54 protein-coding genes and 2 tRNA genes (2 of these 56 only partly in view) are annotated in these 55,360 nt (G+C 70.8%); 32 read left to right on the forward strand and 24 right to left on the reverse strand.

Going from position 1 to position 55,360, the window contains the following annotated elements; all coding sequences use genetic code 11:
* On the reverse strand, positions 1-39 hold the 5' portion of the coding sequence (locus tag ACMW4R_RS16115) for a phytoene desaturase family protein (RefSeq protein ID WP_418300406.1). 1,542 nt of this gene lie to the left of the window's left edge; only the first 39 of its 1,581 coding nucleotides appear in the window; the start codon lies at positions 37-39; its stop codon lies beyond the left edge, outside the window.
* A 61-nt stretch (positions 40-100) separates the two neighbouring features.
* Between ACMW4R_RS16115 and ACMW4R_RS16120 the strand changes: the two genes are divergently transcribed.
* From ACMW4R_RS16120 to ACMW4R_RS16135, 4 genes are all read left to right on the forward strand, one after another.
* Positions 101-901, forward strand: a complete 801-nt coding sequence (locus tag ACMW4R_RS16120; protein WP_418300407.1) for an inositol monophosphatase family protein — start codon at positions 101-103, stop codon at positions 899-901.
* A gap of 213 nt (positions 902-1,114) precedes the next feature.
* Entirely contained in the window at positions 1,115-2,629 is a 1,515-nt protein-coding gene (locus ACMW4R_RS16125) for a peptidoglycan DD-metalloendopeptidase family protein (RefSeq protein ID WP_418300408.1), read from the forward strand.
* A 64-nt stretch (positions 2,630-2,693) separates the two neighbouring features.
* Positions 2,694-2,765 (forward strand) — tRNA-Thr (locus tag ACMW4R_RS16130).
* A gap of 33 nt (positions 2,766-2,798) precedes the next feature.
* Positions 2,799-2,872, forward strand: a tRNA-Met gene (locus ACMW4R_RS16135).
* Between the two features lie 137 nt (positions 2,873-3,009).
* Here the strand turns inward: ACMW4R_RS16135 and ACMW4R_RS16140 are convergent.
* The 3 genes from ACMW4R_RS16140 to ACMW4R_RS16150 all read right to left on the reverse strand — a co-directional run bounded on the left by ACMW4R_RS16140 (position 3,010) and on the right by ACMW4R_RS16150 (position 5,646).
* Entirely contained in the window at positions 3,010-3,306 is a 297-nt protein-coding gene (locus ACMW4R_RS16140; protein ID WP_418300409.1) for a hypothetical protein, read from the reverse strand.
* Positions 3,307-3,491: 185 nt separating this feature from the next.
* Positions 3,492-4,142 (reverse strand): GntR family transcriptional regulator, encoded by a 651-nt coding sequence (locus ACMW4R_RS16145; RefSeq protein WP_058613706.1) that lies wholly within the window; start codon positions 4,140-4,142, stop codon positions 3,492-3,494.
* Positions 4,143-4,230: 88 nt separating this feature from the next.
* A complete protein-coding gene (locus ACMW4R_RS16150) occupies positions 4,231-5,646 on the reverse strand; it encodes an aspartate aminotransferase family protein (protein WP_418300410.1) in 1,416 nt (471 codons plus the stop codon).
* An 83-nt stretch (positions 5,647-5,729) separates the two neighbouring features.
* On the opposite strand from ACMW4R_RS16150, the gene ACMW4R_RS16155 reads away from it, so the two are divergent.
* From ACMW4R_RS16155 to ACMW4R_RS16170, 4 genes are all read left to right on the forward strand, one after another.
* Positions 5,730-6,839 (forward strand): phosphotransferase, encoded by a 1,110-nt coding sequence (locus ACMW4R_RS16155; RefSeq protein WP_418300411.1) that lies wholly within the window; start codon positions 5,730-5,732, stop codon positions 6,837-6,839.
* Positions 6,840-6,853: 14 nt separating this feature from the next.
* Positions 6,854-7,621, forward strand: coding sequence for an SDR family NAD(P)-dependent oxidoreductase (locus ACMW4R_RS16160; RefSeq protein ID WP_418300412.1), 768 nt, complete (start codon positions 6,854-6,856; stop codon positions 7,619-7,621).
* Between the two features lie 91 nt (positions 7,622-7,712).
* Positions 7,713-10,574 carry an aminotransferase gene (locus tag ACMW4R_RS16165; protein ID WP_418300413.1) on the forward strand — a complete coding sequence of 954 codons (2,862 nt, stop codon included), beginning with the start codon at positions 7,713-7,715 and terminating at the stop codon, positions 10,572-10,574.
* Between the two features lie 50 nt (positions 10,575-10,624).
* On the forward strand, positions 10,625-11,230 hold the full coding sequence (locus ACMW4R_RS16170; RefSeq protein WP_418300414.1) for a DUF1349 domain-containing protein: 606 nt from the start codon (positions 10,625-10,627) through the stop codon (positions 11,228-11,230).
* 21 nt (positions 11,231-11,251) lie between these two features.
* On the opposite strand, the gene ACMW4R_RS16175 is transcribed toward ACMW4R_RS16170, so the two are convergent.
* The 7 genes from ACMW4R_RS16175 to ACMW4R_RS16205 form a co-directional block, all read right to left on the reverse strand.
* Entirely contained in the window at positions 11,252-11,437 is a 186-nt protein-coding gene (locus ACMW4R_RS16175; RefSeq protein ID WP_418300415.1) for a zf-TFIIB domain-containing protein, read from the reverse strand.
* A gap of 68 nt (positions 11,438-11,505) precedes the next feature.
* Positions 11,506-12,333, reverse strand: coding sequence for an ABC transporter ATP-binding protein (locus tag ACMW4R_RS16180; RefSeq protein WP_418300416.1), 828 nt, complete (start codon positions 12,331-12,333; stop codon positions 11,506-11,508).
* On the reverse strand, positions 12,326-14,005 hold the full coding sequence (locus ACMW4R_RS16185; protein WP_418300417.1) for a dipeptide/oligopeptide/nickel ABC transporter permease/ATP-binding protein: 1,680 nt from the start codon (positions 14,003-14,005) through the stop codon (positions 12,326-12,328). The genes ACMW4R_RS16180 and ACMW4R_RS16185 overlap by 8 nt, the downstream gene beginning before the upstream one ends.
* A complete protein-coding gene (locus tag ACMW4R_RS16190; RefSeq protein WP_418300418.1) occupies positions 13,998-15,017 on the reverse strand; it encodes an ABC transporter permease in 1,020 nt (339 codons plus the stop codon). The genes ACMW4R_RS16185 and ACMW4R_RS16190 overlap by 8 nt, the downstream gene beginning before the upstream one ends.
* Positions 15,017-16,459, reverse strand: a complete 1,443-nt coding sequence (locus tag ACMW4R_RS16195; RefSeq protein WP_418300419.1) for an amidase — start codon at positions 16,457-16,459, stop codon at positions 15,017-15,019. Before ACMW4R_RS16195 ends, ACMW4R_RS16190 begins: the two co-directional genes overlap by 1 nt.
* A 49-nt stretch (positions 16,460-16,508) precedes the next feature.
* Positions 16,509-17,816 (reverse strand): ABC transporter substrate-binding protein, encoded by a 1,308-nt coding sequence (locus ACMW4R_RS16200; RefSeq protein WP_418300420.1) that lies wholly within the window; start codon positions 17,814-17,816, stop codon positions 16,509-16,511.
* Positions 17,817-18,104: 288 nt separating this feature from the next.
* Positions 18,105-18,527 carry a DUF3237 family protein gene (locus ACMW4R_RS16205; RefSeq protein WP_418300421.1) on the reverse strand — a complete coding sequence of 141 codons (423 nt, stop codon included), beginning with the start codon at positions 18,525-18,527 and terminating at the stop codon, positions 18,105-18,107.
* Between the two features lie 263 nt (positions 18,528-18,790).
* Between ACMW4R_RS16205 and ACMW4R_RS16210 the strand changes: the two genes are divergently transcribed.
* The 4 genes from ACMW4R_RS16210 to ACMW4R_RS16225 all read left to right on the forward strand — a co-directional run bounded on the left by ACMW4R_RS16210 (position 18,791) and on the right by ACMW4R_RS16225 (position 22,938).
* The gene (locus tag ACMW4R_RS16210; protein ID WP_418300422.1) at positions 18,791-19,501 is read left to right on the forward strand and encodes a TetR/AcrR family transcriptional regulator; all 711 of its coding nucleotides are present in this window, start codon (positions 18,791-18,793) and stop codon (positions 19,499-19,501) included.
* Positions 19,502-19,565: 64 nt separating this feature from the next.
* On the forward strand, positions 19,566-20,324 hold the full coding sequence (locus ACMW4R_RS16215; protein WP_418300423.1) for an SDR family oxidoreductase: 759 nt from the start codon (positions 19,566-19,568) through the stop codon (positions 20,322-20,324).
* Between the two features lie 25 nt (positions 20,325-20,349).
* Positions 20,350-21,312, forward strand: coding sequence for an aldo/keto reductase (locus tag ACMW4R_RS16220; RefSeq protein WP_418300424.1), 963 nt, complete (start codon positions 20,350-20,352; stop codon positions 21,310-21,312).
* A gap of 165 nt (positions 21,313-21,477) precedes the next feature.
* Positions 21,478-22,938, forward strand: a complete 1,461-nt coding sequence (locus ACMW4R_RS16225) for an MFS transporter (RefSeq protein WP_418300425.1) — start codon at positions 21,478-21,480, stop codon at positions 22,936-22,938.
* A gap of 11 nt (positions 22,939-22,949) precedes the next feature.
* On the opposite strand, the gene ACMW4R_RS16230 is transcribed toward ACMW4R_RS16225, so the two are convergent.
* From ACMW4R_RS16230 to ACMW4R_RS16240, 3 genes are all read right to left on the reverse strand, one after another.
* The gene (locus ACMW4R_RS16230) at positions 22,950-23,948 is read right to left on the reverse strand and encodes a hypothetical protein (protein WP_418300426.1); all 999 of its coding nucleotides are present in this window, start codon (positions 23,946-23,948) and stop codon (positions 22,950-22,952) included.
* Positions 23,935-24,450 (reverse strand): RNA polymerase sigma factor, encoded by a 516-nt coding sequence (locus ACMW4R_RS16235; RefSeq protein ID WP_418300427.1) that lies wholly within the window; start codon positions 24,448-24,450, stop codon positions 23,935-23,937. The genes ACMW4R_RS16230 and ACMW4R_RS16235 overlap by 14 nt, the downstream gene beginning before the upstream one ends.
* A 417-nt stretch (positions 24,451-24,867) precedes the next feature.
* Positions 24,868-25,260, reverse strand: a complete 393-nt coding sequence (locus tag ACMW4R_RS16240) for a PaaI family thioesterase (protein ID WP_058613715.1) — start codon at positions 25,258-25,260, stop codon at positions 24,868-24,870.
* A 121-nt stretch (positions 25,261-25,381) separates the two neighbouring features.
* Here ACMW4R_RS16240 and ACMW4R_RS16245 point away from each other — a divergent pair, with 121 nt between their 5' ends.
* Positions 25,382-26,701: an MFS transporter gene (locus ACMW4R_RS16245; protein ID WP_058613716.1), complete on the forward strand. Its 1,320-nt coding sequence runs from the start codon at positions 25,382-25,384 to the stop codon at positions 26,699-26,701.
* A 414-nt stretch (positions 26,702-27,115) separates the two neighbouring features.
* Here the strand turns inward: ACMW4R_RS16245 and ACMW4R_RS16250 are convergent, their stop codons facing one another.
* Positions 27,116-27,736 (reverse strand): TetR/AcrR family transcriptional regulator, encoded by a 621-nt coding sequence (locus tag ACMW4R_RS16250; RefSeq protein WP_058597628.1) that lies wholly within the window; start codon positions 27,734-27,736, stop codon positions 27,116-27,118.
* A 36-nt stretch (positions 27,737-27,772) separates the two neighbouring features.
* Complete coding sequence (locus ACMW4R_RS16255) at positions 27,773-28,615, reverse strand: NAD-dependent epimerase/dehydratase family protein (protein ID WP_418300428.1); 843 nt, start codon at positions 28,613-28,615, stop codon at positions 27,773-27,775.
* A 202-nt stretch (positions 28,616-28,817) separates the two neighbouring features.
* Here ACMW4R_RS16255 and ACMW4R_RS16260 point away from each other — a divergent pair, with 202 nt between their 5' ends.
* The 6 genes from ACMW4R_RS16260 to ACMW4R_RS16285 all read left to right on the forward strand — a co-directional run bounded on the left by ACMW4R_RS16260 (position 28,818) and on the right by ACMW4R_RS16285 (position 33,460).
* Positions 28,818-29,360 carry an RNA polymerase sigma factor gene (locus tag ACMW4R_RS16260; protein WP_058597626.1) on the forward strand — a complete coding sequence of 181 codons (543 nt, stop codon included), beginning with the start codon at positions 28,818-28,820 and terminating at the stop codon, positions 29,358-29,360.
* A 4-nt stretch (positions 29,361-29,364) separates the two neighbouring features.
* A complete protein-coding gene (locus ACMW4R_RS16265) occupies positions 29,365-29,928 on the forward strand; it encodes a hypothetical protein (RefSeq protein ID WP_058597625.1) in 564 nt (187 codons plus the stop codon).
* Positions 29,925-30,245 (forward strand): hypothetical protein, encoded by a 321-nt coding sequence (locus ACMW4R_RS16270; RefSeq protein ID WP_418300429.1) that lies wholly within the window; start codon positions 29,925-29,927, stop codon positions 30,243-30,245. Before ACMW4R_RS16265 ends, ACMW4R_RS16270 begins: the two co-directional genes overlap by 4 nt.
* Positions 30,246-30,317: 72 nt before the next feature.
* Positions 30,318-31,166: an SDR family oxidoreductase gene (locus tag ACMW4R_RS16275; protein ID WP_418300430.1), complete on the forward strand. Its 849-nt coding sequence runs from the start codon at positions 30,318-30,320 to the stop codon at positions 31,164-31,166.
* A gap of 132 nt (positions 31,167-31,298) precedes the next feature.
* The gene (locus ACMW4R_RS16280) at positions 31,299-32,303 is read left to right on the forward strand and encodes a pyridoxal-phosphate dependent enzyme (RefSeq protein WP_058629357.1); all 1,005 of its coding nucleotides are present in this window, start codon (positions 31,299-31,301) and stop codon (positions 32,301-32,303) included.
* Entirely contained in the window at positions 32,300-33,460 is a 1,161-nt protein-coding gene (locus ACMW4R_RS16285) for a cystathionine gamma-synthase (RefSeq protein WP_058597621.1), read from the forward strand. Before ACMW4R_RS16280 ends, ACMW4R_RS16285 begins: the two co-directional genes overlap by 4 nt.
* Before the next feature lie 326 nt (positions 33,461-33,786).
* Here ACMW4R_RS16285 and ACMW4R_RS16290 read toward each other — a convergent pair whose 3' ends face one another.
* On the reverse strand, positions 33,787-34,422 hold the full coding sequence (locus tag ACMW4R_RS16290) for an NADPH-dependent F420 reductase (RefSeq protein WP_418300431.1): 636 nt from the start codon (positions 34,420-34,422) through the stop codon (positions 33,787-33,789).
* A 355-nt stretch (positions 34,423-34,777) separates the two neighbouring features.
* Here ACMW4R_RS16290 and ACMW4R_RS16295 point away from each other — a divergent pair, with 355 nt between their 5' ends.
* The 4 genes from ACMW4R_RS16295 (at position 34,778) to ACMW4R_RS16310 (ending at position 37,626) form a co-directional block, all read left to right on the forward strand.
* Positions 34,778-35,575: a sulfite exporter TauE/SafE family protein gene (locus tag ACMW4R_RS16295; protein WP_058597631.1), complete on the forward strand. Its 798-nt coding sequence runs from the start codon at positions 34,778-34,780 to the stop codon at positions 35,573-35,575.
* Between the two features lie 64 nt (positions 35,576-35,639).
* Entirely contained in the window at positions 35,640-36,089 is a 450-nt protein-coding gene (locus tag ACMW4R_RS16300; RefSeq protein WP_058597619.1) for an FAS1-like dehydratase domain-containing protein, read from the forward strand.
* Complete coding sequence (locus tag ACMW4R_RS16305; protein ID WP_418300432.1) at positions 36,086-36,490, forward strand: MaoC/PaaZ C-terminal domain-containing protein; 405 nt, start codon at positions 36,086-36,088, stop codon at positions 36,488-36,490. Before ACMW4R_RS16300 ends, ACMW4R_RS16305 begins: the two co-directional genes overlap by 4 nt.
* Positions 36,490-37,626 (forward strand): UDP-N-acetylmuramate dehydrogenase, encoded by a 1,137-nt coding sequence (locus tag ACMW4R_RS16310; protein ID WP_418300433.1) that lies wholly within the window; start codon positions 36,490-36,492, stop codon positions 37,624-37,626. The genes ACMW4R_RS16305 and ACMW4R_RS16310 overlap by 1 nt, the downstream gene beginning before the upstream one ends.
* A gap of 409 nt (positions 37,627-38,035) precedes the next feature.
* Here ACMW4R_RS16310 and ACMW4R_RS16315 read toward each other — a convergent pair whose 3' ends face one another.
* Both ACMW4R_RS16315 and ACMW4R_RS16320 read right to left on the reverse strand, forming a co-directional pair.
* Positions 38,036-39,235 carry a pyridoxal phosphate-dependent aminotransferase gene (locus tag ACMW4R_RS16315; protein ID WP_418300434.1) on the reverse strand — a complete coding sequence of 400 codons (1,200 nt, stop codon included), beginning with the start codon at positions 39,233-39,235 and terminating at the stop codon, positions 38,036-38,038.
* A 39-nt stretch (positions 39,236-39,274) separates the two neighbouring features.
* Positions 39,275-39,598, reverse strand: a complete 324-nt coding sequence (locus tag ACMW4R_RS16320; RefSeq protein ID WP_418300435.1) for a hypothetical protein — start codon at positions 39,596-39,598, stop codon at positions 39,275-39,277.
* 93 nt (positions 39,599-39,691) lie between these two features.
* On the opposite strand from ACMW4R_RS16320, the gene ACMW4R_RS16325 reads away from it, so the two are divergent.
* The gene (locus ACMW4R_RS16325) at positions 39,692-40,987 is read left to right on the forward strand and encodes a chloride channel protein (RefSeq protein WP_058597614.1); all 1,296 of its coding nucleotides are present in this window, start codon (positions 39,692-39,694) and stop codon (positions 40,985-40,987) included.
* A gap of 22 nt (positions 40,988-41,009) precedes the next feature.
* Here ACMW4R_RS16325 and ACMW4R_RS16330 read toward each other — a convergent pair whose 3' ends face one another.
* From ACMW4R_RS16330 to ACMW4R_RS16340, 3 genes are read right to left on the reverse strand one after another with little or no spacing between them, the layout of a single operon-like run.
* Entirely contained in the window at positions 41,010-41,588 is a 579-nt protein-coding gene (locus ACMW4R_RS16330) for an AAA family ATPase (RefSeq protein ID WP_058597613.1), read from the reverse strand.
* A 53-nt stretch (positions 41,589-41,641) separates the two neighbouring features.
* A complete protein-coding gene (locus ACMW4R_RS16335) occupies positions 41,642-42,934 on the reverse strand; it encodes an MFS transporter (RefSeq protein ID WP_058597612.1) in 1,293 nt (430 codons plus the stop codon).
* A 53-nt stretch (positions 42,935-42,987) separates the two neighbouring features.
* On the reverse strand, positions 42,988-43,638 hold the full coding sequence (locus tag ACMW4R_RS16340) for a bifunctional 4-hydroxy-2-oxoglutarate aldolase/2-dehydro-3-deoxy-phosphogluconate aldolase (RefSeq protein ID WP_418300436.1): 651 nt from the start codon (positions 43,636-43,638) through the stop codon (positions 42,988-42,990).
* Positions 43,639-43,714: 76 nt separating this feature from the next.
* On the opposite strand from ACMW4R_RS16340, the gene ACMW4R_RS16345 reads away from it, so the two are divergent.
* The 8 genes from ACMW4R_RS16345 to ACMW4R_RS16380 are packed head-to-tail and all read left to right on the forward strand — an operon-like array spanning position 43,715 to position 52,327.
* Positions 43,715-44,506 carry a DeoR/GlpR family DNA-binding transcription regulator gene (locus tag ACMW4R_RS16345; protein ID WP_013585514.1) on the forward strand — a complete coding sequence of 264 codons (792 nt, stop codon included), beginning with the start codon at positions 43,715-43,717 and terminating at the stop codon, positions 44,504-44,506.
* A 56-nt stretch (positions 44,507-44,562) separates the two neighbouring features.
* Positions 44,563-45,171: a nicotinamide riboside transporter PnuC gene (gene pnuC / locus ACMW4R_RS16350; RefSeq protein ID WP_418300437.1), complete on the forward strand. Its 609-nt coding sequence runs from the start codon at positions 44,563-44,565 to the stop codon at positions 45,169-45,171.
* Positions 45,158-46,234: an AAA family ATPase gene (locus tag ACMW4R_RS16355; RefSeq protein ID WP_418300438.1), complete on the forward strand. Its 1,077-nt coding sequence runs from the start codon at positions 45,158-45,160 to the stop codon at positions 46,232-46,234. Before pnuC ends, ACMW4R_RS16355 begins: the two co-directional genes overlap by 14 nt.
* Before the next feature lie 9 nt (positions 46,235-46,243).
* Positions 46,244-47,815, forward strand: coding sequence for an AAA family ATPase (locus ACMW4R_RS16360; protein ID WP_058597608.1), 1,572 nt, complete (start codon positions 46,244-46,246; stop codon positions 47,813-47,815).
* Complete coding sequence (locus ACMW4R_RS16365) at positions 47,812-48,465, forward strand: hypothetical protein (protein ID WP_058597607.1); 654 nt, start codon at positions 47,812-47,814, stop codon at positions 48,463-48,465. Before ACMW4R_RS16360 ends, ACMW4R_RS16365 begins: the two co-directional genes overlap by 4 nt.
* Positions 48,466-48,476: 11 nt before the next feature.
* Positions 48,477-50,288, forward strand: a complete 1,812-nt coding sequence (locus ACMW4R_RS16370) for a VWA domain-containing protein (protein WP_418300439.1) — start codon at positions 48,477-48,479, stop codon at positions 50,286-50,288.
* Complete coding sequence (locus ACMW4R_RS16375; protein ID WP_418300440.1) at positions 50,281-50,889, forward strand: phosphohydrolase; 609 nt, start codon at positions 50,281-50,283, stop codon at positions 50,887-50,889. The genes ACMW4R_RS16370 and ACMW4R_RS16375 overlap by 8 nt, the downstream gene beginning before the upstream one ends.
* A complete protein-coding gene (locus ACMW4R_RS16380; RefSeq protein WP_418300441.1) occupies positions 50,882-52,327 on the forward strand; it encodes an AMP-binding protein in 1,446 nt (481 codons plus the stop codon). Before ACMW4R_RS16375 ends, ACMW4R_RS16380 begins: the two co-directional genes overlap by 8 nt.
* Before the next feature lie 49 nt (positions 52,328-52,376).
* Here the strand turns inward: ACMW4R_RS16380 and aceB are convergent, their stop codons facing one another.
* Complete coding sequence (gene aceB / locus ACMW4R_RS16385; protein ID WP_418300646.1) at positions 52,377-53,990, reverse strand: malate synthase A; 1,614 nt, start codon at positions 53,988-53,990, stop codon at positions 52,377-52,379.
* A 347-nt stretch (positions 53,991-54,337) separates the two neighbouring features.
* A protein-coding gene (aceA, locus tag ACMW4R_RS16390; protein ID WP_058628102.1) for an isocitrate lyase crosses the window boundary here: on the reverse strand, positions 54,338-55,360 show its 3' portion. It continues 294 nt past the right edge of the window; the window shows 1,023 of its 1,317 coding nt (coding positions 295-1,317); its start codon lies beyond the right edge, outside the window; its stop codon occupies positions 54,338-54,340.

Consider the following 55,360-nt stretch of genomic DNA (forward strand, 5'->3'; position numbering starts at 1 on the left):
GATGACGACGTCGTACCGGCGAGTTTCCGAAGCGGTCATGCCCCCACGCTAACGACGACGACGGATTCGACCGAGGGGGTGGCGCAGTAGCGTGGATGCCATGACCCTCGCCGCGGAACTGCTCGACATCGCCACCCGCATCGCCCGAGAGGCCGGTGACCTCGCACGTCGCCGCCGAGAAGAAGGAGTGACGGTCGCCGCGACCAAATCGGCCGCTGCCGACATCGTCACCGCCGCCGACCGCGAGGTCGAGGCGTTCGTGCGCGCCGAGCTGGAGCGCGTGCGTCCGGGGGACGGGTTCTTCGGCGAGGAGTCCGCGGCCACGGAGAGCGCCACCGGGGTCACGTGGGTCGTCGACCCGATCGACGGCACCGTCAACTACGCCTATGGCATCCCGGCGTGGGCGGTCAGCATCGCCGCCGTCGAGGGTCCCGCCGATCCGGCCGAGTGGGTCGCGCTCGCCGGTGCGGTCTGCAACCCCCTGACCGGCGAGATGTTCCGCGCCTCACGCGGCGGGGGCGCCTGGCTCGGTGACACGCGTCTCGCGGTGACGAACGATGTGGGGGAGGCGGGAGGTCTCGTCGCCACCGGTTTCGGATACGACCCCGCCACGCACGCGCCCACCCTCGCGCAACTCGGCCGCGTCATGCCCATCGCGCGCGACGTGCGACGCATCGGGGCCGCCTCGCTCGACCTCGCCTCGGTCGCCGCCGGACGAATGGATGCCTATTACGAGAAGGGCACCAATCCCTGGGATCACGCGGCGGGGGCGCTCCTCGTCGAGGAGGCGGGTGGGGTGCTCGGCGGTGCTCCCGGAGGCCGTCCGGGCAAGGGAATGGTCATCGCCGCGGGCCCCGCGTTCTTCCCGCGCCTCGAGGAGCTGCTCGACTACGACAGGTGAGATCGGGGCCGTACTCATGGCATTCACAGTCCCGCCGGGTTAGTCTGTTTACCCGATCGTTATTTTCGCGACCCGAACAAGCGGAAATGGCAAAAGCCCCGAAAGCCCGAAGCCGTCGCGCCTGCGACACGACACGAGAGCCATCGCGCGTTGCCGTCAGAAGCCCCAGAGACTGAGCCCGCCCGCACCCGGCGATCCAGTCGACCCACCGCCGTGCCCGCCTCGACCCCGCAGCTCACGCGGGCCGAGATGCGCCGCCGCACCGCTCCCGCCGTCCTGGATGAGTCGACTCCGGATGCCGCCACCCCCAGCGAACCCGCCCCGGTCGATGCCGAGGTGGCCGCCCAGTCGGCCATGGTCGAGCAGGTCGCCGCGGCCGTCGTCGAGACGGTCATCGCGGCGACGATCGAGCCCACGCTCCCTCCCCGCCGCCGGTCGACCCGTGCGGCCGAGGTGACCCCGGTTTCCGAGCAGCGCCCCGCCGAGGCCGGCGTCGAGGTCCTGGCATCCGATTCCTCCTCCGCCGACGCCGACGCTGATGCCCTGTCGGTGACCGTCGTCGACGAGCGTCAGTCCGACGAGGGCGACGTCGCGGTCATCCTGCAGAGCGCCGAGCCCGCGACCGCGACCACCCCGGTCGCGCTGCCGACCTCTCCCATCACTCTTCCCGCCACCCGGCGGACCCGTCGTCGGCCCTCGGTCGCCGCGAAGGCCGCGGACACGGTCGCGTCCGAGGCGCAGCCCCAGACCGTGAAGCCCGAGGCCGCGCAGGACGCTCCCACGGGTGCTTCTTTCGGTCCGGCCGCGGCCGCGCCCGCTGACAGCGACGTCGTCGACGAATTCGAGGCGGCCGCCCGCCTCTTCGCTTTCACGGGCGAGACCCCCGTGCAGTCGGCCCCCAAGGTCGCCGCTCCCACCCAGCCGGTCACTCAGGGACTCCCCGCCGCCGCGGCTCCCCGCACGCGCCGGAACGGCCGACGCATCGCGGCCGCGTCGTTCTCGGTCGGTGTGATGGGTCTCGTCGGCCTGATGACCGTCGGCATGACCATGCCCGTGAGCGCGTTGGCTTCGGCCAGCGGCACGTCGAGCGTCACGGCGCCCGAGACCACCCAGCCCGCGACCGTCACGCTCGCGGCCGGTGACACGTCGGGCGGAGACGTCGGCGACAGCCAGGCCATCCAGGCGTACGTTGCCCCCGCCGAGTCGCAGGCCGCCGTCGTCGACCGCGCCGACGACGGCTACCAGGCGTCGACCTACGCGCAGATGGCCATCGACTCGGGCATCAAGTACCCGTCGAACTTCTACGTCAACAACCCGAACTCGCCCATCCAGTGGCCCTTCGCGGTCGGCGTGTCCATCTCCTACGGCTTCGGCATGCGCGATGGCGGCTTCCACGAGGGTGCCGACTTCGTGCCCGGCGAGGGTGCACCCGTGCAGGCGATCGCCGACGGAACCGTCCGCATCGCGACCGAGCAGGGCGGGGCCTTCGGCGTCACCGTGCTGATCGACCACGAGATCGACGGCCAGCTCGTCTCGAGCCGCTACGGACACATGCAGTACGGCTCGCTGCAGGTCACCCCGGGCGAGCACGTGCACGTCGGACAGTTCCTCGGACGCACCGGTAACACCGGCCGCTCGTTCGGTGCCCACACGCACGTCGAGATCCTTCAGAACGGCACCACGCCGATCGACCCGATCGCGTGGCTGCGGCAGCACGCGGGAGGCTGACCGATTGGGGGATCGGGCCTCGGCTCTGATATCCTCTTCTAGTTGCCCGGAGAGATCCGGGTACGCCCCGATAGCTCAGTGGCAGAGCACTTCCATGGTAAGGAAGGGGTCGTCAGTTCAATCCTGACTCGGGGCTCAAGGCATCACTTTCGAACACCGGATGCCGTGCGGCGGGGTAGCTCAGTTGGTGAGAGCGCACGACTCATAATCGTGAGGTCGCGGGTTCAAGCCCCGCTCCCGCTACAGAATCCTCGATCAGCCCCGGTTCACGCCGGGGCTTCTTCGTTCGCGGGGCGGGGAAGCCGGTTTCCCGCACGCAGGCCGTGACACTCAGCAGGCGGACTGCACAGTGAGTGCGGCGAGAAGGGCCAGTGAGGCGATCACCGCTGCCCATGTCGACCAAGCGATGAGTGTCCGGCGCAACCTCTCTGTGCGCCGAATGCGATGAGGTTCGAGACCACCAGAGCCACCGATGGAGCGAAGCTGACGAAGATGTCGGGTATCGCCGCGGGGACGCGGTCCGGGTGCTCGGAGAGGCCGAACGACGTCGCGGAGATCATGATCATCGCGTACAACCCGAGCACGGCGAGTGACGGCAGAAGGGCAAGCCACGAAAGCCAGAGGGCGCCGGTCATCCTCGCGACCAGGGCCGGCACGGCTCCGGCGCCCACCGCCATGAACAAGATCCCCCCAGGTGAGGACGACGGTTGCCAGGAGAATCCGCGGTGCGCACGGAGTCACCTCTCGCCACAACTCCACGCCGGACCATCAGACGAGCGGTGCCGCCACGATCGCCCACGATCCCGCGAGCACGTTCCGGAGGACCTCGCGAACCGATCTGCTCCGCGCGCCCTCGGCGTGTTCAGTCATCGCCCGCCGTGATCCCGCTCAGCACGCGCTGGTTCACGCGGATGTGCTCGAGGACGGCCTCTTCCGCGGCATCCGCGTCTCGTTGCACGATGGCGTCGGCGATGACGACGTGTTCGCGCAGCGCGTCCTCCTCTCCCCATCCGGCGAACACCTCGCGGCGCTGCAGCAGGCGGATCGCGAAGGTCATCTCGCTGCGGATCGAGGCGAAGAAGCGGTCGAGGCGGGGGCTCTGCGCGAGCGCGATCACGGACGCGTGGAAGTGCACGTCCGCGCGCGCGTGGCGGGCGGAGTTCTGCCCCTCGGCGGCGGCGCGGCGCAGGTCGGCCAGCGCGACGATCACGGCGTCGAGCGCGGAATCGGGTGCCGTGGCGCACGCGCGCGCCCCTGTTCCCTCCAGCACGGCGCGGGCCCGGTAGAGGTCGGTGACGTCATCCGTCGTGAAGGAGCGTACGCGCGCACCCCGGTGCTTCTCGTGCGTGACCACGCCCTCGTTCGCGAGCATGAGGAGTGCCTCGCGGACCGACCGGCGCGAGGCGCCGAAGCGCTCGGCGATCGCGATCTCGCGCATCGGCTCGCCCTGATCGAGGCGGAGATCGAAGATTTCGTCGCGCAGGTGATCGGCGATCAGTGAGGGTGCCACCATCATCGCCTCCTGGCCGTGACGGGTGAGTGCCGTGAGCAGCCTGGTCCGGCGGCCGCGGCGTCGTCAGTGTATCGCCGGTCCGCGTGCCTCATCGGTGGAGCCGGTTCCCCGCGCGGCTCACCGGACCGCCCGCGCTGCCTCCGGCCGAACCGTCGGTGTCGCGAGCAGCGGAGCCCGCGCCCCGCGTCTCGGCGAGAACCTCATCGAGCGCCGTGAGCAGTCGGTCGGCGTGTTCGCGAGTGAACACGAGGGGCGGGCGGATCTTCACGACGTTCTCGTATCGCCCGGACGCGCTCACCAGGACGCGCTTGTCTCGGAGGCCGTTGACGACTCGGCCCGCCAGAGTCGCGTCGGGGGCATGTTCATCCGTGCCGTCGGGCTGAACGACCTCGACCGCGAGGAAGAGGCCCTCCCCGCGCACCTGTCCGAGGCGGGGGTCGCTGTCGGCGAGGGCGTGAAGCCCCTCTCGCAGCGCCGTCCCCACAGCGGCGGCGTTCGCCCGGAGCTCGCGTTCCTCGATCTCATCGAGGACGGCGGTCGCCGCCGCGATACTCACGGGCGTGCCCCCGAAGGTGTTGAAGTAGCGGACGTCGCGTCCGAACGTTTCCAGGTGGTCACGGCGCCCCACCACCGCCGAGATCGGCAGGCCGTTGCCCATCGGCTTTCCGAGGACGACGAGATCGGGTTCCACGCCGTGTCGCGAGAAGCCCCACCACGGTGCCCCCAGGCGCCCGAATCCCGACTGCACCTCGTCGGCGATGTACAGACCGCCGTGGCCCCGCGCGACCTCGACGGCGGGGCCCAACACGCCCTCCGGGTGCGTGACCAGCCCGTCACTGGAAAGCACGGAGTCCATGATCAGTGCGGAGAAGGTCACGCCTCGGCGCTCGAGTTGCCGGATCGCGTCCCCGACACGTTGGGCGAAGAGGGCGGCCGTGACCCCGTCTTCGACGGGGTCACGTAGCGGGTCGGGCGCGGCAACGGTCACGACGTGCGGGGGAAGCGCGTTGTTCGGCCCCAGGCTGGGCGAGACGGCGGCGCTTGCCCGGGTCGTGCCGTGGTAGGCGTTCGTCGTGATCACGATGCCCGACGCGCGCGTCACGTGCGCCGCGATCCGGAGGGCGAGATCGACGGCCTCGCTGCCGGTGCAGGCGTAGACGACCTGCTCCAGGTGCTCGGGGAAGAGCGAGATCAGTCGTTCGCTGTAGTCGACGATCTCGTCGGTCAGGTAGCGGGTGTGGGTGTTCACTCGTCCGAGTTGCTCGGCGACGGCGGCTCGCACGCGCGCGTTGGCGTGGCCGACCACCGGCACGTTGTTGTAAGCATCGAGGTAGTCGAGGCCGTCCGGATCGAAGAGCAGTGCGCCTTCTCCGCGCCTGACCTCGACGGGACGTTCGTAGAACAGCCGGTAGGGCGCACCGAGGACCCGCCGGCGCCGCTCGATCAGCGCCGAGGCTCTGGGCCCGAGGTTCGTCCCCGCGGCGGGGTCGAAGCTGTTCACCATGTGCATCCGCTCCGCGGAACCCATCTTCCCTCCATTTGGTCACCAACTCGAATATTGGTGACCAATATGGGTACTCTAGCCTCATGCATTTCACGGGCGACACGGTCCCGGCATCCGCTCGGCCCTCGCTCGACGGTGCCGGGGATGTGCGCGTGCCCACCGAGGTGGTCGCCGAGAGCCTTCGGCGCCGATTCGGCGTCCGGGCCACGAGCCTGCAGGCCCTCGGTGCCGAGAGCGCCGCGGTGTTCCGGGCTGAGGTCGAGGGTGGTCGAGCGTTCGCGGTCAAGGTCTTCGGGGCGGATGCGCCCGCCCACAGCGCCGTCCGATGGCATCACGAGGTCGTGGATCGGCTCGCGCACGCGGGGCTCCCAGTCGCTCGTCCTCTTCGCGACGTCGAGGGGGAGCTGACGGTCACCACGAATCACGGGTCCCGAGCCATGCTGGTCCAGGTCTCGGATTGGCTGACGGGAACACCCGTGGAGCGTGCGGGCGCGACCGAAGGGCTGCTGCGCGAGATCGGCCGCGTGGCGGCGCGCCTTCACCGTCGCCTGGGGCTCGAGAGCGCACCGAGCGACCTGCCCGAGCATTCGTGGGAGATCACGCGATCGACAGAGACGATCGATCGGGCTGTCGCGCGCACCGTCGTCCTCCGCGAGCAGGGGCGGCTTCGCCTCAGCGATGAGGACGTCTCGCGACTCGAGCGCGCCGCCCTCGCGGTGGGCGCTCTCCTCGAGGCGGAGCTGAAGCCGAGGCTGGATCGCCTTCCCCGGGCCCTCGTCCATCACGATCTGCACGGCGCCAACGTCCTGGTCGGACCCGAGTCCGCGCCGACCTCGGTCACGGGCATCATCGACTTCGGTGACATGCTGCCGAGCCTGCGCATCTCGGAGCCGGTGATCGCCGGTGCCTACGCCGCACGGCACCGCCCGGATCCTGTCGCCGCCCTCGAAGCAGTTCTGAACGGATGGGCGGAGACGGTTTCGGTCACCCCCGACGAAGCCGCGGTCGTCCTTCCCCTCGCGGCCGCGCGCCTGGTCACCAACGCGGCGGTGTGGACGTCGCGTCTGGGAACGGCGCGGGGCGAGTACGCCGCGTCGCGCCGCCGCGGTTCGCTGGAGACCGCGGAAGCACTGCTCCACGCCGCGCGACACACGATCAACAGTGGACGGATCCTCGGAGCCGCACGACCATGAGAGAGCGAGAGAAGATGAGCACGCTGAACCAGGTGGCGATCATCACGGGTGCGGGCAGCGCCGAGGGGATCGGCGCCGCCGTCGCCACGATGCTCGGCCGCACCGGGATGAAGGTGGTGGTCACCTCGACGACCGACCGCATCCACGAACGGGCGGCCGACCTCCGGCGCGCGGGGATCGACGCGCACGGCGTGGTGGCCGACCTCACGGAGCAGGGCGGCGTCGACACGGTCGTCACCGCGGCGCACGAGGCGTTCGGCACCCCGACGGTGCTCGTCAACAACGCGGGCCTGACGTCGGTGTCGAAGGCCGATGCGCCGGCGGCGATCGACGACATCACCACCGAGCAGTGGCTCCTCTCGCTCGATCGCAACCTCACGACCGCCCTGCGGATGACGCGCGCCGTCGTGCCGGCGATGCGGGCGGCCGGATACGGGCGCATCGTCAACGTCGCTTCCCTCTCCGGCCCGGTGATGGCCTACCGGGGCGATGTCGCCTACCACGCTGCCAAAGCAGGAATGGTCGGTCTCACGCGGGGCTCGGCCATCGACGTCGCGGCCTCGGGCATCACGGTCAACGCCGTCGCCCCGGGCTGGATCGCGACCTCGTCGTCGAGCGAGCACGAGCTTTCGATGGGCCGGGCGACGCCGGTCGGTCGATCCGGTACGCCGGAAGAGGTCGCGGCCGCCGTCTGCTTCCTCGCAGGCGTAGACGCCTCCTACATCACGGGCCAGGTCCTCGTCGTCGACGGTGCCAACTCCATCGACGAGGAGCGGGGATGACCCCGCGCATCGACGGCGAGCCCTCTTCCTCCCCGCTCGTCCCCGCACCCCTCACCCCGGGAACCCGGGAACTCACACCCAAGGAACCGCGATGACCGACGTCTTCGACTACTTCACCCAGGTCGACCTGCCGACCCCGACGCTCTCGGACGGCGAGGTGCAGCGTCTCTTCGCCGAGACCTTCGGCGTCGAGATCGACGTGCACGCCCTCGGCAGCCAGCAGGATCAGAACTTCCGCGTCTTCCCGCGCGGCTCCACCGAACCCCTGGGTGTGCTCAAGCTCAGCAACCCGGTGTTCAGCGAGGCCGAGATCGACATGCAGGATGCCGCGACTGCGACGGTCGCCGAGCGGAGCCCCTCCGTCCGCGTCCCGCGCATCGTCGAGGGACCGCGGGGCGCGATGTCCACGTGGTGGGAATCGTCGCAGGGACGCATCCACGCCCGCGTGATCGAGAACATCTCCGGTCATACCCTCATGGGATCCGCCTACCTGTCTCCCGCCGTCGTCGAGGCTCTCGGCGACCTGTCGGGAAAGGTCAGTCTGGCGCTCGCGGACTTCACCCACCCGGCGTCCGGTCGGGTCCTCCAGTGGGATCCCCAGCACGCCACGCGCGTGATCGACACCCTGCTCCCGCTCGAGCCGGATATCGAGATGCGCGAGATCGTCCGCCGTGCCACCGACGCCGCTCGAGCTGCCCTCGCCCCGGTCGAGGCGAAGCTTCCCCGCCAGGCAGGACACTTCGACGTCACCGACGACAACGTGCTGTGCGCCCCCGGCGCCGCGGTGCCCGACGCGGTCATCGACTTCGGCGACGCCTGCGTATCGTGGCGCGTCGGTGAGATCGCGGTGACCGTGTCGTCGATCCTCCACCACGACGGTGCATCCCCCGAGAGCGCGCTCGCCGCCGTCCGCGCCTTCGACCGCCACCGCCGTCTCACCGACGACGAGATCACCGCTCTGTGGCCCCTCGTCATCCTGCGCGGAGCCGTGCTCGTGCTCAGCGGCCGCGCTCAGGTGCGCGTCGACGAGCAGAACACGTACGCCACGGTCGCTCTCGACCGCGAGTTCCGCATCCTCCAGCAGTCGGCCTCGGTGCCGATCCCCGTCCTGACCGCCGCGACGCGCGCCGCGCTGGGCCGCCCCGGTGCCCCCGAACGCGCGTGGCCGGGTGTCGGCATCCTGTCTCCCGCCCGTCATGTCGAGATCGACGCCTCGACGGAGTCGCCGCTGAACGATGCAGGGGCCTGGCTCGACGCCGCGACCCTCGACACCGCCGCGCGAGCCGCCCTCGACGACGGCGCCGACATGGTCACGGTGCCCGCGTGGAAGGCGCGGCTCACCGGAACGACCGAACCCCTGCCCTCCGCGATCGAGACGATCCCCACCGACGTCCTGGTGTGGCTCGCGGCGCCTGTGCGGCTCGACGGTGCCGTCGTCCTCGACGACGGGTCGCTCACCTTGACCTCGGATGCCGAGACCCTGACGATCCTCGGTACGGGTGAGGGTGCGGCATCCGGGATCCTGCCCGCGCGCACGCGCCTGTCGATGCGCCGCTCGGCTGCCGGAACGCCACCGCCGCCGGCCCGCGTCTCGCCTGGTTTCGCCGCCGCGTGGCGGGAAGTCGCGGGCGATCCCGGGGCCGCGATCGGCGCGCTCTCGACGGTGCCGACCGCCGACGACGTGCTCGCGCGCCGCCACGACGTGCTGGCCGAGGTGCAGGAGCACTACTACACGCTCCCGCCCCGGATCGAGAGAGGGTGGCGCGAGTACCTGATCGACGTGGACGGGCGCGTGTACCTCGACATGGTGAACAACGTCGCCTCCGTCGGGCACGCGCACCCGCACGTCGTGGCGGCGGGCTCGCGTCAGATGCACCTGCTGAACACCAACTCGCGCTTCCATTACCGCGCCATCACCGACTACGCCGACCGCATCGCCGCGACACTGCCAGAGGGCTTCGACACGGTGTTCTTCGTCAACTCCGGCTCCGAGGCCACCGACCTCGCGATCCGCCTGGCGATGGCCGCGACCGGTCGGCCCGACATGGTCGCGATGCGGGAGGCCTACCACGGGTGGACCTACGCCAGCGACGCCGTGTCGACCTCGATCGCCGACAACCCCAACGCCCTGTCCACGCGCCCCGACTGGGTGCACACCGTGGACGCCGCCAACTCCTACCGCGGGAAGCACCGGGGAGCGGATGCCGCGCGCTACGCGCCCGAAGCCGTCGCGGCGATCGATGAGCTCGCGGCATCCGGTCGCCCGCCGGCCGGCTTCATCGCCGAGACGTACTTCGGGAACGCGGGCGGAGTGGCGCTGCCCGACGGCTACCTGCGCGACGTGTATGCGGCGATCCGTCGACACGGCGGCCTGGCGATCGCCGACGAGGTGCAGGTCGGTTACGGCCGGCTCGGTGAGTGGTTCTGGGGCTTCGAGCAGCAGGGGGCGGTGCCCGACATCGTCGCCGTCGCGAAGTCGATCGGCGGCGGCCAGCCCGTCGGCGCCGTCATCACGCGTCGAGAGATCGCCGACCGCTACCGCTCGGGAGGGTACTTCTTCTCGTCGACCGGAGGCTCACCCGTCTCGGCGGTCATCGGCACGGCGGTGCTCGATGTCGTCCAGCGGGAGGGCCTGCAGGAAAACGCCCGCGCGGTGGGTTCGCACCTCAAGGAGCGCCTCGAACGGCTCGCCGCGAAGCACCCCCTCATCGGCGCCGTCCACGGCTCCGGCCTCTACCTCGGCCTGGAGTTCGTCCGGGATCGCGAAACGCTCGAGCCCGCCACGGCCGAGACCGCGGCGATCTGCGACCGGCTGCTCGAGCTCGGCGTCATCATGCAGCCCACCGGCGACCACCAGAACGTCCTCAAGATCAAGCCGCCGCTCGTGGTCACGCGCGCTTCGGTCGACGTCTTCGCCGACGCCCTCGACCGTGTGCTCAGCACCGGTTGGTGAGCACCCCTCGCCACGCTCGATGACTCGTCCGATACAGAAAGGCTGATGCCGTGCACCTTCCCACCCTCCCCTTCGCCCTCCACGCCTCCGAAGGATCGGCGTGGACGCCGACGGCATCCGGAATCGAAGGGACCGCCCCGGCCGGAACCGACCTCTTCGTCGACCCGAGCGGCGTCAGCGGCGTCGCGGCCGAGACGCTGCTGAACGCGCACACCCTGCTCGGCACGCCGCCGGCGGGGGACTTCACGCTGGCCGCGCGGGTGACGCCCGACTTCGGGGCGACGTTCGACGCAGGGGTCCTGCTCGCGTGGGTCGACGACACGACGTGGGCGAAGCTGTGCTTCGAGCGCTCCCCGGCCGGGGCGTCGATGGTCGTCTCGGTCGTGACGAAAGGGGTCTCGGACGACGCGAACGGGTTCGTCGTGCACTCGCGCGACGCGCGCCTCCGCATCGCGCGCGTCGGAAACCTCCTCGCGTTCCACGCCCACGACGGCGAGGGGTGGAGCTTCGTCCGGGCCTTCACGCTGCCGGGCGTCGCCGATGCCCTGACCGTCGGTTTCGAGGTGCAGAGCCCGACCGGAGAGGGATGCCGTGTCGCCTTCGACGAGATCGTGTTCGAACGTCGAACGGTCGCCGACCTGCGCAGCGGAGACTGACCGCGGAGGTTCCGCTCGCGCTCACCACCAGCCGGACGAAGCCTCGTCGTCTCTCTCCGAGGAGTCGGCGCCGTCCGCCCACGCCAGCCGGAACCCGCAGTCGCGGCACTCGTCCGCCTCGAGGCCCTCATCGATCAGGGGGTGCATCGTGATGCCGCACGATGGGCAGATGGGCTGGGCGTCGTCGCGGAGGTCGCCGTACGTCATGGTGGTCTCACAAGCTCGTGGTCACGCGTGGAGCCTCCATTCAACCCCGGCCACGAGGGGGTGAGGCGCTACCCGCGCCCGACCGTCCGTACGGCCGCCGTCACCACCGGCGCCGAGATGTCGAACGCCGCGCCACCCGGCACCGACTCGAGGAGTCGTCGCGTGTAGTCGTCGCGGGGATCGGCGAACACGGCCTCGATCGGGCCCTGTTCCACGATGCGTCCGTGCAGCAGCACGACCACCTCGTCGCAGAGCTCTTCGACGACGGCGAGGTTGTGCGAGATGAACAGCATCGTCAGTCCGTGTTCGTCGCGCAGGCGCCCGAGAAGCTGCAGGATCTCGGCCTGCGTCGACACGTCGAGCGCCGAGGTGATCTCGTCGGCGACGATGACGTCGGGGTCGACGACGAGCGCCCGGGCGATCGCGATGCGCTGGCGCTGACCGCCCGAGAACTCGTGCGGGTAGCGGTCCACGGCATCCGGACCCAGGGCGACGGATGCCAGGGCCTTGACGATCCGCTTACGGTGACGACGCAGGCTCGCCCCGCGGGGATCGATGGCCTCGGCGAGCGTCTGCCCGATGGTGCGCCGCGGGTCGAGGGACGAGAACGGATCCTGCGGGATGTACTGCACCCGTCGGCGGACCGCCGCGACGACAGAGCGGGGAGCGGATGCGAGCTCGATCCCGTCGAACACGACCGACCCGGCGGCGACCCGGTGCAGGCCCACGATCGTCTTCGCGAGCGTCGACTTGCCCGAGCCGGACTCTCCGACGATCCCGATCGTGCGCCCGCGATCGACGCGCAGATCGACGCCGTGCAGCACGCGGGTGCTCCGGATGCCATGACCCAGGTCGACCGCGAGGTCACTGATGCTCAACAGAGGGGTGTCAGACACGGTGGGCCTCCTCGGCGGGGCACGGGACGGTACGCAGGGTGGGGGTGGCCGCGAGCAGAGCCCGCGTGTAGGGGTGTTCCACTTCGTGGCGGCGCAGCTGCTCGGCGGTCAGACGCTCGACGATCTCGCCGCCCCGCATGACCAGCACGCGATCGCACAGCGCCTCGACCACGCCGATGTCGTGCGAGATGAACAGCACGGCGGTGCCGTGGTCGCGGTTGAGGCGCTTGAGCTGACGGAGCACGTCGGCCTGCACGGTCACGTCGAGCGCGGTCGTGGGCTCGTCGGCGATCAACAGAGCGGGGTCGGTCACCAGCGAGCTGGCGATCGTCGCGCGCTGCAGCATTCCGCCCGAGAGCTGGAACGGGTGCTGTCCCATCACGGTTCGGGGGTCGCGGATCCGCATCTCGCCGAGGCCGTCGCGCAGGCGATCGCGCGCGGCACGGCGCGAGAGACCGAGATGGACGCGGGCGACCTCGGTCAGCTGCGCGCCCATCCGCAGCGCCGGGTTGAAGGTCGAACCCGGGTCCTGGTACACCAGACCGATTTCGCGCGCGAGGCGCGATCGGTGCCTGTTCGACAGGAGGTCGAGGTCGCCGAGACGGAGGACCTCGGCATCCACTCGCACCCCGTCGGCCTGAAGTCGCGCGAGCGACATCGCCGTCATCGACTTGCCCGAACCGGACTCGCCGACGAGTCCCAGGATCTCTCCCGCGCCGATCTCGAACGAGATGCCGTCGACGAGCGTCTTGCCGCTCGGAGCGGTCACGGTCAGGGCCCGCACCTCGACGAGGGCATCAGTGTGCACCGAGACTCCGCGGGGAGTGCGGCGCGCGGCGGCGTTGCGCGACCGGCGCGAACTCCGCGGGTCGAGCCAGACCGCGAGGCCGTCGCCGGTGAGCATCGCGGCGACGCCGGTGAAGACGAGCATGACGGACGGGCCGACGACCTGCATGGGCTGCGAGTAGACGGCGGGCAGACCCTCGTTGAGCAGGCGTCCCCAGTCGAACTCGGGGCTCTGCACGCCCAGGCCGACGAACGACAGGCTCGAGATGTCGAGCAGGGTCAGGGCGAAGCTCGATGCGATGAGCACGAGGAGCGGGCCCGAGATGTTGGGCAGCAGGTGGCGGCTGAACAGGCGCAGGCGGGGGACGCCGAGCAGACGCGCGGTACCGACGAAGTCGCGCGTCGCGACGGAACCGGTCATGTTCGAGGTGATGCGCGCGAAGCTCGGGACGCCGGCGAGGGCGATCGCGATGATCGCTGGGACGGTGCCGGCGCCGAGGATCGCCGCGATCACGAGGGCGAGGATGAGCGAGGGGAACGCCACGGTCGAGTCGATGATGCGCAGCACGACATCGCGCACCCGGCGGCTCCCCACCCAGATCAGTCCCCCGATGAGCACGCCGAGGACGACCGATCCGATCGTGGCGGCGGTGGCCATGACCAGCGTCAGACGCGTGGCGACGAGCGTACGGGCGAGCACGTCGCGGCCGAGATCGTCGGTGCCGAGCAGGTGCGCGGGGGAGGGCGGCATCCGGGTGTCGGCCGTGACGGTCGTCGCGCTCGCTCCCCAGACGATCGGGGCGACGATCGCGATGACGACGAGCGCGGCGAGCATGATCGCGCCGGCGATGAGGGATGCCGGGACACGGCGGCGGCGGTCAGACATGCGTCGGTCCTCCCAGGGTGCGCGGGTCGATGAGGCCGAGAACCACGTCGATCACCAGATTGATGAGGATGGCGAGCGTGCCCACCGTGAGGACGATCCCCTGGATGACGGGGAAGTCGCGGAAGATGATCGCCTGCACGACCTCGAGACCGAGGCCCGGGAGGCTGAACACCGTCTCGATGACGATGGCACCGCCGAGCATGCTCGCGAGGATGAGGCCGGTGAGGGTGAGGGTGCTCGCCATGAGGTTGGGCAGGGCGTGCCGGATGTAGAGGCGCGCAGCGCTCAGGCGGCGACCACGGGCCGTGCGCATGTAGTCCTGGTGCAGGACGGCGTAGGTCTCCTGCACGACCACGCGCGCGACGGCGAAGGTCGGGCCGAGCGCCAGGGCGGCGATCGGGAGGATGTAGGCGTTCGAGGTCGCCGCCCCGCCCGAGGGGAGGATCTTCAGCCAGATCGCGAAGACGACCACGAGCAGGGTGCCGGCGACGTAGGCGGGGAACGAGGCAAAGAAGCCCGCGACCGTCCCGAAGCCGACGGCCAGCCAGGGGCGACGTCCGCTGCGGGTGAGCACGCCGATGGCCATGCCGACGGGAATGGCCACGAGGATCACGACGATGATCGCGCCGATCGCGGTCGTCGCCGTGTAAGGGAGCTTGGTGGCGATGGTCGTGGTGACGGGGGTGTTGTAGCGGAAGCTCTGCCCGAGGTCGAGGGTGACCAGACCGTGGAGGTAGTCGAGGAACTGCACCGGGAGCGGGTCGTCGAGATGAAGGCGCTCGCGCAGGGCGGCGACGGCGTCGGCCGAGGCGTTGGGGCCGAGGATCGCCACCGCGGGGTCGCCGGGGATCAACGGGACGATCAGGAAGGTGAGGAGCACCAGCAACCCGAGCGAGAGCACGAGCCCGCCGAGACGGCGGAGGGCGAAGGACCCCCACCCGCTGCCCCCGCCCCGCCGGCGGACCGGCGGAGCGGGGGCCTCGGCGATCACCGAGAGATCGACGCCGGACATCAGCCCGCCGCGGTCCCGGTCAGGGCCGCACCGCGGGCGAGGGGAGCCTGGCGGTGCTGCCAGTCGAAGATCGGCTCGAGCTCGGCGCCGAGGCGGAGCAGGGTGGCTTCGTCGTAGGGCGCGCCGACGAGCTGGGCGCCGAGCGGCATACCGTTCGATCCCGTGTGCACGGGGAGCGACAGGGCCGGGAGGCCGGCGATGTTGCAGAACGCCGTGAACGAGATCGTCGAGAACTCGGTGAGGCGCTCGCCCGCGGGGTCGTTGTTCGCCTCGTCGTAGACGGAGCCGACCAGCGGCGTGGGTACGGCCGTGGTCGGGGTGAGCAGGACGTCGAAGTCGCGTCCCCACTGGGCGTTCACCCGCCGGGTCTCCCACTGCAGCAGAGCCGCGATCTCGGCGTACTCTCCCGCGTGGAACGACGCCGCCCGGTCGTAGCGGTACCGAATGTAGGTCTCGAGCTTGTCGGCATCCTCGATCGGTGATGCCCATGTCGACGCGCTGATGATGAGGTCGGCGAAACCGCGCGTCGCGCGCTCCGAGAACAGGAACGGCGAGACAGGGGTGACGTGGTGGCCCAGGGTCTCGAGTGCTCGCGCGGCCACGAGGGCGGCCTCGCGATTCTCGGGGTGCACGTCGACGCCCGTGGGCGCCTCGAGGAGCAGGCCGATGCGCAGGCGGGGTCCGGCGGCGCGGATCTCCTCGAGGTAGGGGCGGGCGGGCGCGGGGGCCGAGTACCACCCGAGCGGGTCGAGCCGGCCGAGCGCGTCGAGGACCCCCGCCGCGTCTTCGATCGTGCGGGTGATCGCCCCCTCGGTGGTGGAGTGCTCCCACGCGCGCACGTCGTTGGGGATGCGGCCGCGGCTCGGCTTCAGGCCGACGAGGCCGGTGGCCGCGGACGGCACGCGGATCGACCCGCCGCCGTCCGAGGCGTTCGCGATCGGTGCGATGTCGGCCGCGACCGCGGACGATGCCCCGCCTGACGAGCCGCCGGAGGTGTAGTCGAGGTTCCACGGGTTGCGGGTTTTGCCGTGGCGGGCGTTCTCGGTGGCGGTCAGCGCCCCGAACTCGGGGCTGTTCGACCGGCCGAACAGCACGAAGCCGGCCTCTTCGATGAGATCGACGGTGATCTCGTTCGCCTCGGCGGGACGCTCCGCGACGGACAGCGACGAGTAGGTGAGCGGCTGGTCGCGCACGGCGACGAGGTCTTTGATCGGCATCGGCACGCCCTCGAACGGGCGCGCGGTGTCACCGCGGCGGATGCGGTCGTCGGACTCGCGCGCGCGGCGGAGGACGTCGTCGCGGTCGATCCACACGATCGCGTTCACGGCCGGGTTCACCGCGTCGAGACGGTCGAGGTAGTGCTGGGCGGCTTCGACGGACGAGACCTCGCCGGAGCGGATCATCCGGGCGAGTTCGGTGGCGGAGATGGAGGAGGAGATCATGAGGGTCCTTTCGGGATGCCGGGCCACGCGGCCCGGCATCCCCGGTGGGTTACTTCGCGATACGGAAGAGGGGGTCGTCGAGCGCGCCGCCGAGCATCTGGACGGTGAAGCCCGGACGCGAGGCGTAGATGAACGCGTCGTTGAGCAGGGGCAGGGTGTCGGAGCGGCTGACGAGCGCCTGGACCGTCTCGTCGAGGGCGGCGCAGCGCGCGCTCTCATCGGCCGCGCTGTTGGCCGCGGTGAAGCTCGTCTCGGCGGCCGGGTTGGCGACGGCGCCGTAGTTGGTGCCGCCCGCGTCGATCGTGGGTCCGGTGAGGTTCAACAGCGGGCTCGCCAGCGAACCGAGGAAGTTCAGGTCAGCGAAGACCGTCATGTCCCAGTCGCCCGGCTTGGCGACGACGGTGGTGATCCAGCTGCCGACGTCGGTGTTGGTGAGATCCACCTCGGCGCCCGCGGCGCGCAGCGCCTCGGCGATGTACTCATTGCCCGCGCCGGCGGGACCCACGATGGTCGGTGCCACGAGACGGATCTTCTTACCGGACAGGGCGGCGGTGGCCGCGGCCACGTCCTGCGAGGGGATGTCGATGTTCGAGCCGCTCACGCACGAAACGCTGTCCGCTCCGAGGGAGGTGAGCACCTTGCCGGTGTCCTGGGAGGTGACATTGCCGAACATCGCACGATCGATCGCCTGGATGACGCCCTTTCGCAGACCCTCGTCCGTGAAGGGGCTGCCCTCGCGCTCGTTGAAGACGAGGTAGCTGTCCGAGAACGGGTTGACCGTGACGGTGTAGCCCGTCTGACCCTTGAAGCGGTCGCGCGTCGTGGCCTGGATCTTGCCGATGTCGAGCTGTCCGCCGAGGATCAGATTCGCCGTGGCGGTGGAGTCGGGCGACACCGTGTAGGTGAGGTTCGCCGCGGGGGAGCCGGTGACCGAACTGGTCCAGGCCGGCCACGCGGAGTAGTCGCCGCGCAGCGTGTAGTCGTAGCTCACCCCGGGCTGGAAGGTCTTCAGGGTGTAGGGGCCCGACTCGCTGCCCTTCACCGTGCCCGCGGCGAGACCGGCGGGGTCGGCGAGCCCGGCGGGGCAGATGACGCCACTGCTCGCGACCGACATCGCGTCGACCATGTACGGCCAGGCGTTGGCGATCTCGACGGTGACCGTTCCGGCGGCGTCGTCCGCCGTGATGGTGGGGGTGTTGCCGGGACCGAACGTGTAGACGACCTGCGTCGAACCGCTGGCGGGCCGGGCGAAGTAGTCGAGGGAGTTCTTGACGATCGTGGGCGTGATCTTGGTGCCGTCGGAGCACGTGGCATCCGTCCGGATCGTGAAGACGGCCTGCGTCGGGTCGACGTCCATTTCGTCGCGAGACCGGAGACCAGACCGCTCGCGTCGCGGCGTACGAGGGTGTCGTAGGAGGTGCGCGCGAGAAGGAAGTCCGGGAGCGAGGTGGCCAGCGTCGGGTCGAAGGTGGCCGGGATGTCGATGGTCGTGCGGATGGTGTCGGTCGACGCGGTGGCGGCGTCGCCGCCGGTCGTCGTGCAGCCGGCTGTCGCGAACGCGACGGTCAGAGCGAGGGTTGCGGCGATGACGCCGTGACGGATTTTCATGGTCTGCCTCTCGGGTGATGCGCGGGTCGGGTCGGGGTCAGTCGGCGATCTCGAAGATCTCGATGGTCGTGTCGTGCGGATTCGCGGTGGCGCGACCGACGAACATCGATCGCGTCAGCCACTGGAGGTGGGGAGCGACCGTGCGGAAGCGCGGCGTGCTCTCGAAGTAGACGGCGCCGTCCGCGGGCTCGCGCACGACTCCGACGTTGTGGACGTCGATGACGTCTCCCTCGGTCGTGCGGATGAGGTAGCGGGCTTCGACGGCGAAGGTGCCATCGGCGCGGACGAGGCACCAGTCGCCGCCGCCCGGCACGACCTCGCCCGTGACCTCGCCGGTCACGGGTCCGCCGGTGAGGGGGATGAACTCGAGGACGTCGTCACCCTGCTTCTCGAGCGGGATGCCGGGAGCGACGTGAGCGGTGATGGTGAAGCAGTAGCGCAGGGATGGAGCGGGAGCCATCGGTTCCTCCGGGCTGTCAAACGGTGCGCTTCGTTGCGCGGTGACCCCGAGTATGTCCATAGTGGATGAAGTAGTCAACAGCATTCACTAACTCGTGACGAAACCCGTCCGCGAGGGAAACACGGGCGACGCGGACGCGGGATCAGCGCTCGCTAGGCTGAGTCGCACGCGAGAGCAGGCTCTAGTGAATGCGATAGCCTTTTACGTTCACGGAAGGGCGTGCCGGCGAGACTCGTCGATGCCCGCGGTGAGATCGGGGCAGCATGGCCGAAGAGAAGAGGGCCCGCCGAAAGCGCGGTTCGCTCAGCCGCGCCGAGATCGTCGACGCCGCCCTGCATCTGATGGACGGCGAGGGGGAGTCCGCTCTCACGTTCTCGCGTCTCGGTGCGCAGCTGAAGTCCTCTCCCACGGCGGTGTACCGGCACTTCGCCAGTCGCGAAGACCTGCTGATAGCCCTCGCGGATCGCCTCGACGGCATCTCTCTCGAGGGGTACGAGCCGACCGATGACTGGCGTGCCGACCTGACGGACCTGGCGTGGCGCGCGTGGCGGACCGCCGAAGCCCATCCCGCGGCCGCAGCGGTGACGCTGCTCATGGTCGCCAACAGCATCAACGAGTTGCGTGCGGTCGAGTGGATCCTGCGCGCGATGGCCGTTGCGGGCCTGCGTGGTCGCCCGGCCGTGATGCAGTACCAGGTGTACACACAGATGGTGCTCGGTGCGGCCTCGGCCTACGGGGCTCGCCTGGTCAGCGCCGGCTCGCGCGAGGTCGCCGAGGGGTGGATCCAGGTGTACGCACCCACCGATCCGTCGCAGTACCCCCACGCCGAGGCGGCGAAGGCGGAGCTCGCGATGATGAACTATCGCGAGGTCTTCGCCACGCAGCTCGAGATGTATCTCGCCGCGCTCGAGCTCGCGGTCGCTGCCCAGGATGACGCGTCCGAGAACCCGGGGGAGCACACCGCTCGAGCGTGATGGGGTGTGCCCCTCCGCTCCCGATCCGGGCGGATCGCCGCTCGTACGGGGCAGGATGGGGAGCATGACCTCCCGCCTCGCCCTGCTCACCGGCGTCGGCCGACGTCGATCGATCGGTGCCGGTCTCGCGCGGGGTCTCGCCGCCGACGGCTGGGACCTCGCCCTCTCGTTCTGGCGCCCCTACGACGACCGGATCGGTCTCGAGCGCGGCACGGATGACCCCGAGGCGATCGCCGACGAATGCCGCGCCCTCGGCGTCGAGGTGTCGCTGCACGAGACCGACCTCGCCGACCCGGCTACCCCGGACGCGCTCTTCGCCGCGGTCGGCCGACGCGTCGACGCCCTCGTCCTCTCGCACTGCGAGAGCGTCGACAGCTCGATCCTCACCACATCGGTCGAGGCGTTCGACCGGCACTTCGCCGTCAACGCGCGCGCCTCGTGGCTGTTGATCCGCGCCTTCGCCGAGCAGTTCCCGGTGACCTCCGATCCGGTGCCGACGGGGCGCATCGTCGCCTTGACCAGTGATCACACCGCCCACAACCTCCCCTACGGCGCGAGCAAGGGGGCGTTGGATCGCATCGTCATCGCCGCCGCCGTCGAGCTGGCGGATCGCGGCATCCGCGCCAATGTCATCAACCCGGGACCGATCGACACGGGATGGATGGACGACGCGATCCGACGGTGGACGACGGATGCCACTCCCGCCGGCCGCCTGGGAACCCCGGACGACATCGCCGATCTCGTCCGATTCCTCCTCTCGGAGCGGGGCGGATGGATCACCGGACAGTTGCTATCCAGCAACGGCGGTTTCGCGACCGGCTGACCGCTCCTGCGGCTACCGTCGAGTCATGAACGACGCCGCTTCTCCGTCCGCTCGCCTCGGACTCGGTCTCGCGGCGGTCGGTCGTCCGGCCTACATCACCACCGACCGCGACCACGATCTGGGTGAACCCGAAACGCGCTCGATCGACGCGATGCGCGAGCGCGCGCACGCTCTGCTCGACGAGGCGTGGGTGCTCGGCATCCGCTATGTCGACGCCGCCCGGTCCTACGGGTACGCCGAACGGTTCCTCGGGTCGTGGCTCGCGGCGCATCCGGAGCGTCGTGCCGAGCTGACGATCGGGTCGAAGTGGGGCTACGAGTACGTCGGCGAATGGCGAATGGATGCCACGGTCCACGAGCGCAAAGAGCACTCCGCCGCGATGCTCGAGAGGCAGTGGCCGGAGACTCTCGCCGCTCTCGGGTCGGCGCCCGACTCGTACCTCATCCACTCGGTGACCCCGGAGAGTCCCGCGCTCGAGGACGCGGGCGTGCTCGAACGGCTCCGCGAGATCGCCGCCGGGGGAGTGCGCGTGGGGATCTCGACCAGCGGGCCCCATCAGGGCGATGTCGTCGACGCGGCGCGGTCGCTCGCCGACAGTCCGTTCTCCGTCGTGCAGGCCACGTGGAACCTGCGCGAGCAGGCGGCGGGCCCCGCTCTGGCCCGAGCTCACGCGGTGGGCTGGACGGTGGTGGTGAAGGAAGCTCTCGCCGGAGGAGAGCTCGCTCGTTCCGAGCCCGACGGTGACGTCGGAGCGGGCCTCGACGGAGCGAGCTTCGACGGAGCGGGCCTCGACGGAGCGTCGCTGGCCCTCGGCGTCGCCCGCGCGCAGCCGTGGGCCGACGTCGTGCTGAGCGGAGCGGTGACGATCCCGCAACTCCGCCGGGGAGCCGCGGCGCCCCCGCGTGAGATCGACGTCGAGACGCTCCGCCGGTGGGCGGACGATTCCGGCGAGTACTGGCGCCGTCGAGCGGCTCGCCTCTGGCAGTAGCCGCCTGCCGTGATCGACCGTCCGCGCGACCCGCCCATCATCCGCGACGGTCCGCGCGTCGGGCGTAGCCTGGAAGGACGAATCCGGGAGGTCGGCATGACGCAACGACGGATCTCCGCATCGGCCGCACCCCGCCGACGTCAGCCCCGTCGGGATCGCTGACCGGTGGCACCTCCCGTCGATCCGCGCCGATGGCGCGCCCTGGGCGTCCTCTTGATGGGACAGTTCGCGTCCCTCCTCGACCTCAGCGTCACGAACGTCGCCCTCCCCTCGATCGGACGGTCGACGGGCGCCGGGCCGAGCGAGTTGCAATGGGTGATCACGGGCTACGTCCTGGCCTTCGGGCTCGTGCCGGTCATCGGCGGTCGGCTCGGCGACGGCCGTGGGCGCCGGCGCATGTTCATCGTGTCGATGCTCGGTTTCGTCGTCGCGAGTGCCCTCGTGGGGCTCGCTCCGACCCCCGAGGTGCTCATCGCGGCACGCGTCGTCCAGGGGATCTTCGGCGGCATGATCGGGCCGCAGGTGTCGGGGTTCATCCAGAACGCCTTCCCGCCGCTCGAGCGGGGCAGGGCCTTCGGACGGCTGGGGCTCACGGTGGGCGCGGGCACCGCGTTGGGTCCCGTCGTGGCGGGCCTGCTGATCGCCATAGGTGGCGAGGACAACGGCTGGCGCCTGGTGTTCTTCATCAACGTGCCGGTCGGGATCGCAGCCGTCCTGCTCGCGCGGCGCTGGGTCGCCGCCGACGTCCCCGCGGCGCAGGGCGCGGGGAGACGGCTCGATCTCCTCGGTGTCGTTCTGCTCGGCGCCGGTCTGCTGTGCCTGCTGTTCCCGATCGTCGAGACCGGTCAGGCCGGCGGTCCCGTGACGCTTCTCCTTCTGCTCCCGGCGGCGGGACTCCTCGTCGCCTTCGTCCGGCACGAGGCTCGTCTGACGCGAGCGGATGCCGCGCCCCTGGTGGATCTGCGCCTGTTCCGCACGCGATCGTTCGTGATCGGCGTGATCTTCGCGGTGGTGTTCTTCTGCAGCAACACCGGTATTCCGCTCGTGCTCGCGCTGTACTACCAGGACGGCCTGGGTTTCACGGCGTTGCAGTCGGCGCTGGGGGTCACGGCCTACGCGGTGGGCACGGTCTTCGGCGCCCCCATCGCCGGCCGTTTCGTCTCCCGGGTCGGCAGGCCCCTGCTGCTCGGAGCGGTATCCGTTTTCACGCTCGTCACGATCGTGCTCGGTCTCGTCGTCCAGGCCGAGCCCGGAGCCACCGACCCGACGGGCGTGATCCTGCGCCTGTGCGTGCCGCTGTTCGTCCTCGGCCTCGCCGGCGGGGCGATCGTGACGCCGAACCAGACGCTGACCCTCGCCGAGGTCGATCCCGTGCGCGGCGGTGTGGCCGGCGGGGTGGTGCAGACCGCGCAGCGGGTGGGCGCCTCGATCGGGCAGACGGTTCTCGGCACGAGCTTCGTGCTCGTGCTGGCGGGGACGGCCCGCGCGGGCGGGCCGGGTTCGCCCGCCCCCGATCCGAGCACGTTCGCCGGTGCGCTCACCGTGGCGCTTGCGGTGTCGGTCGTCTTCTCCGCGGCCGCCGCGGTGCTCAGCGGCGTCGAAGTGCGCCGCTCACGGGGGCGGTAACGCCGTTCGGCTCAGCGCGGAGCATCCTCTCGGCCCTGCACGTCCCAGAGGACGTACTCGATCAGCGACCCGGCGGGAAGGTCGAGATCGGTGTTGGCGTCGATCAGCGCCGACTCGAATCCCACGATCCGGCCGGTATCGACCGACAGCAGCAGAGTCACGTCGGCGTTCGCGGTCGTCGAGGGGATGCCGGCCAGACCCACGACCTCGCGACCGAGACGGTCGCGCGTGGTTCCGAGTACCCGCGCGTCGGGCGAAGCGGCGATGACGCCCAGGAGTGCGCCCTGCTGGGCATCGTTCAGCGTCCACTCGCCGAGCAGGCTGCGCACCCCGACCATCGCATCGCCGGCGGTCAGGGTCTCGGTGGCACCCGTCGTGGCGACCAGGAGCGCGCGCATGGCCTCGGCGGACGCCGCCGGCGGAGTGGGGGAGAGCGGTCGGAACTGATTGCGCACGTAGGTCAGCTCTCCCACCACGGTGCCCGGGGCGGGATCGACGTTCGGCACGGTGTCGCCGCCGGCATCGGTGGCCTCGGCCGCCGTGGTCACCACCGACCCGGAGAGATCCTCGTTCCACCGGAAGTCCACCCATTCGCGCCGGAACACCGTCGCCTCTGCTCCGTCGGGCGAGGCGCTGAAGTACCAACCGAGCGACAGGGAGCGGCGCTCCGGGGGCACCGCGCCGTCGCCCGCAGCCAACCGCGCCTGCGCCTCCGCGACCACCTCGGCGGCACCGGTCCCGCTGGGGAGAGCCGTGTAGACGAGCGGCTCGGGAGTGAGAGCGGATGCCGGGGGCCCCGGCATCCACAGCACTCCTGTGATGATGGTCAGGATCAGCGCGACGGCCGCGGCGGCCGACGTCCACACCAGCATCGGGCGGCGACGCCGGACGGGCGGGCGGTCGAGGATCTGTCGCAGGCGACGTTCGGCGTCGAGGGGAAGGGGAGCGTCGAGCGGGGTCTCGGCGGGGTCGAGCCTGCGGAGCGCGCGCGCGAGGTCATCGTCGGTCATCGGTCACCCCTTCCGCGTGGACGGCGCCACCGTCGAGCAACGGCCGCAAACGTGCTCTCGAGCGATTCAGTCGCGTCCACACCGCCCCGGTGTTCATCTCCATGACCAGGGCCACCTCGGCGGCCGACAACTGCTCCCAGTAGGTGAGCCAGAGGATCTCGCGCTCGCGCTCGGGCAGACCGCGGATGGCATCGACGAGACGTTGCGCCATCGCGGGCTCGGCCTCGTTCGCCAGAGCGCGCACGTGGTCCTCGATGTGCGTCCACAACGCCTCCTCCCGGTCGCGTCGCCGATACTCGTTCGCGATCAGGTTGCGCGCGGTGCGGTACAACCACGGCAATCCGAACGGATCGCGGGGGTCGCGCTTGCGCCACGCGATCTCGAAGCAATCCATCGTGAGGTCGGCGGCGGCCTCGCGATCCGACACACGCCGCTCGATGAATCGTCGAACGGCGTTGTGGTGCTCGCGGAAGAGCGCCACGAAGTCCGTCTCGTCGATCACCGGCGTGCGCTTTCGTGCCTTCGCAGAGGCTGTGTCATGCGGCCGTCGATCCTTACGCGTCGACGGACGGAAGAAAATTCTCGCGCCGGTGTAAGGATCACGCCCCGGGGGACACCACCTTGTCGGGGGTGGGTGTCGTCTCCGGCTTCGAGACGATACCCATACGCCCGTCGAGAGATGTTCGGGAAGCAATTCGACGGGCGAGGGGGTGCATCGCTTGGGGGCGGTGCACTCCCTCGGATCCTCGTCACGGCATCCAGGATGCCAGAGGGCGGCAGACGGCTCCGTTCGGCCTCTGCTCCTGCCCGTCGCTCGGCGTCGAGGTCGGGTGAGTCGTCGCCGCCTGCACGGGGCTTCGTCGCGCTGCCTCGTGCCCCGTGGTTCTCATCGCCTCGGGATCTCGCCGCGCACGCGCGCTCACTCCGGATCGACGAGGAGGTTCGTGATGCGGGCCGTCGCGACGAGTCGACCGTCGTCGTCGGTGACGCGCACGTCGTAGGTCGCCATCCGGCGCCCGCGATGCGCCGGTGTGGCGACCGCGTGGATGTGGCCGTCGCGCACGCCGCGATGGTGCGTGATGTTGAGGTCGACGCCGACGCATACCTTGTCGAAGGCGCTCGCGTGGATCATCGCCGCCCACGAGCCCACCGCCTCGGCGAGGGCGGCCGTGGCTCCGCCGTGCAGTCGCCCCAGCGATTGCGTGTTCCCCCGGACGGGGAGGGATGCCGCGACGCGCTCGGCGGACTGCTCCGTCACGGTGATGCCGAGGCGCTCGTCGAGGGCCCCGAGCACGATCGTCCAGGTCGTCATGGGTGCTCCCTCCGCGGTGCGCTTGTCGTGAGCCCGCTCCTCTGACACTATTACTGAACGCTCGGTTGGTAATAGTTCTCACCGGGTGTTTTCCCTCGCCCCACAGAACAACGGAGTTCTCATGGCCACCCAGACCTCGGCATCCCCCTCTTCGACCGGGTTGAAACGAGAAGAACGGCGCGTGCTCGCCGGGACCCTCGTCGGCACCTCGATCGAGTGGTACGACTTCTTCATCTACGCCCAAGCGGCCGGGCTCGTGCTCGCGCCGCTGTTCCTCGCCCCGCTCGCGGAGTCCGACCCGGCCATCGCACAGGTGCTGTCGTTCGCGACGATCGGCATCTCGTTCCTCTTCCGCCCGCTCGGCGCGATCGTGGCCGGCTACCTGGGTGACCGTCTCGGCCGTAAGAAGATGCTCGTTCTCACGCTCATCATGATGGGCGTGTCGACCGCGCTCATCGGCCTGCTCCCGACGTACGCGGCGATCGGTGTCGCGGCTCCGATCCTGCTGATCTTCCTGCGAGTCCTCCAGGGCTTCTCGGCCGGTGGCGAGTGGGGTGGTGCGGCCCTGCTGTCGGTCGAGCACGCTCCGGTGAGCCGTCGCGGATACTTCGGCGCGTTCCCGCAGATCGGCGTGCCGGTGGGCATGATCCTCGCCACCGCGACGCTGTGGATCCTCACGTCGTCGATGTCGGCCGAGGCGTTCCTCGCGTGGGGCTGGCGCGTGCCGTTCCTGCTCTCGATCGTGCTGATCGTCGTCGGCTACGTCATCCGTCGCGCCGTCGAGGAGAGCCCGGTCTTCGAGGACCTCGTCCGTCGCCGCAAGGAGTCCTCAGCCCCGCTCGGCCAGCTCTTCCGCAAGAACTGGCGTCAGGTCGCTCTCACCGCCTTCGTCTTCATCGGCAACAACGCGGCGGGCTACCTCCTGATCGCCTTCTTCTCGACGTACTCCGTCGCTGTGCTGGGTCTCGAGCGGCCGACCGTGCTGCTGGCCACGACGCTGGCATCCTTCGGCTGGCTCGGCTTCACTCTCTGGGGCGGCTGGCTGTCGGACCGCCTCGGACGCGTCCGCACCTTCCAGCTCGGCTACCTGCTGCTGGCCGTTTGGGCGGTGCCGATGTGGTTCCTCATCGACACCGGCGACATCGTCTGGTACTTCGTGGCCTTGTTCGTCATGACGCTCGGCCTCGGTCTGTCGTACGGCCCCCAGGCGGCGCTGTACGCCGAGATGTTCCCGGCCAACGTCCGCTACTCGGGCGTCTCGATCGGCTACGCGCTCGGCGCGATCATGGGCGGCGCGTTCGCGCCGATGATCGCGGAAGCGCTCCTCCGCTCGACCGGTGTCTCGTGGGCGATCGGCGTGTACATCGCGGTCGCTGCGCTGGTGTCGCTCGCCGCGGTGTCGATGATCAAAGAGACGAAGGGCGTCGACCTGCGCGCCTGATCCGGATGCCGTCGGAGGGGCCTCGCGCGGCGTGGGGGGCCCCTCCGCCGTGCGCGGTACGCGCGGTCGGCCGGTGCCGTCGGGCGGAGTTCTCGGGCGACACGCCGCTGGGCGGGGTCTGGGTGCGGCGTGTCGGCGCCGATGTCCGCGTGACGGTACGCGCGGCCCGCCCGTGCCGTCAGGCGGAGTTCTCGGGCGACACGCCCGTGGGCGGGGTTGGGGTGCGGCGTGTCGGTGCCGAAGTCCGCGCGACGGTACGCGCGGCCCGCCCGTGCCGTCAGGCGGAGTTCTCGGGCGACACGCCCGTGGGCGGGGTTGGGGTGCGGCGTGTCGGTGCCGATGTCCGCGTGACGGTACGCGCGCTCGGCCGGTACGCGCGCTCGGCCGGTGCGGTCGGTCCGCGCGTGCGGGTGCTCAGGTCGTGCGGAGGCCGTCGAGCGCGATGCGCACGATGTCGTGCCCGAGGCGGTCGCCGTCGACACTCCCGCCGGGGCGGTACCACTCGACGACCGAGTTGATCATGCCGAACAGCAGGCGCGCGGCGACCGCGGCGTCGACATCATCGCGCACGCTGCCCTCCGCCTGCGCCTCGGCGACGAGGGCGGTGACGCGGTGGTCGAACACGCGTCGGCGCTCGAGCGCCGCCTGCTCGACGGCGCTGTTGCCGCGCACGCGCAGCAGCAGGGTCACCGCGGGCAACTGGGCGACGAGCACGTCCGTCGCCCCCGTGAGGACGAAGCGAAGACGATCGGATGCCGCGCCCTCACGGGCACCGGGCTGGTCGAGAACGGCCTCGAGGCCGCCGAGCGCCGCTTCGAGGGCGACCGCCAGGAGCTCTTCCTTCGAGGCGAAGTGGTGGTACAGCGCCGACTTGGTCAGACCCAGGCGACGGGCGAGGTCGGCCACGCTCGTCGCGTCGTATCCCTGCTCGTTGAAGAGCTGCACCGCGACGGCGAGCAGACCCTCACGGTCGTACCCGGGACGCCCGCGGCGCGCGGGAGCCGTCGTCGTCGCAGAGGGGTCGGCAGCGGTCACGCACTCAGTGTGGCACTTCGATCGAGCGTTTCCGCGTCAGCGCGCGTCCCGCCACGAGTGCTGCGGGTCGTAGCCGAGCAGGCGGCGCGCCTTGTCGATCGACAGCAGCGTCGTGTTCTCGCCCAGCTCGCCGCGCGTCTCGACGGCGGGGAACACCTCGGCGACGAGTTCGGCGTTGGGGCGGGTCATGACGGTGTCGGCCGCCGCGATGATGAACGTGTCGAACCCGGCCGGCGCCCTCTCGAGGGCGCGCTCGACGGCTTGGGCGCCGTCACGCGCATCGATGTAGCCCCACAGGTTCCACTTGCGGGTGCGCGCGTCGGCGTCGAAGGGGAACTCGGCATAGTCGTCGGGAACCATGACGTTCGAGAAGCGCAGGGCCGTGATCGACAGCTCGGGGTTCCAGCGTACCAGCTCGACGGCCAGGCGCTCCTCGAGCGTCTTGACCAGCGAGTACACCGACTCGGGTCGCGGCGCGTACTCCTCGTCGACGGGGATGTAGGGCGGGTCGATGTCGAACGGCAGACCCAGCACCGTCTCGCTGGAGGCGTAGACGATTCGCTGGATGCCGAGGCGCACCGCCGCCCAGAACACGTTGAACGTGCTGGTCATGTTGTTGTGGAAGGTCGCCACATCGGACCGGATGCCGGGGGCGGGGATCGCACCGAGGTGCACGAGGGCATCGACCCCGTCGTGCTGATCGTTCACTCCCGCGAGCGCGTCGATGACCTGGCCGTAGTCGGTGAGGTCGACCTGCACGAAGCCAGGACCGCGCTCGCCGCGGATGTCGAAGCCGATGACCTCGTGACCGGCCGCGCGGAGTTCGCGCGCGACGACGGTGCCGAGTTTTCCGGACGAGCCGGTGAGGGCGATGCGCATGGGGCTCCTTGGTGTCGAAGGGACACCGTCGACGCTACCGCCGACCCCCGACATCGGGGCCGTTGGCGGAAGGCGGAGATCGGATGCCATGTCTCGGCGTCCGCGTCAAGCTCTGTGGGCGGTTTCGTCCGGGGTGTTTCGCTATGTGGACGGAACCGACTCGCCAGCACCCGGGTCCGCACGTAACACCGACAGGAACCCGATGACCGCTTTGTCCACCGCCACAGACGCGTTCCTCGCGTCGCGGGCGGCTGATGGCGACCAGCTGGCTTTCGGAGTGCTGGTGCGTCGACACGCGCCGTTCCTCGTCGCGTTCGCCACGCGCCTCACCGGCTCGCGCGCCGACGCCGACGACTGCGTCCAGGAAGCGTTGATCACCGCGTGGCGGCGCCTGCCCGATCTCACCGATCCCGAGAAGGTACGCAGCTGGCTGACCACGATCGTGTCCCGGAAAGCGACCGATCGACTCCGCGCCCGCAAGCTCTCCGACCAGATCGATGAGCAGATGGTCTCTGCGAAAGACGACCCCGAGCGCTCGGCTGTGGCATCGTCGCAGATGGACGCGCTGAAAAAGGTGTTGTCCGAGCTGCCCGAGGAATTGCGCGTGGTCTGGGTTTTGCGCGAGGTCGGCGGTCACAGCTACGACGAGATCGCCGTCGAGGTCGGCGAGAACGCGGCCACGGTTCGCGGTCGACTCGCCAGGGCGCGAAAGATCGTGCTCGAACGCATGCAGGACTGGAGGTGACGGGATGAGCGACGACATCGGGGGCTCGGGCTACTCGCTCGAGGATCTCTCCGCCTACCTCGACCGCGGGCGCGTTCCGCGCATCGCCGCGATCGAGCGCAACGCGGAATGCCAGGCCGTTCTGGCATCCATGGAACGGATGGGGCGTCTCTCTCGAGAGATCGTCGAAGAACAGGCTGCCGAGCCTCTGGCCGAGTCCTGGTACGACTCGATCATGCGCGAGGTGATGCGAGAGTTCCGCGCGGGCCGCGACATCCCCCTCGTTCGAGGCTCCGACGGTGTCGAGATCGTCGTGACGGAGGGGGCGCTCTACGAGCTCATCCGTTCCGTCGGTGACGGCGTCGACGGCGTGCTGGTGGGGCGCGTGCGCCTCCAGCAGAACGAGCCCGATGCGCCCCTCGACGTGCGTGTCTCGGTCAGTGTGCGCTTCGGCCGTGCCATGGCGGACGCCGTGGAAGAGATGCGCGAAGGGATCCGCGCCGCGATCCAGCGACACGGCGACCTGCGGGTGGGGCGCGTGGACGTCACCGTGGGCGACGTGCACGTCGACGGAGAGGAAGACCAATGACCGACCTGACCACCGCCGCCCTCGCGCCGCGCATCGACCTCGCCGTCACCGCCACCGAGGGGGTGCGTGAGATGTACTCGGCACGCCCCCTCGTCGCCCGCGCCGTCGAGCGTGCCGTCGACGCCGAGGGGTCTCTCGCCGCGGTCGAGGAGGTCGACGGTGCACGTTCGATCACCGTCTGCATCGGCGTCTCGGCCCAGGACGACACGGTCGCGGTCGCCTCCGCGGTGGCCGCTGCGGTGCGCGGAACCGACGACACGGCCGCGGGGGCGACCGTGCGGGTCCGCGTCGGGCGCCTGGTGGCCCCCGCCACCTGAACATCTTCTCGGCCCCGGCAAAGGGACGCCGCAATACGCTGGATGCACCGCTCCCATCCTCCCGGAGGCCGAATGCCCACGCCGCCCGTCATCGCCGTCACCGGTTCCACCGGAGCCGTGGGGGGCCGTGTCGCCCGCGACCTCGCCGCCCGCGGCATCCCTCAGCGTCTCCTCGTGCGTGACGCTCCTCGTGCCCCGGCGCTCGAGGGGGCCGAGGTGCACGTGGCCCGGTACTCGGACGCGGATGCCGCGCGCGCGGCCCTGCAGGGCGTCGAGACCCTCTTCATGGTCTCGGCCTCCGAGACGTCCGACCGCGTGGAGCACCATCGCGAGTTCGTCGAGGCCGCCGCCGCGGCGGGCGTCCGCTCGATCGTCTACACGTCGTTCCTCGCGGCCGCCCCGGATGCCGTGTTCACGCTGGGCCGCGATCACGCCGCGACCGAGGAGATCATCCGCGCCTCGGGCATGCGGTGGACGTTCCTGCGTGACAACTTCTACATGGACATGATGGAGCTCTTCGCGGGCGACGACGGCGTCATCCGGGGTCCCGCGGGCGACGGGCGATGCTCACTGGTCTCGCGCTCCGACGTCGCGGCCACGGCCGTGTCGGTCCTTCTCGATCCGACCGCTCACGCCGACACCGCATACGACCTCACCGGCCCCGAGGCCCTCACCATGACCGAGGTGGCCGAGAAGATCTCCGCCGTCCGGGGCCACCCGGTGCGCTTCCTCGACGAGACCGTCGACGAGGCCTACGCCTCGCGCGCGGCGTTCGGCGCTCCCCGCTGGCAGGTCGACGCGTGGGTGAGCACCTACACCGCGATCGCGAGCGGCGACCTCGCCGGCGTCTCGAACGATGTCGAGCGGGTCACGGGCCGCCCGGCGCAGAGCTTCGAGGAGTTCCTGGGCGCTGTCGCGTGAGCATCGACGACGTCGGGTATGCTGGCGGCGTGCTGACCTGTCGCTGTTGTCGCTGAACGCTTTTCCGCGTTCTCTTTCGACGACCCCGTCAGCCGCGCCCGTACGGGCGCACAAACCCCTCAGGATGCCATCGTGCGTTACGCCCAGAGCGTCGCCGACCTCGTCGGCAACACCCCCCTCGTCCGTCTGACCCGCGTCACCGACGGCATCGCCGCCACGGTCCTCGCGAAGATCGAATACATCAACCCCGGTGGTTCGGCGAAAGACCGGATCGCCGCCAACATCATCGACGCCGCCGAGCGCGACGGACACCTGAAGCCGGGTGGCGTGATCGTCGAGCCGACCAGCGGCAACACCGGTGTGGGTCTCGCGCTCGTCGCGCAGCAGCGCGGGTACCGGTGCGTCTTCGTCGTTCCCGACAAGGTCGCCGAGGACAAGCGCGCGGTCCTGCGGGCGTACGGGGCCGAGGTCGTGGTGACCCCGACCAATGTCGAGCCCGACGACCCGAACTCCTACTACAGCGTGTCCGACCGCCTCGTACGCGAGATCCCCGGTGCTTTCAAACCGAATCAGTACGCGAACCCGAACGGGCCCCGCAGCCACTACGAGACCACCGGGCCCGAGATCTGGCGCGACACCGATGGTCGACTGACCCACTTCGTCGCCGGCGTCGGAACGGGCGGCACGATCAGCGGCACCGGTCGGTACCTTCGCGAGGTCGCCGGAGACGCCGTGCGCATCGTCGGTGTCGACCCCGTCGGCTCGATCTACTCGGGGGGCGATATCCACGGGTACGACGTCGAGGGCGTGGGCGAGGACTTCTGGCCGCCCGCTTTCGACCCGACCGTGGTCGACGCCTACGAGCGAGTGTCCGATGCCGAGTCGTTCGCGATGACCCGCCGCCTCGCCCGCGAGGAGGGTCTTCTCGTCGGGGGATCCAGCGGCATGGCCGTCGTCGGCGCTCTTCGCGTCGCCCGCGATCTCCCCGCCGACGCGGTCATGGTCGTCGTGCTGCCGGATCACGGACGCGGCTACCTCAGCAAGATCTTCGACGACGACTGGATGCGCGCGCGCGGCTACGACGTCGAGCCCACGGCATCCCTCATCCCCACCCCCTCCGAGGAGCACTCCGCATGAGCACCCACGACGCCGCCCGCGGCTTCGACAGCCTCGCCGTCCACGCGGGCCAGGCCTTCGACGAGACCACCGGCGCGGTCATCCCGCCGATCCACGTCTCGACGACCTACGCGCAGGACGGCATCGGTGGCCTCCGCGGCGGATACGAGTACGGCCGCAGCGGCAACCCCACGCGCACGGCGCTCGAGACGCAGATCGCCGCCCTCGAGGGAGGCGCTCGGGCGCTGTCGTTCGCTTCGGGTCTCGCCGGAGAGGACGCCCTGCTGCGCGCGGCCCTGGTCCCCGGCGACGAGGTGCTGCTCGGCAACGACGTGTACGGCGGCACGTACCGGCTGCTCGCGCGCGTGCTCGGCCCGTGGGGCGTGAAGCTGCGCGTCGTCGACATGAGCGACCTGGATGCCGTCGCCGCGGCGATCGAGGAACGCGCGCCGAAGATGGTCTGGGTCGAGACCCCCAGCAACCCGATGCTGCGCATCACCGACATCGCGGGTCTGGCGCGCCTGGGCCACGCGGCCGGCGCGATCGTCGTGGTCGACAACACTTTCGCGTCGCCCGCCCTGCAGCGACCGATCTCGCTCGGTGCCGACGTCGTGGTGCACTCCGCGACGAAGTACCTCGGGGGGCACAGCGACGTCGTCGGCGGGGCGCTCGCCTTCGCGGACGCCGACCTCGCCGAGAAGGTGCAGTTCCTGCAGTTCGCCGCGGGTGCGGTCTCGGGACCGTTCGACGCCTACTTGACCACGCGTGGCATCAAGACGCTCGCCGTGCGCATGCAGCGCCACAGCTCCAATGCGCAGGCCGTGGCCGAGCACCTCGCCGGTCACGACCGGGTCGCACGGGTGTACTACCCCGGGCTGCCGGAGCACCCCGGCCACGCGCTCGCCGCGTCGCAGATGAGCGGCTTCGGGGGCATCGTGTCGCTCGAGCTCGCCGACGGTGCCACCGCCCGCCGCTTCGCCGAGTCGACGCGCCTGTTCACCCTCGCCGAGTCGCTCGGCGGCGTCGAGTCGCTGGTGAACTACCCGGATGCCATGACCCACGCCTCCGTGCGGGGGACCGAGCTCGCGGTGCCCGACACCATCGTGCGTCTGTCGGTCGGCATCGAGTCGGTCGACGACCTGGTCGCCGACGTCGACCGGGCGCTCGCTTCGCTCTGAGTCCGGCGCCGGGGTCCCGGCATCCGCGCATAAACGCGATTCGCTCACGGAAACACGGGGAGAGCGTGTTTCTGCGTGCGGATCGTGTTTATGGTCGCGTGCCGATACCGCTGCGCGAACCCCGGCGGCAGCACGGTCCGTGCGGCGGGGGTATCGTGTTGCGGCGCCGGGGTCCCGGCATCCCCCGCATAAACGCGATTCGCTCACGGAAACGCGTGGAGAGCGTGTTTCTGTGAGCGAATCGCGTTTATGAGCGTGCGGCGGGCCGGGGCGCGCAGCTCGCGCGGGCCGGGACGCGCGGTGCGCGACAGCCGGGCGCGCGGCGGTCAGCGCTCCGCGCGTGCCAGGTTCTGCGTCAGCTCGTCAGCGTTCTGGCGGACGACGTAGGCCGGCTGGTCGCGCTCGACGCGCCAGCTCTCGCTGAGCGGGCCGATGTTGACGGTGTCGAAGCCGAACTCGTCGTAGACGCGCGTGATGAGCGCGACGCCCTCGTCGGAGTCGCTCGCGGTCGCGAGCGCGCGACGGTTCTCGGTGCCGGCGGGGGAGCCGTCGGTGAGGATGTCGGCGGCCATGATGTGGTTGAACGCCTTCACGACGACCGACTCGGGGAGGTGCTCCTGCAGCATCTGCGAGGTCGTGGTCTTCTTGTCGTCGAGGGCGGCGATGTGTCCGTCGCGCTCGAAGTAGTAGTTGTTCGTGTCGAGGACGATCTTGCCCGTCAGGGGAGCGACCGGGATCTCGCCGATGGCCTTCAGCGGCACCGTGACGACGACGAACTCGCCGGCTTCCGCGGCATCCTGTGCCGTCGCCGCACGCGCCCTGTCTCCGATTGACGCGACGAGATCCGCCAGGGTCTCGGGCCCGCGAGAGTTGGCGATGACGACGTCGTAGCCGTTGTTGGCGAAGCCCTTGGCGAGGGCCGAGCCGATGTGTCCTGCTCCGATGATTCCTACGGTTATCATGCTCGGCATCAACGGCGGGGCGGGCGGAGACATTCCCGCCGACGGGTGATTGTCATACGCGGTCTAAATAATTAGCAGTTCGAGATATCCGTGTCAATGGGGCATTCGCGTTGGACGCTGCTCGCTACCGTCAGTGTTGTCGCACCCTCGCGCGAGTGGTCGCGGACCGGTGTTCGGGTCACCGTGCCGCTTGACCTGCGAGGGCGACGGCCCCCGGTGGACGCGGCTTCGGACACCGGGGGCCGCTTTCGTTCCCGCGGGTGCAGCCGCGCGGGCGGGCGAGGCGCGTGGGGGCCCCGCCGGGCAGACGCCACGCGGGAGAGGTGCCGCCTCGAAGGTGCCAGACTTGACCCTCGTGCACGCCGACATCCGACCCAAGCGCTCCGTCCGCTTCTTCGCCGTCTGCATCGGCGTCGGCCTTCTCGCCGGCCTGATGTCGGGACTGTTCGGCGTGGGCGGGGGCACGGTCATCGTGCCGCTCCTCGTGCTGCTGCTCGGCTTCGACCAGCGCTTCGCCGCGGGGACGTCGCTCGCGGCGATCGTGCCGACGGCCTCGGTCGGCGTCGTCACCTACGCCATCGACGGTCACGTCGCGTGGATCCCGGCGCTTATCCTCGCCGCGGGTGCCGTCATCGGTGCGCAGATCGGCACGTGGCTCCTGCCGAAGCTGTCGCAGACGGCGTTGCGCTGGGCGTTCGTCGCATTCCTCCTCGTCGTCATCGTGAGCCTGTACTTCGTGATCCCCTCGCGCGACGCCGAGCTCGTGCTCACCTGGATCACCGGACCCGGTCTCGCCGTGCTCGGTGTGGTCACCGGCATCCTGGCCGGTCTTCTGGGGGTCGGCGGCGGCATCATCGTCGTGCCCGCCCTGCTGCTGCTGTTCGGTACGAGCGACCTCGTCGCCAAGGGAACCTCGCTGCTCATGATGATCCCGACGGCGATCTCGGGCACCGTGGGCAACCTTCGCCGCTCGAACGTCGACCTCGCGGCGGCCGCCTGCGTCGGGATCGCCGCGTGCGCGACCACGGCGCTCGGCGCGCAGATCGCGAAAGCCGTCGACCCGTTCGTGGCGAACGTTCTGTTCTCGATCTTCCTCGTCTTCATCGCGACGCAGATCGCGATCAAGGCGGTGCGGGGGCGCCACCAGCGCTGACGCGTCCACCGTCACGGGCTTCGGCCGACAGGACCGGGCGGACGCCCCGCCGTAGACTGGTTCGGTGCCCGTGAATCCTGAACTGGTCGGTCGTGTGTTCCCGCCGACCGCGCCGTACCTGGTCGGCCGCGAGAAGGTGCGCGAGTTCGCCCGCGCCGTCTTCGCCGACGCCCCGCAGCATTCCGACCCCGAGGCCGCCCGCGCTCTCGGCTACGCCGATGTCGTCGCGCCGCCGACCTTCGCGATGGTCGTGCAGGACCTCACCCTCCAGCAGTTGCTCGGCGATCCCGAGTCCGGCATCGAGCTGTCCCGCCTCGTGCACGCGGAACAGCGCTTCCGCTACACGCGTCCGATCGTCGCGGGCGACGAGCTCGTCGCGACGCTCTCGGTCACCGGCATCCGGTCGATGGGCGGCAACGCCATGATCACCAGCGAAGCCGAGATCGTGGATGCCACCGGCGCCCACGTCGTGACCACCACCAGCGTTCTTCTGGCGGGGGAGGCCGGCGCATGAGCGAGTTCACCGTGGGCGAGGTCATCGCCGAGCGCTCCGTGCACCTGACCCGCGAGTCGCTCGTGCGGTACGCGGGCGCGTCGGGCGACTTCAACCCGATCCACTACCGCGACGACGTCGCCGCCGCCGTGGGGCTTCCGGGCGTGCTCGCGCACGGCATGCTCACGATGGGCATCGCCGTCGGCACGCTCGCCGAGGCGCTGGGCGACAGCGGACGCGTCGCCGAGTACGGTGTGCGCTTCACGCGTCCCGTCGTCGTCGACCGCGAGACCGGTGCCGACCTGCACGTCAGCGCGAAGGTCGGTGCCGTCGATGACGCCATCGCGCGCATCGACCTCACCGTCACGTTCGCCGAGACCACCGTGCTCGGCAAGGCGCAGGTGCGGGTGCGGCTCGTCTGATGCCCGAGGTCGCCCCGATCCCGCTCTCTCAGCTCACGACGCTGCGCACCGGCGGCGAGCCCGCGCGTCTCATCGAGGCGCGCACGGCTGACGAACTCGTCGCGGCGCTCCGCGAGGTCTGGGCCGACGGAGACGAGTGGTTCGTCCTCGGCGGGGGCTCGAACCTCTTCGTCGGCGACGAGCCGTTCGACGGCACGGTGATCCGCGTGCGCACGGCGGGCATCGAGGAACTCCCCGGCTCGCGCCCCGAGACCGTGCGCCTCCGCGTGCAGGCCGGCCACGACTGGGACGCGCTCGTCGCCGAGACCGTCGAGCGCGGGCTCGCGGGCATCGAGGCCATGTCCGGCATCCCCGGCACGGTCGGTGCCGCTCCCGTGCAGAACGTCGGTGCCTACGGCCAGGAGATCGTGCAGACCCTCGTCGAGGTCGAGCTGATCGACGAGTCGACGGGCGACGTCTCCGTGGTCCCGGCCGTCGAGCTCGGCCTCGGCTTCCGGACGTCGGTGCTCAAGCAGCACTACGGGTCGATCCCCGATCGCTCGGCCGTGATCCTCTCGGTCACCCTCGAGCTCGAACGCGTCGGTGCGGGGGAGCGTCCGATCGCGGGGGAGCAGCTTCGCGGGGCGTTGGGCCTGGATGCCGATGACGCCGTGTCGCTGCGCTGGATCCGCGACCACGTCCTCGCGACCCGCGCCCGCAAGGGCATGGTCCTCGACGCGGAAGACCCCGACACCTGGAGCGCCGGCTCGTTCTTCCAGAACGCGATCGTCAGCGAGGCCTTCGCCCGCACCCTTCCCGAGGCGTGCCCGAAATGGCCGATGGCGCCGGTGCTCGATCCGGTGACCGTGATCCCGCTCGCCGCGTTCGACGGCATCCTGCCCCCGCCCCCGGTCGAGCGGCACGAGGTCAAGGTGAGCGCCGCGTGGCTGATCGAGAACGCGGGGCTTCGTCGCGGGTTCCGGTTCCCGCGCTCGCGCGCCGGCCTGTCGACCAAGCACACGCTCGCGCTGACGAACCGCGGTGAGGCGACGGCGGCCGAGATCTCTGAGCTCGCCCGCTTCGTCCAGAGCCGCGTGCACTCCGAGTTCGGCCTGATCCTTCAGCCCGAGCCGGTCCTGGTGAACGTCGAGCTGTAATTCCGGCCGTCCCGCGCGGTCGCGAAGGTGTGCCGTCGTGCGGAGTTCGGCGGTGACACGCCGGTTCCGGATGCCGGGGCCGCGGCGTGTCGGCATGGAACTCCGCCTGACGGCTCGGGGCGCTGCGGCGCCGTGGAGGTCGGGCGGTCGGGTGTGGTCGGGCGGTCGGGTGTGGCGGCATCCCGCTGTGCCGTCGTGCGGAGTTCGGCGGTGACACGCCGGTTCCGGATGCCGGGGCCTCGGCGTGTCGGCCCGGGACTCCGCGTGACGGTCCGCGCCGCCGGGACCGCCCGGACCGCCCGGCCGCCCGGACCGCCCCGACGCCGGGACCGCCCGGCCACCGACACCACCGCGGGCGGGCACAGAACGGCGCCGGCCACCGGGAGTCGGTGACCGGCGCCGAAGAGGCTCAGGCGAACAGGCGCTGGAGGCGCTGCACGCCCTCGAGGAGCTGGTCGTCGCCGAGGGCGTACGACAGGCGCAGGTAGCCGCTCGGGCCGAAGGCCTCGCCGGGAACGACGGCGACCTCGGCCTTCTCGAGGATCAGGTCGGCGAGCTCGAGCGAGGTCGTCGGGGTGACGCCGCCCCACGGCCGGTTGAGAAGGCCCCGCACGTCGGGGTACACGTAGAACGCGCCGAGAGGGTTCGGGACCTCGACGCCGTCGATCTTCGCCAGCTCCGACACGATCAGCTGACGGCGGCGGTCAAAGGCGAGACGGAACTGCTCGGCCTCGTCCTGGGGACCGTTGAGCGCGGCGGCCGCGGCGATCTGGGCGACGTTGTTGACGTTGCTCGACAGGTGCGACTGGAGGTTGCCGGCGAGCTTCATGGCATCCGCAGGGCCCACCATCCAGCCCACGCGCCATCCGGTCATGGCGTAGGTCTTCGCGACGCCGTTGACGAGGATCGTCTGCTCGGCGAGCTCGGGCACGGCCTCGACGATCGAGACCGCCTTGACGCCCTCGTACGTGAGGTTCTGGTAGATCTCGTCGGTGATGACCCAGATGCCGTGCTCGAGGGCCCAGCGCCCGATCTCGGCGGTCTCTTCGGGGGTGTACACCGAGCCGGTCGGGTTCGAGGGCGACACGAACACCAGCACGGTGGTCTTGTCGGTGCGGGCGGCCTCGAGCTGGGCGACCGTGACCTTGTAGTCCTGATCGGCGCCGGCGAAGACCTCGACGGGCGTGCCGTCGGCGAGGGCGATCGCCTCGGGGTAGGTCGTCCAGTACGGGGCGGGCAGCAGCACCTCGTCGCCGGGGTTCACCACGGTCTGGAACGCCTGGTACACCGACTGCTTGCCGCCGTTGGTCACGATGACCTGCGAGGGCGCGACCTCGAGGCCAGAGTCGCGCAGGGTCTTCGCGGCGATCGCCTCGCGCAGCACGGGCAGGCCCGCGGCGGGGGTGTAGCGGTAGTTCTTGGGATCCTGCAGCGCCTTCGCTGCGGCATCCACGATGAACGACGGGGTGGCGAAGTCGGGCTCGCCGGCCGCGTACGAGATGACGGGACGGCCGGCGGCCTGGAGGGCCTTGGCCTTGGCGTCGACCTTCAGGGTCGCGGACTCGGCGATGGCGGAGAGCTTGCGGGAGAGCGGGGCGCGGGAAGTCACAAGGGAGAGCCTAATGTTTTCGCGCTTCCGCGCCGAGGATCATGACGACCATGGCACCAGCACGAGCAGGGCGGGAACGAGCATCAGGATGCCGAGCCCCAGCGCGACCATCGACCACACGCGTCGTCCTCCTCGGCGCACGGCGACGATCAGGCCGATCACCGCGAGCACGATGACGATGACGCCGTCCACGAAGAGCAACGGCAGCAGGATGATGCCGAGCCACCAGATGGCGTTCATCTCGGGGATGAGCCCCACGAGGTAGACGAAGAGCGTCGGCAGGAGAAGGACTGCGGACAGGATGACGGCGACGATGCCGAGGACGTCGGCGGGGCGCCGGGCCGCCACGGGGGGAGGGGTCATTTGGTCACGGTAGCGCGATACCGCTCGGCGGCGAGCGGATGCCGCGGAAGAACGCGTCACGGGACGGTAACGCGGGTCCGTTAGCGTTGCGGGGTGACAGCAGAGCCCCTGGCGCGGACGCGCCCCCATCGTCGTGCCGTCCTCGCGCTGTCCAAGCTCGGCCTCGCCACGCTGATCGTCGGGCTGGCGACCGGCCTCGCGGTGCTGCTGCTCGTGTGGATCGTGCACTCGATCGAGCACCTCGTGTGGGGTCACGAGGAGGGACCCTTCCTCGACGGCCTCGCGCTGCCGTCGCCGTGGTGGCTGCCGATCGTCACCGTGGGTGGGGCGGGTGTCGTCGCCGCGCTGGGGTGGTACCTGCTGCGGCGATTCGGTCGCAAGCTCGCCACGGTCGAGCAGGGAGTCGACGGCGCCCGGATGCCGTGGTGGGAGACGCTCGCCGACACCGTCATCCAGGTGACCTCGGTGGCCCTCGGCGCCTCGATCGGCAAGGAGGTCGCGCCGCGCGAGCTCTCCGCGATGGCGGGCTCGAAGATCGTCGGCTGGTTCGGCCTCGACGCGCGCTGGCGACGCATCCTCATCGCGTCGGCGGCGGGTGCCGGTCTCGCGGCGGTCTACAACGTCCCGCTCGCGGGTGCGCTGTTCGCGATCGAGATCCTGCTCGCGCAGTTCAGCGTCGGCGGCGCGGTCGTCGCTCTGACCGTGAGCGCGATCGCCACGCTCGTCGCGCGTCCCCTCGTCGGTGACGGTTCGCTGTACCAGGTGCCCGCGCTCGAGGTGAACGCCTCGCTCGTCGTCGCGGCCGTTCTCATCGGCCCGCTCATGGGCTGGGGCGCGACGAGCTTCGCGACCGTGACCAAGGCGCTCGGACGCTTCCGCCCGACGGGCTGGAAACTGCTCGTCGTCCTGCCCGTGACGTTCGCCGCAGTGGGGGCGCTCGGGGCGTTCTTCCCGCTCGTGCTCGGCAACGGTCGCGCCCTGGCCACCGCGGGCTTCGACCTGTCGCAGCCCGCGCTCCTGCTGCTCCTGCTCGCTCTACTGAAGTACGTCGCGACGACGATCTCGCTGGGCTCGGGGGCGATCGGCGGCACCCTCCAGCCCTCCGTCGCGATCGGCGCGGCGCTGGGTGCGGCCGCGGCGGCCGGGTGGGCACTCATCTGGCCGGGCGCCGACGGCACGGCGCTCGCGATCATCGCGGCGGCCGCGTTCTTGGCATCCAACATGCGGGCGCCCTTCACCGCGATCGCGTTGATCATCGAGTTCACCGACACCGGCTTCACGCTCCTGCTGCCGATCTTCCTCGCGGTTGCGGGGTCGCTCGCCGCGTCGCGGCTGAGCTCGCGCGCGGGGCTGCGGCGGTTCACGCCGATCGACCCGGCGCGTCCCTGATCGCTCGGCCGCGAGAGTCGACTCAGACGAAGGCGGCCAGGGCGGCCTCGAGCGCCGCGGGATCGGCGCCGGACGCGCTGTTGTCGAAGAGCACGTGGTGCGCGCCGCGCCAGCGGCAGTCGGCGGCCTGCGCCGTGGCCCAGAACTCGTCCCAGTGGGCGAGCTTCCAGGCGTCGCGACCGTAGCCGCGCGAATCGACGCGGTCCCGGACGAGGGCGCCGTCGACCGTCACGTGCACCACGGTGATGACGACATCGGCGGGCCAGTCGTGCGCGGCGGCGGCGCGCTCGAGGTAGTCCTCTTCCGGGAAGTACCGCACGAAGGGGGCGTCGAGCACGACATCGTTGCCGAGGCGCAGGTTGTCGCCGGCGAGGCGGAGGAGCGTCGCGTACTCCAGCCCCATCACCACGTCCTGGTAGTAGGGGTTGTTGTCGCGTTCGTTCTTGTCGCTCCCCGCGGCTTCGAGGAGAGCCTCGGTGAACGCGGTGGCGACGGAGTCTTTGTCGAGATACGCCGCGCGGATGCGTCGGGCGATGAGGGTGCTCACGGTCGACTTGCCGCTGCCGGCGGGGCCGATCACGAAGAATAGTCGTGCGGTCATGGGGTTCCTCCCGGAGGGCGGGGAGGACGAGAGGTCGTCCTCCCCGCGCGGAATCAGGATGCCGCGACGGAGCGGTCCTTGACGAACAGTCCGTACGACAGGGCGCCGACCAGCAGCAGCACGCCGCCGATGAGGAACACCGTCGTGTAGTTGCCTCCGGTGGAGGTGAGGATCGCCCCGGTGACCACGGGGGCGACGGCCGCTCCGATGAATCCGCCGAAGTTCTGGATAGCCCCGAGCGAGGCGACCTGGTTCGACGGCGCGACGTCGGACGCGAGGGTCCAGAGGCATCCGATCGGCACCTGCGAGGCGAAGTAGCCGACCGAGAGCAGGACGATGGCGAGCGGGGTGCTGTCGACGTACGCGACGGGGAGCACCGCCGCGGCGGCGAGGATCGCCCCGCCGACGATCGGGATCTTGCGCGCGCGGACCGTGTTCACGCCGCGACGGACGAGACGGTTCGAGAGCCAGCCGCCGAAGATCACGCCGATGATGCCGCAGAGGAACGGCAGCGATGCGAGCCACCCGCTCTGCGCGAGGCTGAAGCCGCGGGCGGTCTGCAGGTAGCTGGGGAGCCAGGTGAGGTAGACCCACACGGTGTAGAAGATGCCGAAGGCGCCGAGCACCATGAACCAGGTGTTCGACTGCAGCAGCAGGCGTCCCCAGCCGACCTTCTCGACCGATGCGGCGACGCGCGCCTCGGCCTCGGCGCCCTTGATGAGCGCCTGCTCCTTCAGGGTCGGGTCGCGGTAGATGCGCAGCCACACGAGGGCGACGACGATGCCGAAGGCTCCGACGATGATGAACATGCCGCGCCAGCTCATCGTCAGCAGGAGGAAGGTCAGCAGCGGCGGGGCGATCGCGTTGGCGATCTGCGAGCCCGTGTTCACGAGCGAGACCGGGAGCGCCCGCTCGGACTTGTTGAACCAGCGCTCGTTGACCTTCAGCGCCGAGGTGAAGAACGGCGACTCGGTGATGCCGAGCGCGACACGGCAGGCGTAGAGCACGCCGAACGAGTTCGCGGCGGCGGTCACGATCGACACGAGCGACCACGCGCCCGCGGCGAACGCGAACATCTTCTTGGGCCCGAACTTGTCGACGAGGTAGCCGGCGGGGAGGTTCGCGATCGCGTACGGCCACGAGAACGCCGACAGCAGCAGACCCATTGCGAGCGGGTCGAGCCCGAACTCTCCGGCGATCGTGGTGTTCGCCACGCTGAGGGTCGAACGGTCGAGGTAGTTCACCACCCCGCCGAGGATCAGGAAGCCGACCAGGAACCACCGGATCCGGATCGTCTTCTTCTCGTCGCGCGTGAGCACCGGCGCGTCAGCCGTCGTCTCGCTCATGGTCCACTCCTTCGTGTTCGGGTGACGGCGGACGTCGCGGTCCGCCGCGGGGGTCAGTGCGGCGTGCGGGCGCTCGCCACGGCGGCGAGGAAGTCCGCCGCTGCTCGGGTGACGTCGGCCATGTCGCCGGTCGCGCGGGCGGCCTTCGTGATGGCGCTTCCGACGCCGACCGCGAGGGCCCCGGCGCCGAACCAGTCGCCGACGTTGTCGCGCGTGGCGCCGCCGGCCGGGAGGATCGGGGCGTGCGCGAGCGGCGCCATGACCGTGCGCAGGTAATCGGGGCCGGCGATCTCGGTCGGGAACAGTTTGACGATGTCGGCGCCGGCCTCCATGGTGGCGACGATCTCGGTGGGAGTGAACGCCCCGCTGATCGTGAGCGCCTGGTACCGGTTGGCTGCGCGGATCATGTCGGGGTTCAGGTTCGGGCTCACGAGCATGCGTGCACCGGCCTGCACCGAAGCGACGGCCATCTCGGCATCCAGAACCGTTCCGACACCGACGGCGACGTGATCGCCGAACTCGTCGGCGAGGGTGCGCACGACCTCGAGCGCCCGCGGCACCGACAGGGTGATCTCGAGGGCCCGGATGCCACCGGCGACGGCGGCGCGAGAGACGGCGAGCGCCTCGTCGGGGGAATCGAGGCGGACGATCATGACCACGCCGGTGTCGACGACGGCGGAGAGGACTTCGTGCTTCTTTAACATCGTTGCACACGGTATCACGAGAATTCACACGGAAGAACACCGTGTCTCACGCTGGCGGAGGCTTAGGCTCGGAGGGATGTCGACACCGCCGCCCCTCATCCCGGAACAGCGTCAGCGCGAACTGATGCGTCTCCTGCGCGGAGCGGGGGCGCTCAGCATCCGCCATCTGGCCTCGTCGCTCGGGGTGTCGCACATGACCGTGCGGCGCGACATCGCCGCGCTCGAGGACGAGGGTCTGGTGGACGCCGTGCAGGGCGGCGTGCGCCTTCGCGAACGCACCGGCGTGGAGCCCCCGCGCGAGCGCGGCTCCCGCGCTGTCCTCGAGCTCCCGCGCAAGGAGGCCGTCGCGCGTCGCGCCGCCGCACTCATCGCCGACGACATGACCGTCTTCATCGATGCGGGGACGACATGTCAGGCGCTCGTTCCTCACCTGACGGCGCGGCGCGGTCTGACCGTGGTGACCAATGACTTCTTCACCGTCTCGGCGCTGTACGCGCACCCCGCGATCGAGGTCATCCACACCGGCGGGGTGGTGGATGCCGCGAGCGGTTCGTCGAGCGGTGCCCTCGCCGCCGCCACCGTCTCGGCCATGACCCTCGACCTCGCGATCCTCAGCACCGGAACCTGGGACACCGCGCACGGGCTGACGACCCCCGAGCTCGACAAGGTCGTCTTGAAGCGAGCGGTTCTGGATGCCGCGACCTCGGGCGCCCTCGTCGCCGACAGCACGAAGTACGGCACCGCGGAACGTTTCCGGGTCGTGCCCCTCGACGCCCTCGACGTCATCGTGAGCGATGCCGAGCTGCCCGAGAGCGCGGCGGCGGCGATCGCGGAGATGGGCGTCGAGCTGTGGACCGCGGAGGAGTGAGGGGGCACCGGGTCGCGACGCGCGTGTCCCTCCGCCGGCGCGCCTAGGCTCGACGGGTGATCGAGTGGATTCTGACCGAGTGGACGCAGATCCTCGGTTTCGCGACGGGCGCCGCGTGCGTGCTTCTGGCCGCACGGCGGAACGTGTGGACCTACCCGATCGGGATCGCGAACAACCTCGTGTTCCTCGTGGTGTTCGTGCCGGCCGGGCTCTACGCCAGCGCCGCTCTGCAGGTGGTCTACGTCGTCCTCGGTGTGCACGGGTGGTGGCGCTGGACGCGCGGGGTCGAACACGACCGCGAGTACGTCGCCCGGACGCCCCGGCGCGCCGTGCCCTGGCTCATCGTCGCCGCGGTGGCGGGGACGGCCCTGCTGACCTGGGTGCTCGCCACCTTCACCGACTCGCAGGTCGCCCTGGCGGACGCCGCGACCACCTCGGCGAGCCTCGTCGCGCAGTACATGCTCAACCGTAAGTGGATCGAGAACTGGTTCGTGTGGATCGGTGTGGACGTCGCCTTCGTGGCGCTCTCGATCGCCACCGGACTGTGGATCATCGCCGCGCTGTACGCGCTGTTCATCGGGCTGTGCGTGAGTGGGCTGTGGTCGTGGCGCCGCGTGCAGAGCGAGTCGACGGATGCCGTGCCCGCGGCGGATGCCCGTGCCTGAGCGCCGCTACCGCCACGGCGTTGTCGTCGGCAAGTTCTACCCCCTCCACGCCGGGCACGCGCACCTCATCCGCTCGGCCGCGCGGGCGTGCGAGAGGGTAACGGTCGAGGTGATCGCGGCATCCGTCGAATCGATCCCCCTCGACAAGCGCGCCGCCTGGGTTCGCGCCGACCACCCGACGGTGCGCGTGGTCGACCTCCTCGACGACACCCCGGTCGACTTCGCCTCCGACACGGCCTGGGACGCGCACACCGCGACCATCGCGGGCCTGCTCGACGAACCAGTCGACGTCGTCTTCACCTCCGACGAGTACGGGGCGGAACTCGCGCGCCGCCTCGGCGCGGACTGGGTGCAGATCGACCCCGGTCGACGCATCAACCCCGTCTCGGGAACGGCCATCCGCGGCGACCTCGACGCCCACTGGCACGAGCTCTCGCCGACCGTGCGCGCCGACCTCGCCGCCCGCGTGGTCGTCCTCGGCGCGGAGTCGACGGGCTCGACGACGCTCGCCGAGGCGCTCGCCGCCGAGCTCGGCACGCTCTGGGTGCCCGAGTACGGTCGCGAGCTGAGCGAGACGCGCGAGGGCGGGCTCGAGGCCCCCTGGCGCAGCGACGAGTTCGACCTCGTCGTCGACCGGCAGATCGCCTGGGAACAGGATGCCGCGCGCCGGGCGCCGCGTCCGGTGCTGGTCTGCGACACCGACGTGCTCGCCACCGCCCTGTGGCACGAGCGGTACGTGGGCACGGCCGCGCCGCGCATCTTCGCGCGGGCCGCGGCGCACCGCCCGGCGTTGTACATCCTCACGGGCGACGAGATTCCCTTCGTGCAGGACGGGATGCGCGACGGAGAGCACATCCGCGCCGATATGCAGGAGCGCTTCCGCGAGGTGCTCGCGGCGCAACCGGTGCCGTGGCTCGAGGTGCGGGGGACGGTCGCCGAGCGGGTGGCATCCGCCCTCCCCGCCATCCGTCGAGCGGTGGCCGAAGCGACCTCGTTCGCCGCTCCCATGGAGGGTCGACCGCACTCCGAGCAAGAGGAGCTGCGGCGGCGGGCCGGCGGTTAGGCTGGCGCGATGGCGGACCGCTGGCACAAGCTCTCGCAGGCACCCACCACGGCGGGAACGGGGGAGGGGACGGCCTCGATGACGGCCGCCGACCTGTTCCGTGACACCGCCGAGACGGTCGCGGTACCGCTCGACGAGAAGCTCCGCCAGACCTACTACTGGATCGTCAACCGCGCGGTGATCTCGCCGTACTACGACGTCGAGTTCTCGTCCGGTGCGCCGCTCGCCTTCGCCCTCGGCGACGCGGGCGCCGAGCTGACCCTGCCGAGCGAGGCGTCGTTCTCGTCCAACGTCCTCCTTCCGCTGTTGAGCTTCGCGGTCGGGGGCAAGTGCCTCCTCGTCGGCGGTCCGGGGCGCGGTAAGACGACCGTCGCGGTGCTCATGGGCGTCCTCGCCGGCTCCACGCCCGACGACGTGCGCCGCGGGGTGCAGCAGGGGCAGCCGCAGCTCACGATCAGCGACCTCGTCGGCATCCCTCTTCCCCGGGACCTCATGAACGCCGCGAGTCTCGCCGAGGTCGGCGTCGCGTGGCGCGATTGGCTGTCGCGGCCGGTCAAGATCGTCGACGAGTACAACCGCATCCCCACGAAGACGCAGTCGGCGCTGCTGACGATGGTCGCCGAGGGGTACGTCGAGAGCCACGACCAGCTCAGGAAGACGGCGCCTGTGTCGGGGGTCGAGAGCTGGTTCTTCACGGCGAACGACGACGCCGGTGGGGGGACGTTCCCGGTCATCCAGGCGCTCCGCGACCGCATGGACGTCACCGTGCCCGCGGCCGGGTTCAACAGCCGCTTCCTCGACGAGCTGATCACGCGCGTCGAAGCCGGCGAGAAGCCCGAGGAGCACGTTCCCGCCGAGCTCGTCTTCGCGCCCGAGGAGCAGACCGCGATGCGGGCGGCGATCCGCGCGGTGCCCGTGCCCGTCGAGGTGCGGCGGCGACTGGAGTTCTTCCTCAGTCACTTCGAGTTCGTGCAGGGCGGCGGGCGACGCTTCGAGTACCGCACGAAGGACACGGTCACGACCGCCGGCGGAAAGGTCGCCGAGACGATCGAGGCGAATTCGGGTGCCGATCTCATGGCCGATCTCGGCGCCCAGACGCTGAACGGGCTCTCGGTACGCGCGTTGCAGACCCTCATCGTGTACGCCAAGGCGGTCGCGTGGTTCCGCGGGCGTGACGAGGTCTCGCTCGCCGACGTCGCCGCGATGGTGCCATTCGTGTTGCGCGGCAAGCTGCTGCCGAATCCGACGCACCCGCGTTTCGACGTCGGCGTCGAGCGCGAACTGTCGACCGACCTCATGAGCTGGCTGAGCGATCTCTTCGCCGAGTCGTGCCGTCAGTACGACGCGCTCGGACGCGGACGTCAGGACCCGGTCGGAGAGCTCCTCGCGCAACTGGATGCCGGGCTCGACGGGGTCTCCGCCGTCGAGGCCTCGCGGCGTCTGACGGCGGTCGAGGCGCGCCTGCGCGCCGCGTCGACCTCGGGCAAACTGTACGGCCGCGACTTCGACGACCTGACCGCGCTGAAGTACCTGCACCAGCGCTACACCGCCTACCTCCGCTGGGTCGAGGGGCGGGCGTGATCCGCCGCCCCGGGCATCTCGCCGACACCGAGCCGCCGACCGGCGTGCCGATCGACGTGCCGGGGCTCGACTTCGAGCGCGCGGGGATCAACGTCGAGACGGCGGGCGGGTCCGCCGAGCGGTTCTGGCACGCGCTCGCCGCGGGGCAGAGGGCGCTGCCGGTCGATGCACCGAGCGATCTCGTCGTCGCCCTCGCGGGGATCGCGGGCTGGCGCGCCGGAGTGCTGGGCCTTCGCGACGATGCGCTCGCTCACCTCGTGGAGGTCCCGCCCGCCGCGGCCGCGGCGGCGCTCGGCATCGCCGAGGGCGACCTCGGCGCGTTCGCCGAGCGCCAGCGCGCCGACCGCTTCTGGTGGCCGGGCCGCGCGGGCCAGCGCGGATACGTGTGCGCGGTGGGCGGCTTCGCCGGGCTCGGGGGCGCGTGGACCGCCCCGCCCACCGACCCGAGACCGCTCGACGACGACGGCGCCTTCGCCGTGCGCACGGGGGAGCGCTGGTGGCGCGTCGACGCCGATGTGTGGGGCTCGCGACTGGTCGCGCTCGAGGGGGAGCCGCCGACTGCGCTCGGACGGGAGGCGGGGCCCACGGCATCCCTCCTCACTTTCGCCGAGTCGTACCTCGCGTGGATCTACGTCGCGGAGCCCGCGTGAAGGGGACTCGCGTGAAGGCGGTTGCGCTCGAGGGGGACGTGCGCCGCGCGTGGGAGAGCGCGCAGGAGCTCTGGGGTGTGCGCATGCACGACGCCGAGCTGCTGCCCGGCGCCGGACGTGAGCACGGTGCTCCCGCGTGGTTCCGTTTCCCGCCGGCCATCGTCGTCGACCCGCGCATGGTGGCCGAGCTCGGCGGCGCGGTCGAGATGGAGAGCGTCTTCGCGCACGAACTCGGCCACCACGCTCTCGCTCCCGGAACGCGTCTGGATTCGCTGAAGATCCGCCACCAGCTGGCGCGGACTCTCGTCGCGGCGGGAGCGAGCTCGGTGCGAGACGACGACGTCGCGATGCTCTCGAACCTGTGGACCGACCTGCTCGTCAACGCCCGGGTGGCCCTGCTGCAGCGGCGGCGCGACGGAGCGGGCGAGCCGGGCATCGTGCGGCTGTCGCGCGCGCTCTACCGCGCGTCGCGCGATACCGGCGGTCGGCTCTGGTGGGTGTACCTGCGAACCTACGAGCTGCTGTGGAATCTGCCGGCGGGAACTCTGTGCGCGATCGATCCGCCGCCGGCGCCGCCGCCGCGGGCCGCCATCGAGCACCGCGAGCACGAGAGGTCCCGGGGAAGCTATCGAGCCCGCGACGACCGGATGCGCGAGGCGCGCGCCGAGGCCGAACAGGCGGCGCTCGAGCTCGCGGAAGCCACCATCACCCGACCCGGTCTGGATGCCGACACGCTCGCCGAGCTCGTGCGCACGTTCGCCGGCGATGCCGTCTCGGGCGCCCTGCGCTTCGGCGTGCTGATGGCCCCCTATGTCGTCGCGGAACGCGCGGCCGGAGCGTCGATGCCGGGCGGCGCGTGTTCCGCCGACGAGGTTCCCCCGGGAGCAGCCGAGCTCGGTCGCGTCCTCGCGGATCGCCGGCTCCAGGCGCCCCTCCCCGTGCCCAGCGGGCGCGGGTCGGGCACGGCGCGGTCCGCCGGGAACGGGTCGGGGCAGGCGCTCGGCATCGCGGAGACCCTTGAGCTGTACGCGGGCGCGGACCAGGATGCCGTGATCGCGGCGTGGTACCGCTCCGAGGCCGCGCGATGGGTGCGTCCCTTCACGCAGCGCGCACCGTCGACGTTGGCCGAAGAGCTGCCCGGCCCCGTCGAGACGTGGGAGACCGGCGACGACCTGGCCGATCTCGACTGGCCCGCGACCCTGCGCGCCGGGGGCGTCGTCGTCCCCGGCATCACGACCCGCCGCCGTTCGTTCCTCGCCGACGAGCCGGTGCCGCGCGAGGCGAGCATCACGCTGGACATGTACATCGACTCATCTGGATCGATGCCGAACCCTCGATCGGGGTCACCCGCCGTGCTGGCGGGCACGATCCTCGCGCTGTCGATTCTGCGGGGCGGCGGCCGGGTCCGCGTGGCGAGTTTCTCGGGCCCCGGGCAGGTCGCCGGTAGCGACGACTTCACGCGCGACCCGGTCCGCGTCGTTCGCGACCTCGCCCACTTCTTCGGCGGCGGGACGACCTTCCCGCTCGACCTGCTCGAGCGCCGCTCCGCGGGGCGGGGACCGGCGAGCGCCGAGGAGCGCCGCCATCTCGTCGTGCTCTCGGACGATGGGCTCGTGTCGATGTTCGGGGCGGGCGATCCCGACCGAGCCGGAGTGGCGGCCCAGGTGCGGTCCACGCTGTCGACCGGCACGCTCGTCGTCCTCGACCGGTCGCGGCAGGTGGAGCCGCTCGCGCGGGCCGCCGGCTACGAGACGCTGTATCTCGAGACGATGGACGACGCCCCCGCGGCGTGCGCGACCCTGGCGGAGGTGCTCAATGGCTGACGCCGACGAACTCCTGAAGGTGTGGGCGAGCATGGCCCCGCCCGAGGGCGAGACGTGGTCGCTCGCGCGCCCCGGGCCCGCGCTCGATGCGGTCGCCGCGCGGCTGTCGAGTGTGCCGCGATCGTTCCTCGACGACGACGTGTCGATCAGGGCGCTCTCGGGCGACATCGCGGGGGCCGAGTGCGCGTCCGCGGCCTACGCCGACGATGCCCGCGTGCGTCGCGGCGCGGCGATCGGGCTCTGGCTGCTCGCGAGCGAGGAGATCGTCGAGCCCCTCCGCCCGTCCCTCGCTGGGGCGTGGGCGCTCCGCGCCGTCGACTCCCTCGGGCTGCGGGTCGCACCGGTCGTCGATCCGCTCGACTGGCTCGCCGACGACGAGCGGCGGGAGGAAGCGGCCCGCACCTTCCTGTTGTGGGCCGGATTCGTCCCCGCGGGAGAGGACCGCGCGACCGCGCAGGCGCTCTGGCAGGCGCGCGACTCGCTGCGGCGCAGCAGCGCGCTCGCCGAGGCCTACGCCGCGTACGAGCACCGCGAGGAGATCGCCCGACGTCTGGCCGAGGCCCGGGCGAGGGAGGCTGCGGCGAGGTACTCGAGTGAGTGAGCCCGACGGTCTTGCCCTGCCTCCCGAGCCGCCGGTGGTGCGGGGCCCGCGAGATCCGTCCCACGGCGGCGAACCGCAGTCGGCCACGCTGCCCGATCCCGACGATCCGCTCGCTCTCGGTGAGTACCGCCCCGGCTCCGCAGCGGTGCTCACGGACGCCGAGCGCTGGCCGACCCTCGACGCCCCCGCCGCGGAACGCCTCCGCCGCTGGCGCACCCACCCCTCCGCGCCCGCCTGGGTACACGCGACCGGCGACCGGCTCACCGCCGAGGCGATCGAGCGCACGCGCACCCCGCTTCCGCTCGAGGGCTGGCTCGACGAGCACCTCGCGACCGCGCGGAAGCTCCCGTTCTATCGGGGGCACACGGGGCTGCGCACCCTCGTGGACTTCCCCCCGATCGCCCGCGCCGATCTCGCGGCCGACGTCTCGGCTTTCGTGCCGCTCGACGCTGACCTCGACCGCATGCTGCACGGCACGAGCTCGGGCTCGACGGGAGCTGCGCTCGTCATCCCCGACGACGTCGAGGAGGTCGCCCGGGGCTTCCACCTCCTCGTCGACCTCGCCCGCCGCACGGGTGTGGAGTGGACCCCGGATGCCGAGCGCCTCGCGCTCGTCTGGGTGCTGCAGCAGCGCCAGGCGTTCACCTACGTCTCGCTGATCAGCGGCTTCGCGTACCGGGCGATGGCGCGCGTGAACCTCGACGCGCGCGCCTGGCGCGCGGCATCCGATCGCTCCCGATTCCTCGCGGACGCGAACCCGCAGGTGATCTCGGGCAACCCGACGAGCCTGGCCGAGCTGCTGAGCGACGATCTGCGCGAGGTGCTGCGGCCGCTCGCGCTGTTCTCGGGGGCGATGGCGTTGTCGGGGCCTCTGCGCGCTGAGCTCGAGACCGCTTTCGCGTGCCCGGTCATCGACGTCTACGGCCTGCACGAGACGCGGCCGATCGCCGCGCGCACCGACGACGGGCCGTTCCGGGTGCTGGACCGGCGCGTGCTCGTCGAGATCCTGGATGCCGGGGGCGACCCTGTGCCCGAGGGGGAGATGGGCGAGATCACGGTGACGGCGGGCGAGAACCCCCTGCTCCCGCTCGTGCGGTATCGAACGGGCGACGTGGGGCGTCTCGTGCGGTTCCCCGACGGGGCGGTGGGGATCGCCGACCTCGAGGGGCGCGAGCACACCGAGTTCGTCACCGGTTCCGGCGTGCGCGTTCCCTCGGTCGATCTCACCCAGCAGTTGCAGAGTCACGGGGCGCTCGGGTGGTCGGTCGTGCAGGACGCGTCGGGCGCTGTCGCGGTGACGGTGGTCGGCGGCGATGCCGCGCGGATCCGTGAGGCGCTCGTCGTGCTGCTGGAGCAGCCGGTCGAGGTCGGACGTGTGAACCGCCTCATCGACCTCGGCGAGGGCAAGCCCCGGCGCTTCCGTTCCGCGACGGCGTGACACGAGCCCCCTCCCGAGACGGGGAGGGGGCTCGCGGCTGTGACCGGCGTCAGTCGAGGTACTTCGCGTACGCCGGCAGGGTGAGGAACGCGGGGAACTCCGGGCGCAGCGCCACCTCGCGGAACACCGCCGCCGCGTCGTCGAAGCGGTCGCCGTCGGAGCGGGGAACCTCGGCCAGCACCTCGTCGAGCAGTCCCTCGACGAAGGAGCGGGTGATCGTGTCGCCCTCGGCGGTCTCGCGGTCCTGGTGGATCCACTGCCAGATCTGCGAACGCGAGATCTCGGCGGTCGCGGCATCCTCCATGAGGTCGTCGATCGCCACGGCACCGAGGCCCCGCAGCCACGCCTCGATGTAGCGGATCGCCACCGAGACGTTGCCGCGCACGCCCGCCGTCGTCACGGGGAGGCCGATCCGCAGGTCGAGCAGGTCGGCGGGATCGATCGCGACCTCCTCGCGCGTGCGGTGCAGTTGGTTCTCGCGCTCGCCGAGCACGGCGTCGAACTCGGCGCGGGCCACCGGGATCAGGTCGGGGTGGGCCACCCATGTGCCGTCGAAGCCGTCACCGGCCTCGCGCCGCTTGTCGGCGGCGACCTTCTCGAACGCGGCCTCTGTGACCTCGGGCTTGCGGCGGTTCGGGATGAAGGCGCTCATCCCGCCGATCGCGTACGCGCCCCGCTTGTGGCAGGTCCGCACGAGCAGCTCGGTGTAGGCGCGCATGAAGGGCACCGTCATCGTGACCTCGCTGCGGTCGGGGAGCACGAACCGCGCCCCGCGTCCGCGGTAGGTCTTGATGATCGAGAAGATGTAGTCCCAGCGGCCGGCGTTGAGGCCCGCGCAGTGGTCGCGGAGGGCGAAGAGGATCTCCTCCATCTCGAATGCCGCCGGCAGCGTCTCGATCAGCACGGTCGCGCGGATCGTGCCGTGCGCGAGACCCAGGCGCTCCTCGGTGAACGAGAACACGTCGTCCCACAGCCGTGCCTCCTCGGCCGATTCGATCTTCGGCAGGTAGAAGTAGGGCCCACGGCCCGCGGCGATCAGCGCGTGCGCGTTGTGGAAGACGTACAGCCCGTAGTCGACGAGGGATCCGGATGCCGGCAGCTCGCGGCCCGCACGGTCGATGAAGGTCACGTGCTTCTCGGGCAGGTGCCAGCCGCGCGGGCGCATCACGATCGTCGGGGTGCGCTCGGCGGTGACCTCGTAGCGCTTGCCCTCGGGGCTCGTGAACGACAGCTGCCCGCGGATCGCGTCGAACAGCGAGAGCTGACCGCCGATGACGTTCCGCCAGGTGGGGGAGGTGGCATCCTCTTGGTCGGCCAACCACACCCGCGCGCCGGAGTTCAGCGCGTTGATGGTCATCTTCGGGTCGGTGGGTCCGGTGATCTCGACGCGGCGGTCTTCGAGGCCGGGGCCCGCGCCCGCCACGCGCCACGACGGGTCGTCGCGGATGTGCGCGGTGTCGGCGCGGAAGTGCGGGTCGTCGCCCGTGCCGATCTCGAAGCGCCGACGCTCGCGGGCGGCGAGCCGGTCGTGCCGGCGCCGGGCGAAGCGGTCGTGCAGTTCGGTGAGGAACGCGATCGCCGCGGGGGTGAGGATCTCGGCATCCCGTCCTTCGAGGGGGCGCTCGAGGCGCAGGTGGGGGATGGATGCCGAGGCGTTCGGCATCCCGGATCCCTCGGTGTTCGTGCGAGTCGGGGTGGGAGGGGGAGAGGTGATGAGGGTCATGGTCGTGGCTTTCTGTCTGTGTCGCGTTGTGCTCCTCTCCCCGCGGACCTTGTCCCTGTTATGGCTGGTCGGGGGTGACCTAACCGGCCATAAGTGGGACGAGGTCCGCGAAAAGTGGGACGAGGGGTCGGTCTGCGCGGCGGAAAGGGAGGAGAGGCGGGATGGGCCGCTTGCGGACCTCGTCCCGAAAATGGCTGGTTGAGGGTCGCTCAAATGGCCATAAGTGGGACGAGGTCCGCGAAAAGTGGGACGAGGTTCTCTGGTGGGGCGACGGGGTCGGCCCGCGGTCAGTGGAACTGGGCCGTCTCGGTGGAGCCGGCGAGGGCGAGAGTGGCGCTGTCGGGGTTGAGCGCGGTGGAGACGACGTCGAAGTATCCGGTGCCCGCCTCGCGCTGGTGGCGCGTGGCGGTGTAGCCGTTCGCTTCGGCGGCGAACTCGGCCTCCTGCAGCTCGACGTACGCGCTCATGGCGCGCTCGGCGTAGCCGCGGGCGAGGTCGAACATCGAATGGTTCACGGCGTGGAAGCCGGCGAGGGTGATGAACTGGAAGGCGTAGCCCATCGACGCGAGCTCCGCCTGGAACGTCGCGATCTGCGCGTCGTCGAGGTGGCGCTTCCAGTTGAAGCTCGGGGAGCAGTTGTACGCGAGCTTCTTGCCCGGGAACCGGGCGTGGATCGCCTCGGCGAAGCGGCGGGCGAGCTCGATGTCCGGTTCCCCGGTCTCGACCCACAGCAGGTCGGCGTAGGGGGCGAAGGCGAGGCCGCGCGCGATCACGGCATCGAGCCCCGGGCGCACCCGGTAGAAGCCCTCGCTCGTGCGCTCGCCGGTGAGGAACTCAGCGTCGCGCTCGTCGATGTCGCTCGTGAGCAGGTCGGCGGCCAGGGCGTCGGTGCGGGCGATGATCACCGTCGGCACGCCCGCGACGTCGGCTGCGAGGCGCGAGGCGTTGAGGGTCCGGATGTGCTGCTGGATCGGCACGAGCACCTTCCCGCCGAGGTGACCGCACTTCTTCTCGCTCGCGAGCTGGTCTTCCCAGTGGATGCCGGCGGCCCCCGCCGCAATCAGCGACTGCGCGAGCTCGTAGGCGTTGAGCGGACCGCCGAAGCCGGCCTCGGCGTCGGCGACGATCGGGGCGAGCCAGTCCTGCGTGATCTCTCCCTCGGCGCGCTCGATCTGGTCCTGGCGGAGCAGCGCGTTGTTGATGCGACGCACGACCGCGGGCACCGAGTTGGCGGGGTACAGGCTCTGGTCGGGGTAAGTCTGGCCCGCGAGGTTGCCGTCGGCGGCGACCTGCCAGCCGGAGAGGTAGAT

It is taken from the genome of Microbacterium sp. S1037, from assembly GCF_048381605.1.
Taxonomy (GTDB): Bacteria; Actinomycetota; Actinomycetes; order Actinomycetales; family Microbacteriaceae; genus Microbacterium; species Microbacterium testaceum_B.

What these genes read in the sequence shown, in the direction of transcription:
- ACMW4R_RS16265 (WP_058597625.1), top strand. Translation starts at nt 29,365, where the DNA reads ATGAGCGACGACATCGGGGGCTCGGGCTACTCGCTCGAGGATCTCTCC.
- ACMW4R_RS16165 (WP_418300413.1), top strand. Translation starts at nt 7,713, where the DNA reads ATGACCGACGTCTTCGACTACTTCACCCAGGTCGACCTGCCGACCCCG.
- ACMW4R_RS16360 (WP_058597608.1), top strand. Translation starts at nt 46,244, where the DNA reads ATGGCGGACCGCTGGCACAAGCTCTCGCAGGCACCCACCACGGCGGGA.
- ACMW4R_RS16260 (WP_058597626.1), top strand. Translation starts at nt 28,818, where the DNA reads ATGACCGCTTTGTCCACCGCCACAGACGCGTTCCTCGCGTCGCGGGCG.
- ACMW4R_RS16230 (WP_418300426.1), bottom strand. Translation starts at nt 23,948, where the DNA reads ATGACCGACGATGACCTCGCGCGCGCGCTCCGCAGGCTCGACCCCGCC.
- ACMW4R_RS16285 (WP_058597621.1), top strand. Translation starts at nt 32,300, where the DNA reads ATGAGCACCCACGACGCCGCCCGCGGCTTCGACAGCCTCGCCGTCCAC.
- ACMW4R_RS16160 (WP_418300412.1), top strand. Translation starts at nt 6,854, where the DNA reads ATGAGCACGCTGAACCAGGTGGCGATCATCACGGGTGCGGGCAGCGCC.
- ACMW4R_RS16145 (WP_058613706.1), bottom strand. Translation starts at nt 4,142, where the DNA reads ATGGTGGCACCCTCACTGATCGCCGATCACCTGCGCGACGAAATCTTC.
- ACMW4R_RS16345 (WP_013585514.1), top strand. Translation starts at nt 43,715, where the DNA reads ATGTCGACACCGCCGCCCCTCATCCCGGAACAGCGTCAGCGCGAACTG.
- ACMW4R_RS16200 (WP_418300420.1), bottom strand. Translation starts at nt 17,816, where the DNA reads ATGGACGTCGACCCGACGCAGGCCGTCTTCACGATCCGGACGGATGCC.
- ACMW4R_RS16190 (WP_418300418.1), bottom strand. Translation starts at nt 15,017, where the DNA reads ATGTCCGGCGTCGATCTCTCGGTGATCGCCGAGGCCCCCGCTCCGCCG.
- ACMW4R_RS16255 (WP_418300428.1), bottom strand. Translation starts at nt 28,615, where the DNA reads ATGCGCATCGCCCTCACCGGCTCGTCCGGAAAACTCGGCACCGTCGTC.
- ACMW4R_RS16120 (WP_418300407.1), top strand. Translation starts at nt 101, where the DNA reads ATGACCCTCGCCGCGGAACTGCTCGACATCGCCACCCGCATCGCCCGA.
- ACMW4R_RS16275 (WP_418300430.1), top strand. Translation starts at nt 30,318, where the DNA reads ATGCCCACGCCGCCCGTCATCGCCGTCACCGGTTCCACCGGAGCCGTG.
- ACMW4R_RS16220 (WP_418300424.1), top strand. Translation starts at nt 20,350, where the DNA reads ATGAACGACGCCGCTTCTCCGTCCGCTCGCCTCGGACTCGGTCTCGCG.
- ACMW4R_RS16155 (WP_418300411.1), top strand. Translation starts at nt 5,730, where the DNA reads ATGCATTTCACGGGCGACACGGTCCCGGCATCCGCTCGGCCCTCGCTC.
- ACMW4R_RS16175 (WP_418300415.1), bottom strand. Translation starts at nt 11,437, where the DNA reads ATGACGTACGGCGACCTCCGCGACGACGCCCAGCCCATCTGCCCATCG.
- ACMW4R_RS16310 (WP_418300433.1), top strand. Translation starts at nt 36,490, where the DNA reads ATGCCCGAGGTCGCCCCGATCCCGCTCTCTCAGCTCACGACGCTGCGC.
- ACMW4R_RS16245 (WP_058613716.1), top strand. Translation starts at nt 25,382, where the DNA reads ATGGCCACCCAGACCTCGGCATCCCCCTCTTCGACCGGGTTGAAACGA.
- ACMW4R_RS16195 (WP_418300419.1), bottom strand. Translation starts at nt 16,459, where the DNA reads ATGATCTCCTCCTCCATCTCCGCCACCGAACTCGCCCGGATGATCCGC.
- ACMW4R_RS16335 (WP_058597612.1), bottom strand. Translation starts at nt 42,934, where the DNA reads ATGAGCGAGACGACGGCTGACGCGCCGGTGCTCACGCGCGACGAGAAG.
- ACMW4R_RS16210 (WP_418300422.1), top strand. Translation starts at nt 18,791, where the DNA reads ATGGCCGAAGAGAAGAGGGCCCGCCGAAAGCGCGGTTCGCTCAGCCGC.
- ACMW4R_RS16355 (WP_418300438.1), top strand. Translation starts at nt 45,158, where the DNA reads ATGCCCGTGCCTGAGCGCCGCTACCGCCACGGCGTTGTCGTCGGCAAG.
- ACMW4R_RS16185 (WP_418300417.1), bottom strand. Translation starts at nt 14,005, where the DNA reads ATGTCTGACCGCCGCCGCCGTGTCCCGGCATCCCTCATCGCCGGCGCG.
- ACMW4R_RS16205 (WP_418300421.1), bottom strand. Translation starts at nt 18,527, where the DNA reads ATGGCTCCCGCTCCATCCCTGCGCTACTGCTTCACCATCACCGCTCAC.
- ACMW4R_RS16240 (WP_058613715.1), bottom strand. Translation starts at nt 25,260, where the DNA reads ATGACGACCTGGACGATCGTGCTCGGGGCCCTCGACGAGCGCCTCGGC.
- ACMW4R_RS16320 (WP_418300435.1), bottom strand. Translation starts at nt 39,598, where the DNA reads ATGACCCCTCCCCCCGTGGCGGCCCGGCGCCCCGCCGACGTCCTCGGC.
- ACMW4R_RS16270 (WP_418300429.1), top strand. Translation starts at nt 29,925, where the DNA reads ATGACCGACCTGACCACCGCCGCCCTCGCGCCGCGCATCGACCTCGCC.
- ACMW4R_RS16215 (WP_418300423.1), top strand. Translation starts at nt 19,566, where the DNA reads ATGACCTCCCGCCTCGCCCTGCTCACCGGCGTCGGCCGACGTCGATCG.
- ACMW4R_RS16375 (WP_418300440.1), top strand. Translation starts at nt 50,281, where the DNA reads ATGGCTGACGCCGACGAACTCCTGAAGGTGTGGGCGAGCATGGCCCCG.
- ACMW4R_RS16290 (WP_418300431.1), bottom strand. Translation starts at nt 34,422, where the DNA reads ATGATAACCGTAGGAATCATCGGAGCAGGACACATCGGCTCGGCCCTC.
- ACMW4R_RS16150 (WP_418300410.1), bottom strand. Translation starts at nt 5,646, where the DNA reads ATGGTGAACAGCTTCGACCCCGCCGCGGGGACGAACCTCGGGCCCAGA.
- ACMW4R_RS16330 (WP_058597613.1), bottom strand. Translation starts at nt 41,588, where the DNA reads ATGACCGCACGACTATTCTTCGTGATCGGCCCCGCCGGCAGCGGCAAG.
- aceB (WP_418300646.1), bottom strand. Translation starts at nt 53,990, where the DNA reads ATGCCGAACGCCTCGGCATCCATCCCCCACCTGCGCCTCGAGCGCCCC.
- ACMW4R_RS16305 (WP_418300432.1), top strand. Translation starts at nt 36,086, where the DNA reads ATGAGCGAGTTCACCGTGGGCGAGGTCATCGCCGAGCGCTCCGTGCAC.
- ACMW4R_RS16340 (WP_418300436.1), bottom strand. Translation starts at nt 43,638, where the DNA reads ATGTTAAAGAAGCACGAAGTCCTCTCCGCCGTCGTCGACACCGGCGTG.
- ACMW4R_RS16140 (WP_418300409.1), bottom strand. Translation starts at nt 3,306, where the DNA reads ATGGCGGTGGGCGCCGGAGCCGTGCCGGCCCTGGTCGCGAGGATGACC.